General features: G+C 55.7%; 52 protein-coding genes, 1 pseudogene and 1 riboswitch (1 of these 54 running past the window's edge). Of the genes and pseudogenes, 39 read left to right on the plus strand and 14 right to left on the minus strand.

Annotation, left to right across the window (positions count from 1 at the left end):
* Positions 1-135: 135 nt before the first annotated feature.
* Together FD19_RS08440 and FD19_RS08445 are read right to left on the minus strand one after the other, a co-directional pair.
* Positions 136-1,080, minus strand: coding sequence for an aldo/keto reductase (locus FD19_RS08440; protein WP_054750824.1), 945 nt, complete (start codon positions 1,078-1,080; stop codon positions 136-138).
* A 63-nt stretch (positions 1,081-1,143) separates the two neighbouring features.
* Entirely contained in the window at positions 1,144-1,929 is a 786-nt protein-coding gene (locus FD19_RS08445) for a Cof-type HAD-IIB family hydrolase (protein ID WP_056969759.1), read from the minus strand.
* Positions 1,930-2,114: 185 nt separating this feature from the next.
* On the opposite strand from FD19_RS08445, the gene trxA reads away from it, so the two are divergent.
* The 9 genes from trxA to FD19_RS08490 all read left to right on the plus strand — a co-directional run bounded on the left by trxA (position 2,115) and on the right by FD19_RS08490 (position 9,361).
* Entirely contained in the window at positions 2,115-2,441 is a 327-nt protein-coding gene (gene trxA / locus FD19_RS08450; RefSeq protein ID WP_054750826.1) for a thioredoxin, read from the plus strand.
* 156 nt (positions 2,442-2,597) lie between these two features.
* Complete coding sequence (locus tag FD19_RS08455; protein ID WP_054750827.1) at positions 2,598-3,353, plus strand: threonine/serine exporter family protein; 756 nt, start codon at positions 2,598-2,600, stop codon at positions 3,351-3,353.
* Between the two features lie 9 nt (positions 3,354-3,362).
* Positions 3,363-3,812: a threonine/serine exporter family protein gene (locus tag FD19_RS08460; protein ID WP_054750828.1), complete on the plus strand. Its 450-nt coding sequence runs from the start codon at positions 3,363-3,365 to the stop codon at positions 3,810-3,812.
* Positions 3,813-4,172: 360 nt separating this feature from the next.
* Positions 4,173-5,090 (plus strand): ABC transporter ATP-binding protein, encoded by a 918-nt coding sequence (locus tag FD19_RS08465; RefSeq protein ID WP_054750829.1) that lies wholly within the window; start codon positions 4,173-4,175, stop codon positions 5,088-5,090.
* The gene (locus tag FD19_RS08470; RefSeq protein ID WP_054750830.1) at positions 5,074-5,844 is read left to right on the plus strand and encodes an ABC transporter permease; all 771 of its coding nucleotides are present in this window, start codon (positions 5,074-5,076) and stop codon (positions 5,842-5,844) included. The genes FD19_RS08465 and FD19_RS08470 overlap by 17 nt, the downstream gene beginning before the upstream one ends.
* A 26-nt stretch (positions 5,845-5,870) precedes the next feature.
* Positions 5,871-6,152, plus strand: a complete 282-nt coding sequence (locus FD19_RS08475; RefSeq protein ID WP_054750831.1) for a hypothetical protein — start codon at positions 5,871-5,873, stop codon at positions 6,150-6,152.
* Positions 6,153-6,336: 184 nt separating this feature from the next.
* Positions 6,337-7,572 (plus strand): phosphopentomutase, encoded by a 1,236-nt coding sequence (locus FD19_RS08480; protein WP_054750832.1) that lies wholly within the window; start codon positions 6,337-6,339, stop codon positions 7,570-7,572.
* A 99-nt stretch (positions 7,573-7,671) separates the two neighbouring features.
* Positions 7,672-7,896, plus strand: a complete 225-nt coding sequence (locus FD19_RS08485; protein WP_054750833.1) for a hypothetical protein — start codon at positions 7,672-7,674, stop codon at positions 7,894-7,896.
* A gap of 109 nt (positions 7,897-8,005) precedes the next feature.
* Entirely contained in the window at positions 8,006-9,361 is a 1,356-nt protein-coding gene (locus tag FD19_RS08490) for a cytosine permease (RefSeq protein ID WP_056969761.1), read from the plus strand.
* Positions 9,362-9,427: 66 nt separating this feature from the next.
* Here FD19_RS08490 and FD19_RS08495 read toward each other — a convergent pair whose 3' ends face one another.
* The 5 genes from FD19_RS08495 to FD19_RS08515 form a co-directional block, all read right to left on the minus strand.
* Positions 9,428-10,663, minus strand: a complete 1,236-nt coding sequence (locus FD19_RS08495; protein WP_056969763.1) for a homoserine dehydrogenase — start codon at positions 10,661-10,663, stop codon at positions 9,428-9,430.
* Between the two features lie 15 nt (positions 10,664-10,678).
* Positions 10,679-11,836, minus strand: a complete 1,158-nt coding sequence (locus tag FD19_RS08500) for a trans-sulfuration enzyme family protein (protein WP_054750836.1) — start codon at positions 11,834-11,836, stop codon at positions 10,679-10,681.
* A 66-nt stretch (positions 11,837-11,902) separates the two neighbouring features.
* On the minus strand, positions 11,903-13,027 hold the full coding sequence (locus tag FD19_RS08505) for a trans-sulfuration enzyme family protein (RefSeq protein WP_056969765.1): 1,125 nt from the start codon (positions 13,025-13,027) through the stop codon (positions 11,903-11,905).
* Positions 13,020-13,817, minus strand: a complete 798-nt coding sequence (locus FD19_RS08510; protein ID WP_056969767.1) for a homoserine O-acetyltransferase/O-succinyltransferase family protein — start codon at positions 13,815-13,817, stop codon at positions 13,020-13,022. Before FD19_RS08510 ends, FD19_RS08505 begins: the two co-directional genes overlap by 8 nt.
* A 520-nt stretch (positions 13,818-14,337) precedes the next feature.
* Positions 14,338-15,741: an aspartate kinase gene (locus FD19_RS08515; RefSeq protein ID WP_082383906.1), complete on the minus strand. Its 1,404-nt coding sequence runs from the start codon at positions 15,739-15,741 to the stop codon at positions 14,338-14,340.
* A 307-nt stretch (positions 15,742-16,048) separates the two neighbouring features.
* Positions 16,049-16,231, plus strand: a riboswitch (Lysine riboswitch).
* 214 nt (positions 16,232-16,445) lie between these two features.
* Between FD19_RS08515 and alr the strand changes: the two genes are divergently transcribed.
* The 10 genes from alr (at position 16,446) to FD19_RS08570 (ending at position 26,088) form a co-directional block, all read left to right on the plus strand.
* Positions 16,446-17,564 carry an alanine racemase gene (gene alr / locus FD19_RS08525; RefSeq protein ID WP_056969771.1) on the plus strand — a complete coding sequence of 373 codons (1,119 nt, stop codon included), beginning with the start codon at positions 16,446-16,448 and terminating at the stop codon, positions 17,562-17,564.
* Positions 17,565-17,616: 52 nt separating this feature from the next.
* Entirely contained in the window at positions 17,617-18,903 is a 1,287-nt protein-coding gene (gene lysA, locus FD19_RS08530; RefSeq protein WP_156321938.1) for a diaminopimelate decarboxylase, read from the plus strand.
* A 61-nt stretch (positions 18,904-18,964) separates the two neighbouring features.
* Complete coding sequence (gene dapD / locus FD19_RS08535) at positions 18,965-19,681, plus strand: 2,3,4,5-tetrahydropyridine-2,6-dicarboxylate N-acetyltransferase (protein WP_056969773.1); 717 nt, start codon at positions 18,965-18,967, stop codon at positions 19,679-19,681.
* A gap of 49 nt (positions 19,682-19,730) precedes the next feature.
* Positions 19,731-20,882, plus strand: a complete 1,152-nt coding sequence (locus FD19_RS08540; RefSeq protein WP_056969774.1) for an N-acetyldiaminopimelate deacetylase — start codon at positions 19,731-19,733, stop codon at positions 20,880-20,882.
* A 144-nt stretch (positions 20,883-21,026) separates the two neighbouring features.
* The gene (gene dapA / locus FD19_RS08545) at positions 21,027-21,896 is read left to right on the plus strand and encodes a 4-hydroxy-tetrahydrodipicolinate synthase (protein WP_056969777.1); all 870 of its coding nucleotides are present in this window, start codon (positions 21,027-21,029) and stop codon (positions 21,894-21,896) included.
* Positions 21,897-21,902: 6 nt separating this feature from the next.
* Positions 21,903-22,652, plus strand: coding sequence for a 4-hydroxy-tetrahydrodipicolinate reductase (gene dapB, locus FD19_RS08550; RefSeq protein WP_054750841.1), 750 nt, complete (start codon positions 21,903-21,905; stop codon positions 22,650-22,652).
* Positions 22,653-22,685: 33 nt separating this feature from the next.
* A complete protein-coding gene (locus tag FD19_RS08555) occupies positions 22,686-23,867 on the plus strand; it encodes an aminotransferase class I/II-fold pyridoxal phosphate-dependent enzyme (protein WP_054750842.1) in 1,182 nt (393 codons plus the stop codon).
* Between the two features lie 25 nt (positions 23,868-23,892).
* Positions 23,893-24,984: an aspartate-semialdehyde dehydrogenase gene (locus tag FD19_RS08560; RefSeq protein ID WP_054750843.1), complete on the plus strand. Its 1,092-nt coding sequence runs from the start codon at positions 23,893-23,895 to the stop codon at positions 24,982-24,984.
* 66 nt (positions 24,985-25,050) lie between these two features.
* On the plus strand, positions 25,051-25,704 hold the full coding sequence (locus FD19_RS08565; protein WP_268872340.1) for a GDSL-type esterase/lipase family protein: 654 nt from the start codon (positions 25,051-25,053) through the stop codon (positions 25,702-25,704).
* Between the two features lie 183 nt (positions 25,705-25,887).
* Complete coding sequence (locus FD19_RS08570; protein ID WP_054750845.1) at positions 25,888-26,088, plus strand: hypothetical protein; 201 nt, start codon at positions 25,888-25,890, stop codon at positions 26,086-26,088.
* A 67-nt stretch (positions 26,089-26,155) separates the two neighbouring features.
* On the opposite strand, the gene FD19_RS08575 is transcribed toward FD19_RS08570, so the two are convergent.
* The 5 genes and pseudogenes from FD19_RS08575 to FD19_RS08595 form a co-directional block, all read right to left on the minus strand.
* Positions 26,156-26,497, minus strand: coding sequence for a hypothetical protein (locus FD19_RS08575; RefSeq protein WP_054750846.1), 342 nt, complete (start codon positions 26,495-26,497; stop codon positions 26,156-26,158).
* Positions 26,498-26,574: 77 nt separating this feature from the next.
* Positions 26,575-26,943, minus strand: coding sequence for a hypothetical protein (locus tag FD19_RS08580; RefSeq protein ID WP_054750847.1), 369 nt, complete (start codon positions 26,941-26,943; stop codon positions 26,575-26,577).
* Between the two features lie 354 nt (positions 26,944-27,297).
* A pseudogene (locus FD19_RS08585) lies at positions 27,298-27,504 on the minus strand (ATP-binding cassette domain-containing protein); the annotation flags it as partial.
* 261 nt (positions 27,505-27,765) lie between these two features.
* Entirely contained in the window at positions 27,766-28,473 is a 708-nt protein-coding gene (locus FD19_RS08590) for a glucosamine-6-phosphate deaminase (protein WP_056969781.1), read from the minus strand.
* 149 nt (positions 28,474-28,622) lie between these two features.
* A complete protein-coding gene (locus FD19_RS08595; RefSeq protein ID WP_056969783.1) occupies positions 28,623-31,010 on the minus strand; it encodes a helicase C-terminal domain-containing protein in 2,388 nt (795 codons plus the stop codon).
* Positions 31,011-31,226: 216 nt separating this feature from the next.
* On the opposite strand from FD19_RS08595, the gene FD19_RS08600 reads away from it, so the two are divergent.
* From FD19_RS08600 to FD19_RS08630, 8 genes are all read left to right on the plus strand, one after another.
* Positions 31,227-31,871: a hypothetical protein gene (locus FD19_RS08600; protein ID WP_056969785.1), complete on the plus strand. Its 645-nt coding sequence runs from the start codon at positions 31,227-31,229 to the stop codon at positions 31,869-31,871.
* 26 nt (positions 31,872-31,897) lie between these two features.
* Complete coding sequence (locus FD19_RS08605) at positions 31,898-32,743, plus strand: sulfite exporter TauE/SafE family protein (RefSeq protein WP_054750850.1); 846 nt, start codon at positions 31,898-31,900, stop codon at positions 32,741-32,743.
* The gene (locus tag FD19_RS08610) at positions 32,743-33,120 is read left to right on the plus strand and encodes a DUF1634 domain-containing protein (protein ID WP_054750851.1); all 378 of its coding nucleotides are present in this window, start codon (positions 32,743-32,745) and stop codon (positions 33,118-33,120) included. Before FD19_RS08605 ends, FD19_RS08610 begins: the two co-directional genes overlap by 1 nt.
* 93 nt (positions 33,121-33,213) lie before the next feature.
* The gene (locus FD19_RS08615; protein ID WP_054750852.1) at positions 33,214-33,816 is read left to right on the plus strand and encodes a nitroreductase family protein; all 603 of its coding nucleotides are present in this window, start codon (positions 33,214-33,216) and stop codon (positions 33,814-33,816) included.
* 206 nt (positions 33,817-34,022) lie between these two features.
* Positions 34,023-34,637: a hypothetical protein gene (locus FD19_RS08620; protein WP_054750853.1), complete on the plus strand. Its 615-nt coding sequence runs from the start codon at positions 34,023-34,025 to the stop codon at positions 34,635-34,637.
* A gap of 465 nt (positions 34,638-35,102) precedes the next feature.
* A complete protein-coding gene (locus FD19_RS09940) occupies positions 35,103-35,234 on the plus strand; it encodes a hypothetical protein (protein WP_268872341.1) in 132 nt (43 codons plus the stop codon).
* Positions 35,235-35,252: 18 nt separating this feature from the next.
* Positions 35,253-36,911 (plus strand): peptide ABC transporter substrate-binding protein, encoded by a 1,659-nt coding sequence (locus tag FD19_RS08625; RefSeq protein WP_056969787.1) that lies wholly within the window; start codon positions 35,253-35,255, stop codon positions 36,909-36,911.
* Positions 36,912-37,215: 304 nt separating this feature from the next.
* Positions 37,216-38,385 (plus strand): AI-2E family transporter, encoded by a 1,170-nt coding sequence (locus tag FD19_RS08630; RefSeq protein ID WP_054750854.1) that lies wholly within the window; start codon positions 37,216-37,218, stop codon positions 38,383-38,385.
* A 53-nt stretch (positions 38,386-38,438) separates the two neighbouring features.
* On the opposite strand, the gene FD19_RS08635 is transcribed toward FD19_RS08630, so the two are convergent.
* Positions 38,439-39,632: an aminotransferase-like domain-containing protein gene (locus FD19_RS08635; protein WP_054750855.1), complete on the minus strand. Its 1,194-nt coding sequence runs from the start codon at positions 39,630-39,632 to the stop codon at positions 38,439-38,441.
* 417 nt (positions 39,633-40,049) lie between these two features.
* Between FD19_RS08635 and FD19_RS08640 the strand changes: the two genes are divergently transcribed.
* On the plus strand, positions 40,050-40,952 hold the full coding sequence (locus FD19_RS08640; protein ID WP_054750856.1) for a LysR family transcriptional regulator: 903 nt from the start codon (positions 40,050-40,052) through the stop codon (positions 40,950-40,952).
* Between the two features lie 58 nt (positions 40,953-41,010).
* On the opposite strand, the gene FD19_RS08645 is transcribed toward FD19_RS08640, so the two are convergent.
* Positions 41,011-41,481, minus strand: a complete 471-nt coding sequence (locus FD19_RS08645) for a ribonuclease H family protein (RefSeq protein WP_054750857.1) — start codon at positions 41,479-41,481, stop codon at positions 41,011-41,013.
* Between the two features lie 151 nt (positions 41,482-41,632).
* On the opposite strand from FD19_RS08645, the gene brnQ reads away from it, so the two are divergent.
* The 11 genes from brnQ to FD19_RS08700 all read left to right on the plus strand — a co-directional run.
* Entirely contained in the window at positions 41,633-42,988 is a 1,356-nt protein-coding gene (gene brnQ / locus FD19_RS08650) for a branched-chain amino acid transport system II carrier protein (protein WP_056969789.1), read from the plus strand.
* Positions 42,989-43,257: 269 nt separating this feature from the next.
* Entirely contained in the window at positions 43,258-46,299 is a 3,042-nt protein-coding gene (locus tag FD19_RS08655; protein ID WP_054750858.1) for an MSCRAMM family protein, read from the plus strand.
* Complete coding sequence (locus FD19_RS08660) at positions 46,292-47,596, plus strand: pilin N-terminal domain-containing protein (protein WP_056969791.1); 1,305 nt, start codon at positions 46,292-46,294, stop codon at positions 47,594-47,596. The genes FD19_RS08655 and FD19_RS08660 overlap by 8 nt, the downstream gene beginning before the upstream one ends.
* A gap of 64 nt (positions 47,597-47,660) precedes the next feature.
* A complete protein-coding gene (locus tag FD19_RS08665) occupies positions 47,661-49,157 on the plus strand; it encodes a SpaH/EbpB family LPXTG-anchored major pilin (protein WP_054750861.1) in 1,497 nt (498 codons plus the stop codon).
* A gap of 73 nt (positions 49,158-49,230) precedes the next feature.
* Positions 49,231-50,001 (plus strand): class C sortase, encoded by a 771-nt coding sequence (locus FD19_RS08670; protein ID WP_056969793.1) that lies wholly within the window; start codon positions 49,231-49,233, stop codon positions 49,999-50,001.
* Between the two features lie 159 nt (positions 50,002-50,160).
* Positions 50,161-50,976, plus strand: a complete 816-nt coding sequence (locus FD19_RS08675; RefSeq protein ID WP_054750864.1) for a Cof-type HAD-IIB family hydrolase — start codon at positions 50,161-50,163, stop codon at positions 50,974-50,976.
* Between the two features lie 362 nt (positions 50,977-51,338).
* The gene (gene opp3b / locus FD19_RS08680; RefSeq protein ID WP_056969795.1) at positions 51,339-52,265 is read left to right on the plus strand and encodes an oligopeptide ABC transporter permease; all 927 of its coding nucleotides are present in this window, start codon (positions 51,339-51,341) and stop codon (positions 52,263-52,265) included.
* Entirely contained in the window at positions 52,265-53,281 is a 1,017-nt protein-coding gene (locus tag FD19_RS08685; RefSeq protein WP_054750865.1) for an ABC transporter permease, read from the plus strand. The genes opp3b and FD19_RS08685 overlap by 1 nt, the downstream gene beginning before the upstream one ends.
* Before the next feature lie 12 nt (positions 53,282-53,293).
* Positions 53,294-54,343 carry an ABC transporter ATP-binding protein gene (locus FD19_RS08690; protein WP_054750866.1) on the plus strand — a complete coding sequence of 350 codons (1,050 nt, stop codon included), beginning with the start codon at positions 53,294-53,296 and terminating at the stop codon, positions 54,341-54,343.
* Positions 54,344-54,346: 3 nt separating this feature from the next.
* Positions 54,347-55,309 (plus strand): ABC transporter ATP-binding protein, encoded by a 963-nt coding sequence (locus tag FD19_RS08695; RefSeq protein WP_056969797.1) that lies wholly within the window; start codon positions 54,347-54,349, stop codon positions 55,307-55,309.
* A gap of 259 nt (positions 55,310-55,568) precedes the next feature.
* Positions 55,569-57,671 carry part of the coding region annotated (locus FD19_RS08700) for a KxYKxGKxW signal peptide domain-containing protein (protein WP_056969799.1) on the plus strand (this coding region is incomplete at its 3' end). Its footprint extends 545 nt past the window's final position, so 2,103 of the 2,648 annotated nt are shown.

Genomic DNA, 57,671 nt, shown 5'->3' on the forward strand with positions numbered 1-57,671 from the left:
CGAGGGTAGGAAGCTGCCACGCTCATTCAAGAATCAGTCGTTGGACTGGTTCTTTTTTTATGCCTGAAAAATTGAACCGTACACAAAACGACCGTCCTTCTGCACATGGACGGTCGTTCGAATTGATTCTTTCTGTTAATCAGGGAGGTTAGTGAAGACCCCATCAATTGCCTGGTATTCGTCCGCAGTCAACGTAACGGATAATGTTTGCGCATTTTGCTCGACCTGGGCGGCTTTGCGCGCACCCGGAATGACCACGGCGACCGCCGGGTTCTGGATGTACCACGCCAAAACCAGCTGACTTGGCGTTACGTGGTGTGCCGCCGCAATGTCCTTAACGCGGTCCATACCCGCAACAATTTGTTTAAACCGTGCGCCTTGGAAGTTCGGATTGTGGGACTGCCAGTCATCGGGGCCAAACTGCTCGTCCCCCGTGTACTTACCCGTCAGGATACCCGAGGCGAGTGGGTAGTAAGGCACAAAGCTGATGCCCTGCTGCTGTAAGTACGGAAACAGCTGTTGCTCGGCGTCACGCTGAACGAGGCTGTACGCATCCTCGACCACATCGACGTAACCGTCCTGGTTAGCCTCTTGCACCTGCGCCGGCTTGAAGTTGGACACACCGATTGCACGAATTTTGCCGGCTTCCTTTAACCGCTGCAAGGCACCCACCGCTTCATACTTAGGTGTATCCGCGTCTGGAAAGTGGATATAAAAGATATCGATGTAGTCGGTACCTAGCCGCTGCAAAGCCGCGTCGACTGCCCGGGTAAGAAATTCGGGGCGGTTGTTGGGGTGCAGATCCTGGTCGGGATCTTGCGCCCCTTTGTCAGCGATGACTACATCCTCACGCTTGTAGTCACGTAGTACTTCGCCAATAAGCTCTTCCGAGCGGCCCACGCCGTACATAAACGCGGTGTCCAACGTCTTCACGCCATGATCCAGCGCGGCCCGGACAACCGCACGCCCATCGTCGTCGTTCAGACCCGGGAACAGGTTGTGGCCGCCGACTTTGTTGGTGCCCAATCCCAGTGGGCCACTGGTAACCTCGCTATGACCAATTGTAATTGTCTTTGTCATGGTTCACACTCCTTACCAATAGTTAGTTTTATTGTAGCGCCCGTGTGTGAATGATGCTAGGCGTTAGATTAGGGCAAAGTGGCGTAACCCCTTTGGAATGCCCTTATGCATGTTATCGGCGGTCACAAACTCAGCAGCATGCCGGGCCTTGTGCGTCCCGTTCTGCATGGCCACAGGGTGGTCAACCGCGTCTAGTAACGGTAAGTCGTTATCGGCATCCCCGAATGCGTAGGTTGGCACACCGTGCAGCGCAGGCTGTGCGAGCAGTTCCGCGATGCCACTAGCTTTGGAAACGTCTTGGCTGATGGTATCCACGTCGTACGGTGAGTCACGATAAAACGCCATCTCGGGGAATTCACGCTGGTAAGCGGCTTTGACCTGATTGCCCGCGTCGTCGTTGCCAATGAACAGCAACATCCGGGTGAGGGGCGTGGTGGTATCGAAGTCGGGGTCGATCACCGGTTGCACCTGCTGGACGTCCGCGTAGTTAGCCCGCGTGAGGCTGTCGTTGCCTGACAACACAGCGTGGTGCTCATTGTAGTACGCCACCTTGAGGCCATCACGCTTGGCGGCCGCGTTGATACGTTCAACCAGTTTCGTCGGGATATAGTGCTGCCCCACGGTGTGGTGGTTAAACAGTACCGTTGCCCCGTTACCGGCCACGACGGTGTTGATCTTGGTGACAGCCATCAACGTGTCGATTTCCCATAGGTCGCGGCCGGTCGTAATGACCGGTAACACCCCGTTGGCCCGCAAACGTTTGATGGCCGAAAGGTTGCACGCCGGCAAAGTTTTGTCGTCCGCATACAACGTACCGTCCAGGTCAAAAAAGACTACCGCTCGATACATATCATCGTCTCCTTTAACGTATAAGTTAGGATAACCATAGCAGTTTTAGCAACCGCTTACAACACCACGCGTCCTGGTCCGCTGTAGTTGCGTTGTGTGCCAACTTACTTTAGAATTGTAAGCAGTAATGAACGGAATGCTGGGGAACTACGCGGACGTGTCACCCCCCAGCAAGGAGGATATTGATGCCACAAATGGTTACCTTTGATAATATTGATACTTATACTCAGCACGGCACGGTGGTGCTCGATCTGTGGGCGCCTTGGTGTGGTCCATGCAAAATTTTGAGCCCGCTACTCGCTGAATTGGAACAGGAGCTCGATGGTTTGACGGTGGTTAAGCAGAACGTGGACGATGACAAACGCCTTGCGGAGCGGTACCACGTCCAGTCGATTCCGACGATGGTCATTTTCCAAAACGGTCGCGCGGTGGAAAAGGTCACGGGCGCATTTCCTAAAGATAAGCTACGGCGGTATTTTGAGCAGAAGATTGCTGAGGGGCAAAACGACTAGCTTTATTTGGCTCCAAAATATGCAAACGAAAAATCGCGGTTGGGCCACGCAACGTTACGTGGCCGGGCCGTGCTTTTTTATGCGTGCTACTTTGCCAGCCCCCTCGGCTGGGTTAAGATAGAGTGACAGAATTGACCTAGAGTGGGGTGACTAATAATGGCAACCGTCGATAAAGCGGAACTACTGGATACCTGCCTGTTAGCGGGACGAATCATGATCGAGGGTGGCAGCGAAATGTACCGGGTGGATGACACCATGGCGCGCATCATCGATAACGCGGGGGTCCGCGGTGTGTCGCTCTTTACCACGCCCACGGGCATCGTGGCCGGCTTGAACAACCAACAGTACGTGCAAGTGCGCCAGATTCAGCGGCGTGAGATTGACCTGGAGAAAGTGAGCCGGGTCAACCAGCTTTCCCGGGAGTTCGCCGCGGGCCAGTTAACGCTGGCGGAATTGCACCACCATCTACGGGCCTTAGCCCTCCACGTCCCCTTTTTCCCGATGTGGCTCCAAATTATTGGTGCTGGCGTGTTGAGCGCCACGATGATGGTGGTCTTCACCCAGCGGTACGATTGGTTCGACATTCCCATTGCGGCGGTAGCTGGCATCGTTGGTTTCTTGGTGTCCACCTACATCAGCCGGGTAACTAATGTCCGGTTCGTGGCTGAGCTCGCGGGGTCGTTGGCGCTGGCACTGGTCACGCTGGTGGCGTGCAAAGTTGGTTGGGGACTCAATCCCGATAATATTTTGATTGGTGCCGTGATGCCGATGGTACCCGGGGTGGCCATTACTAACTCGATTCGTGACATGATGGCGGGGCACCTGTTGACGGGACTTGCACGGGGGATGGAAGCCGTTCTGACTGCGTGCGCGATTGGTTTTGGCATCGCGGTCGTATTGCCGTACTTTTAGGAGGGCACCATGAATATATACATACAAGCATTAGTGCAGTGTGTCTTTGCCTATCTGGGGACCGTTGCCTTTGCGCTCATCATTAACGTTCCCCGACGGGCACTCAACTTAGGTGGTTGGGCCGGAGCGACTGGTTGGATGGTGTACTGGGTACTGTTCAAAGTCGGGTGCTCCATCGTGCTCGCTAACCTGCTGGGGGCGTTTGCGATTGGTATCGCCGCCATCGTCTTTGCCCGTTGGCGTAAAATACCGGTGATTGTCTTCACGATTCCTGGCCTGGTGCCGTTGGTGCCTGGCGGAACGGCGTACGAGGCCGTGCGCATGTTTGTGGAGGGGCAAACGGACGCGGGGATTGGGTACCTGGTGCGGGTCATCATGGTGGCAGGCGCGATTGCGGTCGGTTTCATGCTCGCCCAACTCTTTGGCGACCTCACCAAGCGTCGTATCCGGCTCCGGTAGCGTGAATCAGGACCGCACGCATAATTCTGTCTACTTGCGGTTGAGCGTTGGGGTACACCCAGCTCGCGGAATAGCGACGGCACGGCCACTTGTCCCGGACGCGGCTTTGCAGTAGAATAACAGTATGCGATGAGTCGAGTAACACACTATGTGTGAAAGAAAACGGCCAGCATGTTTCACCCACCGGATTTGCGGGCGCTGGTTTTCCCTCTGGATTGTGGAGTCCATGGAATCGGCCGTGGGTTACCACGACTGCGTGCATAAGCCTGCCGATATTTTCGGTAGGCCTTTTTTATTTCTGGGTGGTGCGCCAACATTTCCTGGGTGTCGGCCACCAAAGATGGCAGGGAGGTTCTATTGATGGCGGCAATTTTAACTGTAGATGGCATACATAAATCCTTTGGCAGTCACCAAGTCCTGCGCAAAGTAAGCTTTACCGTGGAGCCAGGTCACGTGGTCGGCCTCGTTGGTCCTAACGGTGCCGGCAAGAGTACCATCATGAAAATCGTGCTGGGACTGATTCCCTACGACCGGGGTAGTGTCACGATCGATGGCGTTCCGGTCAGTATTACCAGCCACCGGACGTTGGGCCGTGTCGGTGCACTCATTGAGTATCCGGGTATCTACCCATTTCTGACTGGGCGGCAACACTTGCAACTCTTTGCACAGGGTGCGAACAAAAAGCAACGAATTCAGGCCGTAGTGCACGATTTGGGCATGGAAAAGTTTATTAATAACAAGGCCAAGCGGTACTCGCTGGGGATGAAGCAAAAGCTGGGTATTGCCCAGGCGTTCCTGAACGAGCCGGCACTAGTAATTCTGGATGAGCCCATGAACGGCCTCGACCCTGAGGCCGTCAAGCAACTGCGGGACCTGATCCGCGCCAAAGCCGACGCGGGTGTCAGCTTCCTGATTTCGAGTCATATTTTGAGTGAACTGGAAAAGGTCGCTGACGACGTCTTGATGCTGAACAAGGGACTGATTGTTGAGCAAACCACCATGCACGCCATGGTCAACCAGGGTGCAGAGGTGTACTTGGTACGTACTGCCGACGACCAGGCCACCAAGCAAGCGTTGGGCAACGCCAGTATCCCCATCATGGAGAGTCCGCAGGGGATTCTCATCAACCACGAGGACCTCAACGACGTGCTCCGCGTGCTCGTTATGTCCAACATTCACGTGGAGGACATTGCCCACGTCCAGCACGACCTGGAAAGCTCATTTCTCGATATGATCAACAGCGGCAAAGGGGGCGCGGTCGATGCTAACGCTCGTTAGACAAGAACTGTACAAGCTATTTCATAAAACGGGTACCTGGGTGGCAATGGTCATCATGGTAGCCATCCAAGTGGCGTTTGCTATCGCCGCGCGGCAACTCCCGGACATCTTTAACGCGACCGCACTTTTTAACGACCAGTTCGTGGGTGGCGAACTCGTTATCTTCTTGGCCATCGCCCTGACTGCTAGCATTATTGCCATGGAGTTCCAGTACGGGACGATTCGTCAGTTGCTGTACCGGCGCTATTACCGTAGCCAGGTGTTTGTCAGTAAAGTCATCACCGTCCTGATTGGCTTGGTGTTGATGGAGGTGCTCAGCAATGCCGTGACTTGGGCGCTGAAGTTCGGGCTGTTTCCACAAGTTGACCTCAATACTAAGGTAAACGGCGGGCGGACCTTGCTGGTGTATTACGCCCAGAATTTGGGCGCGACCCTACTGACGACGTTGCTACTTCTGAGTTTGGTGCTCCTACTGGCGACCCTATTTAAGAGCAATGCCGCTGCAATCGTTACCGGGATTATCGGCTACTTTGTGGCCAGTCTTGCCGGTAGCTTCTTAGTGTTACTCATTGGTCAGTACGAGTGGGTCAAGTGGAATCCGTTTACGATGCTGATGCTGGCAAACCAGGTGGATACGCCCAGTTATGCGCAGCTAACCATGCTGAGTACTCCGGTGATGATTGGTTGCTCGCTGGGGTACACGGTGGTACTCGGGTGCTGTGCCTACTTGAGTTTTCGGCACCGGAGCGTTTAAGATGATGTTGTTTTGGGGGTGCAATGATGATTAATGATCCACAGTTTCAGGCATTATCCGCCCGCGCACAACGGGTCGTGGGCCTAGTATTATGGCGGGGAAACCCAGACCGGGAGATTACCGTTGCGCAGGACACCTTTTATGCCCGGCTCAAGTTGTTTCCGGGCCAAACGGGGGCCACAATGGTCGAGCGGGCGCTAGCCGACTTGATCAACGAGTTGCGCCACTCGCTGCTACCTAACTTCATGATTCGCGTGGGCGATAATGATGTGGGGGAGCAGGAGCAGGTGCTGACGATTACTTACTAGACATTTGGTTTTGGGGGCGAGGACGTTACGGTCTAGCCCCTTTTTTTATGCCCATGTAGGGGGTCGGTCGCCCGTATTTGGTCCAGAAGCGTTTTTTGTCATCTTTAAGCGCACACAGATTGGACTATACTAGTGGTATAAGCGCCTTAATGTAATCCAGAATACGATGAGAAAGGAAATCAGTATGAGTAGGTTTGACCGTGTAATCACAATTGTCATGGATGGACTTGGTATTGGACCAGCCGCGGATAGCGCGCGGTTTGGGGACGCAGGTGCGGACACGTTGGGTCATATTGCGGAGTATATGGGTGCCGACTGGCGGTTGCCCAACCTGCAACGGCTGGGCCTCGGTAATATTCGTGAAGATGACGAGATGATCGGTATCACACCGGTCACGGCACCGCGGGCGGCGTATGGTCGCATGGCGGAAATCTCTGCCAGCAAGGACTCGGTGGCAGGTCACTGGGAGATGATGGGCGTACCCGTCACGGAGCCGCTGGCGCTCTTTCCGCATGGTTTTCCACGCGAACTCATCGAGAAGATCAGCAACTTTGCCCAACGACCGGTCATCGTGAACAAGCCATACTCCGGCGCTGCGGTCATTCATGACTATGGCGAGCAACAGCGCAGTACTGGGGCGCTGATCGTGTACACGTCCGCTGATTCGGTGCTGCAAATCGCGGCTAACGTGGACATTTTGCCACTGGATGAACTGTACCGGATCTGTGCGTACGTGCGGAGTATTACCACCAAGCCGCCGTACCGGATCGGCCGCGTTATTGCCCGGCCGTACACGTTTATGGCTCCAGACGACTTTACCCGGACCAGCGACCGGCGCGATTACACGCTTAAGCCGACCAGCACGACAGTGTTAGACCGGCTCCAAGCCGCGGGCGTGTCCACGTACGGCGTGGGGAAGATCAACGATATCTTCTCCGGAATGGGCCTCGATGATGGTGTCCATACCACCAGTAACCACGACGGCATGGCCCAAACTTTGCGGGTCGTACGTAGCGGTCGTGGTGGCCTGATTTTCACCAACCTAGTGGACCTCGACGCTAAGTATGGTCACCGGCGTGATCCCGCTGGTGCCGCACGGTCGCTGGAAGAGTTTGACCATGATGTGGGGACCTTGCTGCCAGAACTGGGTGACCGGGATCTACTGCTCATTACGGCGGATCATGGTAACGACCCCACATTCCACGGCACGGACCACACGCGTGAGCTGGTGCCACTGTTAGCCTACTCGCCAAGTTTGGTCAGCGCCACGGAGCACGACGCACCTGCACTGTTGCCGCTGGGGATCCGGGAGCCGTTCAGTGATTTGGGTGCGACCATCCTCGACAACTTTGGGGTCGATAACGGTCCGTTCGGCGCCTCCTTCATGAACGCCCTCAACGCCGAGCCAGCCATGGCTTAGCCGTAATGTAGGCCGCACACTTTGGTCGGGCTTGGGCCCCCCTACCCAAACGGCGGGTGAGTCTGCTATGCTAGTAGCAAGTAAAAGGGGGCAACGACCATGCGTGACCATAAATACGGGTTGGGGACATCCAACCTTTCGATTTTTCTCGTGTTAATGACAGTGGTGTTTGCCTTCGTGTTGGATAAGGCTTTTGACCGGTATTCGCTCATGTGGTGGCTGTGCGTGGTCACGTACCTGGTGATCATCGCTGCTATTGACCTGGCGGTGACTAACCAGCGTCGGCGCAGACAGCGTAACCAGGAGCAACACCGGCACAAGTAAGGTGGTACGTCAGTGGTAGCCAGCCACTGACAGTAGGTAAAGTAATAATCAAAGGGGCCGCGACAACGTCACAGCTCCTTTGTTAGTTATACGGAAAGTTGAGGTATGTATGCGTAACGAATTGGGACACGTCCGGCCAGTTGCACCGGCAGCCCGGCAGATGACAAATTGGGACATGTGCGCCACGTGGATCGGTGCCAACGCCAATAACGGAACCTGGTACATTGGCGGAGTCATCGCCGCGGCGGGGATGCTGACCGCGTCAACGGCCCTGGTCGTCTGTGGCCTGGTCTCGTACGTCCTGTTGGCGCTAGCCAGCTACATGGGTTACCGCACGGGATTACCCGCAATGGCGTTGACGCGTCCTGCCTTTGGGTTACGGGGGTCGCTGGTCCCGTCCGTGATCAACGTGGTTCAATTTATCGGTTGGGCGGCCGCCAACACGTTTATTGCCGCTATTTCGATTGCAACGATTCTGCACGACCTCCTTGGCTGGCCGGCGTATGGCACGCCTGGTGGGCACCGGGGCCTCATTGTGGGCATCCTGGTGATGTCAATGCTGCATATGGCTTCGATTGCGTTGGGTGAGCGGTCGGTGCGCATGATCGAACGGGTCGGGATCGTGTTAGTGATGGTTTTCGTGGTGTGGGAATCCATCGTCGTGTTTCAGCACGTCTCCCTGGGCGCCATCATGGCGTGGCGTCCAGCAACGCACTTACGCCTGACCGGTGGTGCCGCCATCGACGTTCTGGCGGCCTTCAACCTGGCGTGGGTCACCGCGGCGGCGGATTTTTCCCGGTTTACCAACAAACCCCACGCCGCAACGACCTGGTCCTTTGTGGGGGCCAACATCGGGCTGTTCTGGTTTGCCTTTATTGGCTTGGTGGCAACAATTGCAACGGCCATCACCATGAACCACTTTGATCCAAATGATTCTGATCCTTCCACCATTGCGACCAAGCTGGGTTTGGGTGTGTTGGCACTATTGGTGATCGTGATCACTAGCACTACGGCCAACGCGGTCAACCTGATGGCGGCGGGGTCTGCCGTCACCAACATGTGGCACCGCATGACGTTACGGCCCGCGTTGTGGTTGGTGACGGGTGTTGCCACCCTGGTGTCCTTCGTACCGCTGTTTTTTGCCACGTTCCTGGATGCCTTCACGGCCTTTTTGGACATGATTGGGATGTTTCTGGGCCCTGAAATTGCCGTCTTTCTGGTGGACTTCTTCATCTTGCGGCACCGGCAGTACGACGCACCAGCGATGAACCGTCCGGGTGGCCAATACTGGTATTGGCACGGCGTCAACTGGCGGGCCTTGGGGGCCTGGGCGCTCGGCGTGCTGGGCTACTTTGCCTGTCGCCGCGTGCCGATGATTGCTGACCACGTGGGGGCCACCTTCGTCGCGATGGCGGGAACGGCCTGTGTGTACCGGGTGTTGAGTCGACGCCAGCAGTCAAAGTAGTGGTATACCGTCCGGATCAAAAAAGTGTTGCCTCAATCACGAGACAACACTTTTTTGTGCGCTAAGTTAACCCTGCAGCACCGGCAGCACGTGAATCAGTCCTACCCCTGCCGCAGCCAGCTGGCTGTGCCACCGCTGAACATCGGTGTCGGCGACCGGACCAGTGAGGACCGTCGTTCGTCCCCGGATACGCTGTACCCGACCGGTGATGCCGAGTGCGCGCAGTTGTTCCCGGGTGAAACCCGTTCCGGTGATGCTGACAAAGCGTGGTGCGACCCGGTGCGCGGAATCCGCCACAATGGCTGGGGTGTCCGTGTCAACGAAACGCTCCGGCGTGTTGCCGTAGTGGATATCGTCAGCCAGGTCGAGCAAGTCTGCGACGATGGAGTTAGCGGTGGGCAGCGAACCCGCGCCGGGGCCCACCATGCTCAACCGTTTAACGTTTTGGGAATCGATCAGTACGGCGTTGTTTTCATCGCGGACGGCCGCTAGTGGGTGGCCCAATGGTACTAAGTGCGGAGCGACCCGCAAACAGAGCCCGTCTGGCGTTAATTCACTCACCGCCAGGGGCTTGATTGCGTACCCCCAAATGCTGGCAGTCACGAAATCTTGGGGCTGGAGGGTGGTGATGCCCTGAATATCCACGTCGTCCATAGACGGGTTCATGCCAAAGGCAAAGCGGGTCAGAATCAGCAACTTGTACGTGGCATCCAGCCCCTCAACGTCGTTCGCGGGGTTAGCTTCCGCAAACCCTTTGCGTTGGGCCAATGCCAGCGCGTCGTCGTACGAGGAGCCGTGGGCAATCATCTGGGTGAGGATGAAGTTACTGGTCCCGTTGGCGATCCCCGTGATCCGCGAAATGGGGTCGCCGGCGTAAGCGTTACGGAGCGTGCGTAGGACGGGGATAGCCCCCATGACTGCGGCTTCATAGTACAGCCCCACGTGGTGGGTGGCCGCAATCTGGCTGAGTTCGATACCGTCAGTGGCAATCAGGTCCTTATTGGCCGTGACGACGTGTTTACCAAAGGTGAGCGCCGTCTTGATCAGCTCCTTGGCCTTGGTGGTGCCGCCAATGGCTTCAACCACCACGTTGATTTTAGGGTCAGTCACGATACTTTGACTGTCGGTGGTGAGGGCGATACCGGGATATTGAGCTTGGCGCTCCGGCGTGACGGTGCGCACCGCAATGCGTGTGATGCGTAGCTGGCGGGCAGCGAGTCGTGGTTGGGGGTCCTGTAAAATGTTGACCAGGCCGGAGCCCACGGTCCCGAGGCCGAGTAGACCAATGTTAATTGTGTTCATGGTCACCGATCCCTTCTACGGTTGCGTGGCGCCGCCAATTTTGGCAAAGGCCTGGGCCAAGTCGGCAATCAAGTCGTCAGGATCCTCCAAACCGACGGAGAACCGCAATAAGCCAGGGGTAATCCCGGACTTAGCACGTTCTTCGGGACTCAGTTCGGCGTGGCTCATCTTGGGCGGGTAGGACAAAATCGTTTCGGTCCCGCCGAGGGAGACTGAGAACTCCGGAATCGTGGTGGTTTCGGCTACCGTACGGGCGGCGTCCTCGCTGCCCACGTCAAAGCTGAGCACGGCACCGCCGTTGACGGCCTGACGTTGTTGGGTGACGTAACCGGCGTTGCTTGGTAGCCCCGGGTAGCACACGCGCGTTACTTGGGGTTGTTGCTCCAACCACGCGGCAATTCGCTGGGCCGCCGCACTGGATTGTTGCATCCGCACACCCAGGGTCTTGATACCGCGCAACAGCAACCAGCAGTCGGTAACGCCCAACGTGGCCCCGACGGCGTTCTGGATAAAGTAGATGCGGTCAGCGAGGTCCTGGCGGTCGGTAACTACGGCGCCGGCCACGATGTCAGAGTGCCCGGCCAGGAACTTCGTGGCCGAGTGGACGACGATGTCCGCACCGAGGTGTAGCGGCTTTTGCAGTACTGGTGACATAAACGTGTTGTCCGCGATGGCAATGAGACCGTGTGCGTGGGCGATATCAGTGACGGCCTGAATATCAGTCACGGCCAGAATGGGGTTGGACGGCGTTTCGATGTAGATAGCTTTGGTGTTGGGCCGAATTGCGGCTTTGACTGCGTCCAGATCACCGAGATCCACAAAGGTGTGGTCAATGCCAAAGCGGGGCAGAACCTCCTCCAGCACGCGGAACGTCCCGCCATACACGTACTTGGACACGATCAGGTGGTCACCTTGGCTGAATGTCATCAGCACGGAGCTGACGGCCGCCATCCCGGTACTGAATAGGTAACCAAACTTACCGTCCTCCAACGTGGCGACGGCGTGCTCGGCGACGTCCCGGGTAGGGTTGCCGGAGCGGGAGTAGTCGTACTTCCCGAAGTTGTCGAAGCTGGCCTGGTTGAAGGTCGATGACAGCTGGATGGGGGTGTTGACCGCGCCCGAGACGGGGTCGGCCACGGTGGTGGCTTTAATAATTTTTGTCCAATCGTGCATAGTGGTTCTCCTTTATGAGTGCTGACAAAGTAACGGTAGTAATCCGACTACACGGACGTGACGCTATTAGTTGGTGGCGTCGGGTGCCGCGGCGGCAATGGCCTGGGTCAAATCGGCGAGCAGGTCGTCTTTGTCTTCAAGGCCGACCGACAGCCGGATGAGCTGGGGCGTGATGCCCAATTCGAGGCGGTCACCAACGGGCATGTCGTGGTGCGTCTGGACGTACGGCACGGTGACGAGTGACTCGGTGCCACCGAGACTCTCTGCGAACGAACAGACTTGTAGGGCGCGCAGAAAGCGGTCGACGTCAAAGTCGTCAGCGAGGTAGAAGCTGATCATGCCGCCGACGCCAGCGTAGAGTACGCGGTCGACACCCGTAATTTCAGGCAACGCGTGGGCCAGGTACTGAGCGTTTTCGGTGTGGTACTTCATCCGCACGTGTAACGTCTTGAGTGACCGGATCAGCAGCCAGCTATCAAACGGGTCGAGGTTTTGGCCCGTCGTGGTGAGCTGGAAGCTTAACTTATCGGCCAGGTCATCATCTTTGACAATGACCGCGCCAGCCAGGATGTCGTTGTGGCCGCCGAGGTACTTGGTGGCTGAGTGGACGACGATGTCCGCGTCGTCATCGAGCGGATTCTGGTAGATGGGGGTCAGGAAGGTGTTGTCGACGGCAATGAGAATGTCCGGCCGGGTCGCGTGCACGGTGCGGGCCACCGCCTCGATGTCGATGATCTTCATGGTTGGGTTACTAGGTGTTTCCAGCCAGATTAGCTTGGTTTCAGGCTTGATCAGGAGGATCAGGTCGTCAACGTTTTTGCCGTTCCACTTATCGTAGTTCACGTGGTAGCGTTCTTGGCGTTCATCAAAGTAACGGAAGGAGCCACCGTACAGGTCGTCGCTGGCAATGAAGTGGTCGCCGGTGGCCGTGAGGGTAGAGAACACGAGGTCGATGGCGGCCATGCCGGAGCTGGTGGCAAAGGCATGGGTGCCGTGCTCGATGGCGGCGAGCTGCTTTTCTAGTTCGAGCCGCGTGGGCGTAGTCATCCGGGAATAGTCAAAGCCGGTTGATTGGCCGAGTCCAGGGTGACGGAATGCGGTCGAAAAGTTGAGGGGCACCACGACGGAGCCAGACCGGTCGTCCTCAGTACCATTAGTGCCTTGAACCAGTTGCGTTGCGATTTTAGTCATGTGCAGTAACCTCCTGTGGTGTTAATTGGTGAACCCAGTGACGGTAAAAAGTAGCGGTGTCGTGTTGCCACGAATTAACGGGCCGCATGTCATGATCAAAGTAATTACTTGGTGGTGCGACGGTCAAACCGCGGTGCTGGTCGCGGTGAAATTCACTCGCTAGCGTGCCGGTCCAGTACTCGAGGTGACCGGTGATGTAGGTTGAACGCAGCGCCGCGTCGGTGATAATGGTGGCGCCAATGCGGTCGTCGCCAGCAACCACTTTCCCGTGCTGTACGCTCGTGATTGGGATGGTGAAGTACCGCGAATGGGGCATCGTGACGCCATTGGTAGTGTAGATGCCGTTAATTTTGTGGGTGATTTGGTGCCCGTCCGCCACCCCGTCCACGTGGAGGGCGGCGTATGCGCCCCAGCACAGGAAGAGGCTGTGTTCTACGTGGGTTCGGCGCCACGTCAGTAGTTGCCGAAACTCAGGCCAAAAGTCGACGGCGGTGAACGGTAATTGGTCGAGTGCCGCGCCGGTGACAATCAAACCGTCAAAATGTTGGTCGGCCATCTCAGCCAACGTCGGGTAGGCGGCCCGAATCGCCGCCGCGTGGTGGCGTACCTGGTGGGTGGCCGGTAAGGCAAAGGTCAGCGCCAAGTTCGTGTCGGTATTGCCCAAAGCCGCGGCAATCTGTTGCTCGGTCACAGCCCGAGTGGGCATTAGGTTGAGCACCAGGATCCGCCGGGCATTAGGCGCGGGCCGGATATGGTTACGGGTCAAGCCGGTAGTAATGGCAATGGTCATCTTGGGTCGCCTCCTTTGGTCAGTTGATGCCGATGGTATAAAAAAACCGCCACACAAGTAATAAATACTCATGTAGCGGGACGATTGGCTCGTGTTACCACCCGTTTTCTGGTTGCCGTCACCGACAACCACTCTAACAGTACGGCGGCATGCACCACGATACTGACCCACGTTAACGGGTGGGTACCGGTGTATACTCACATACGCTCGTATACACTCGACTTTGCTCTGAGACCATATTCACGTGCCGTGCGGTGATCGGCTCCCAGCAACCTCCGATTCTCTGCGCACCCACGACGACGTTACTCATCTCCGCGTCATTAATATTGTCATTATATTAAATCATTATTAGAGATGGGTCAAGTAGCCTAATTTTGCGGGGAATCGTAGCTGACGGATCAATCACCTCAACCAGCCCAGGCCGTTGTCAGTTTGTGGTTAATGGCAACAATAAAAATGGCGGTACCAGTGAGCAAACGTTTGCTCACTGGTACCGCCGTGCATTTTCATCTATTACCCGTTAATCTAACGATACTTGTTGCTTATTAGCCTGGGTGACCTCGCTGTGGTGCGTACAGCTCAGCTCGTAGACTGCCCGTACGGCGTCGTCCGCCTGTTCGGCCGGCACACCCAGCATGATGCTGATCCGCGACGCACCCTGGTTGATCATCGTTGGCGCGATGCCCGCGTCGGCCAGGCTGACCATAATTCTGGCCAGCAGGTCGTTTTGTGCATAGAGCCCTTCGCCCACAATCATGAGGACGGCAAAGTCGTCGAACCAATCCAACTGGTCGGGCGCGATCTCCGCCTTGATGTCGGCCGTGATACCGCGCTTTTTGTCCGGTGACAACTGGCCCTTGTCGATGATCAGGGTCAGGTCGTCGATTCCTGACGGCATGTGTTCGTAGCTAACGTTGTACTTGCGCAGAATTTGTAGCAGGTGCAGGGTGAAGCCGACCTGTGTGTTGATGAGGTAGCGGTGCAGGTAGAGGCCCACAAAGTTGCGGTTGGCGGCCACCCCTGTGATGTGGTGGTGGTGGTTCACGTCTTTGGTGGGCGCGATGAACGTGCCCCGCGCTTCCGGATCATTGGTATTCTTCACGTTGACCCGGATACCCGCCTGGATCACGGGAATGATAGCTTCGTCATTAAAGACGGAGAAGCCGGAGTAGGCCAGTTCACGCATTTCGCGATAGGTCAGCGTGCGGATGGCACGGGGATGCTTGACGATGTGTGGGTCAACCGCGTACACGGAGGACACGTCGGTGAAGTTTTCGTACAGGTCGACGTTGAACCCCCGGGCGAGGATGGAACCGGTAATGTCGGATCCGCCGCGGGCAAAGGTGGCGATGTTACCATCCTTGTCGTAAGCAAAGAATCCTGGTACGACGATGATTTCGTCGGGGTGCAACTCAAACTGCGCGATCCGGGCGTAACTGTCATCGGTCACGGTCGCGGCGCGGGGTTCACCAGTGACGGTGATGCCTAGGTCGCGGGGGCCGACGAACCGTGCGTTGATGTCCTGATGGGCCATGACTTCAGCTACCAGCTGGGCGTTCATGAACTCGCCTTGAGCCATAAAGGCCGCGTACAGGTAGTCAGTGGTGGGGTAATTGCGGGCCGCCATGTCGCCGAGGTGGCGCCGCAACCGGTCAATGATGTCGGTGGGCACGCCAAAGTAGCGCGCGATGTCGACGTAGCGGCTGAGAATTTCTTCAGTAACGGGTTCGGTGTCCGTTCCGTCAACGACGGCGTCAGCGAGCTTGCTGAGTAGGTCAGTGACTTTGGTATCACCGGATTGACGTTTGCCGGGGGCGGAGACCACCATGATGCGGCGGTCAGCGTCTGCGGTTACGATGTTAATGGCCTTCTCGAGTTGTGGGCCTGTGGCCAGGGAGGAGCCACCGAATTTTACGACCTTCATGAACAATATGCCAACTTTCTCAAATGGTTTATATGATAACAATACTACATTGGGGCGGTGTTGCTACGCATAAATGTATGGGCGTATGTATATCTTATATTCACCTGCTAGTATACGAATCTCCACCCGCGGTAACAAGTCGGTGCGTTGAATCTGGGGTGGCAACAACTACATCTTTGGTCACCCCGCCGTCGTTCTGCTAGCACTCCTGGATTTTAACTACCAACTAGTTGTACCGTGAAACACCAGTTTAGCGTCAACGTTGGGTTGACAGAGTGCGTATATTAATTGTAACCTAACGATAATTAGAAAAGATAGAGGTTGCGGTTGCCATGAGTAGCGCGTCCAAGTTGATTACACTCAACGGTGCGGGCGCATGAAAGGGAAGACCGCCGAAATCAACTGGGCAAGTGTAAGCCTGGTTGGTTGGGCCACCGGTGAATAACCGCTGGACTGTCGCAGTTAACGGCTGCGGAGCGCTATCGTAAATCATTATGGACCAACGGTTTTTTAACGAAGACTTTGACAAGCCCATCTGGTATGCGAATAACGCACGCCGGATGGGCTTTTTCGTGCCATCTGAACGTGCTACCGTTCTGGCAACCGCCATGGTCAGCGCCCCCTCTATACCTTATAATATGCAGTAGTGTGTCCATTTGGTCGGACACGTAGTAATGACAATTGACGCGTAGGGGGTTTGGTTCATGGCAGTCACAGCTGATCATCGTCCAACAAAATTATATATATCGCAGCATGCGGTAACGCACAACATCGCGGAGACGCGGAAGGCGGCACACGCCAAAACGGTCTTTCTGGCCGTGAAGGCGAACGCGTATGGTTTCGGGTTGCTCGAAATGAGTCGCGCCGCCGTGAATGGCGGTGCGGACGGGTTGGCGGTGGCCGTCCTGGACGAAGCACTAACGTTGCGGCAACACGGCTTTACGGTGCCCATCTTGGTGATGAGTATCGTGATGCCGCAGTACGCGGAGGAGTTAGCGGACAACGACCTGATTACGACCGTGGCCAGTGACCAGTGGCTCCACGACGCGCAGCCCTACTTGGCACAGGCAGCCCGGCCGCTCAAAGTATCGATGGGTATCGATACCGGTATGGGTCGGATCGGTTACCGTAGTCGCAAAGAAATGGACGCGAGCCTGCAGTTCATGCAGGACCATCCCCACGACTTTAACTACTACGGGCTGATGACCCACTTTTCCCAGGCAGACTCGTCCGAGGTCGACTACTTCCACAAGCAGCTGGCCCGCTGGCACGAGCTTACCGACACGTTTCCGCACCCGCCGATGGTGCACGTCGCCAACTCGGGGGCCGCGATGTACCATGCCGACGAAATCCCGACCGACGTCATCCGCGCTGGCACCGTGGTGTACGGCATTGAGCCGTCGTTGGGAGAGCTACGGGATGCTAGTTACCTGGAGCCGGTGCTAACGCTGACGACGCAACTGATCTTCGTCAAGCAGATGCATGCGGGTGACGGAATTTCCTACGGCCACATCTATGAGGCCAAAGAGGGCGAGTGGGTCGGTACCATTCCGCTAGGTTATGGTGACGGTCTGACGCGGCGGCTGACTGGTGCTGAAGTGCTGGTCAACGGTCAGCGGTGCCAGATTTTGGGTAAGCTGGCCATGGACGCCATGATGATCCGGCTGCCCGGCCCGTTACCGTTAGGCACCAAGGTCACGGTGTTGGGTCGCGACGGGGATGAGGAAATCACCCTGGATGAGTGGGCTAACTTCACCGGCTTTGCCCCGTGGGAATTGTCGATCAACCTGAACGACCGGTTGATTCGTGAAATTAGTGATTAGAACACGTCGGTGCGCAATCGGGGCGCACCGTTAATGGAGGTATTGCATGACCATTCCGGTTTCAACGGACGCACAGGGGCGTCTGGCCATTGGTGGCGTCACTGCCAGTGAATTGGCGCGCGAGTTCGGTACGCCACTATATGCATATGACGTGGGCGTTATCCGCGCCAACATTCGCGCGTACCGGGCGGCGTTTGCGGCCCATCAGGTGGATTACACCGTCAGTTACGCCGCTAAGGCCTTTGCTACCATCGCCATGTTCCAGGTGGCGGTCAGTGAGGGTGCCCACCTCGACGTGGTATCAGGGGGCGAAATTGTGACCGCACAGCGCGCTGGGGTCAATATGGCTCACGTGTCGTTCAACGGTAACAATAAGTCTGACGCGGAACTGCAGCTGGCCCTGGATGCAGGGTTAGGTACGATTATCGTGGATAACCGCTTTGAGCTGAACCGCCTGGAAGAATTGGCGGCCGCCCGTCACGTGGTTCAGGATATCTTGCTACGTATTGCCCCGGACGTGTCGGCCCACACCCACGAGTACATCATGACGGGCCAAGCAGACAGTAAGTTTGGTTTTGACGTCGCCAGCGGGCAGGCACACGACGCGCTGATTGCCGCCCAGGCGGCCCCACACCTCAACTTGTTGGGCCTGCACGCCCACATTGGCTCGCAAATTTTTGCGGTTGATGGGTTCGTTGCGGAGGCGCAAAAGCTAGTCGACCTCGTTCGGGCGTGGGATTACGCCCCGCAAGTGTTGGATTTGGGCGGTGGCTTTGGCATTCAGTACACGGATGCCGACACGCCAATTCCCCCGACGGAGTTTGTGGACGCCCTCGTGTCGACAATCCAAACGGGGCTCGCCGACACGAATTGGACGCTGCCCGCTATTTGGATCGAGCCCGGGCGCTCCATCGTGGGTGCCGCCGGGATTACGCTATACACGGCCGGCGGGACCAAGCAGATTCCGGGTGTCCGGACGTACCAGACGGTCGACGGCGGGATGGGTGACAACATCCGTCCGGCTTTGTACCAAGCTGAATACGAAGCCGTGCTGGCCGACCGTCCGCACGCTGCAACCACGCAGGTCGTGACGTTAGCCGGTAAGTATTGTGAATCGGGTGACATCCTGGTTGAACGTGCGGCGCTGCCGCCAGTCGTACCGGGCGACATTCTGGCCGTACTCGCGACTGGCGCATATGGTTACTCCATGGCCTCGCACTACAACCGGAACCCGTTGCCCGCCGTCGTCTTTTGTGAGGACGGTCAGGCCCAAGTCGTGGTACGGCGCGAAACGTGGGCGGACCTCGTCGCCTTTGATGAACCATACCAGCACGATTAACATTGTGAATTAACCTTAAAAATTGATTGACGCAACCAACCATATAGGAGGAAGCAACACTATGGCACAACCATTTAACGCAGAACAGATTATCGAGTATATCGCCAACGCACCCAAGTCAACGCCGATGCACGTTGTTTTTGCTGGCGATACCAGCAAACTGACCGCTGTACCGGCTGGCGTTGAGAGCTTTCTGGACGTCAAGACCGGTCAGCTATACGGCGACGCGGCTAGCATCAAGCCATGGCTGGACGCAAACAAAGCTGTAATTACCAACGCTCACGTTGAAGTGACCGGCCGTAACACCGGGGTGCCGATGCTCGACATTAGCAACATCAACGCGCGCATTGAGCCGGGTGCGATCATCCGTGAACACGTCACTATCGATGACAACGCCGTCATCATGATGGGGGCCGTCATCAACATTGGTTCTAAGATCGGTGAAGGTACCATGATCGACATGGGCGCCATCCTTGGTGGCCGTGCGACCGTGGGCAAGCACTGCCACATTGGTGCCGGGACCGTCCTGGCCGGCGTGGTCGAACCAGCGTCCGCCACACCCGTTATCGTTGAAGATGACGTTTTGATTGGCGCCAACGCGGTGGTGCTGGAAGGCATTCACATTGGCAAAGGTGCGGTTGTTGCTGCCGGTGCCGTGGTCATTGACGACGTGCCCGCCAATGCCGTGGTTGGCGGCGTGCCCGCCAAGGTCCTGAAGATGAAGGATGCCAAGACTGACAGCAAGACTGGGCTGATCGACGCACTGCGTCAGCTGTAGTTTTGGGCTGGCATAGCGTTAGTTGGGTTCAAGAAAAGGAGTTGTGTTTATGACAGACTTAGATGCCGACGCGTTGATCAAGATTCGACGCGACTTGCACCAAATTCCTGAGCTCGCGTTGCACGAAACGCGGACCCACGACTACCTCATGCAGCTGATCAAATCCTGGCAAACGCCATGGATGACTATCAAAGGTGTGCCGGAAGTACCAACCGCCATCATGGTGCGGTTGGCCGGGACGGATCCGCTGCGAACGATTGGTTACCGTACCGATATTGACGCGTTGCCCGTCACTGAAGCCACCGGTTTGCCATTTGCTTCGACGATTCCAGGCCAGATGCACGCCTGCGGTCACGACGTACACATGACCGTGGCGCTGGGAATCCTCCAGCACTTTGCGGTCAACCAACCGCGTGACAACATGCTGTTCTTCTTCCAGCCTGCTGAGGAGGAAGATTACGGCGGTTACCGGGTCTACCAGGCGGGTGCGTTCAGCGGCGACTGGAAACCGGATGAATTCTTTGCCATTCACGACAATCCGGCCCTGCCAGCCGGTCAGCTGGCCACGCGGCAGGGGACGCTGTTTGCCGGAACTACGGAAATTTACATTACCTTCCGTGGCCTGAGTGGGCACGCGGCGTACCCGCAACGGGCCAAAGACCCACTGGTAGCGGCGGCAGCCTTCGTGATGCAGGTGCAAACGATTGTGTCCCGTAACGTGGACCCGCTGCGTGGCGGGGTCGTCACGATTGGCGAGTTGCACGCCGGGACGGTGCCGAACATCATTCCCGGTGAGGCGTCATTGATGGGGACCATCCGGGCATTCCGGCAGTCGGATATTGAGATGATGCAGCAACGTGTGCGTGACATTGCTAACGGGGTCGGCGCCACGTACGGCATCGATGTGGACCTTAAGCTGATCCAGGGCGGATACATGCCGGTAGAAAACGCGCCCGAACAGACGGCGGACATGATGCAGTTCATGGCTGGCGATCCGCAGACCGACTTTGCGGAGGCAGAACCAGCGATGACCGGGGAGGATTTTGGCTTCCTGACGCAGAAGTTCCCGGGCACCATGGCGTGGCTCGGGGTCAACGACCCGGAGCACACGCTACACAGCGATAAGCTGAGTCCGGACGAGGCGTCCATCAAACCCGGCGTCGACGCCTTCATCCGCTTCTTCGAACACCGGATGCAGTAGTAGTTGGCGTGTGCCGCGAGCACAGATTCACGCGTCCACGGCGGCGGCCAACGCCACCAGCCGGTACCAAAACCAAACTAATTTAAAACGTTCACAACCAGAAAAAAAGTGCTATCATTTGTGTTTCAAGAAAGGACGGAGAATATGTTTGAGAATGAACCGATTATGACGGCCATCATCACGCCGTTTACTGATGATGACCAAATCGATTTCGACGCCTTGGACAAGTTGGCCGACCGGCTGATCCACGAACACACCAACGGATTCGTTGTTGGTGCTACTACCGGTGAGGCACCAACCTTGACCCATGACGAAAAGATTGCGTTGTTCCAACACTTTACCAAGCACGTTGCCGGCCGCGCGAGCGTCGTCGCCAACGTGGGGACTAACAGCACCGCCGCTTCCGTGGCCTTTGCCAAAGAGGTTAGTGCAATCTCCGGGGTCGACGCCGTACTGGCGGTCAACCCGTTTTACAACAAGCCGAGCCAGGCGGGGATGGTGGCCCACTTTGAAGCCATCGCCGACGCTTCGGCGGTACCAGTGATCATCTACAACATTCCGGGACGCACGGTGGTCAAGCTGGACAACGATACGCTCGTCCAGCTGGCTAAGTACCCGAACATTGGCGGCGTAAAGCAGTGCACGACCGTGGACGACTTGGCCTACCTGGTTCAGCACACGCCGGACGACTTTGCCGTCTACACCGGTGAGGACGGCCAGACGCTTGGTGCCATTAAGAGCGGTGCCCGCGGAGTGATCTCCGTGGCTTCCCACCTCTACGGCGAGCGAATGTACCAAATGATTACCGACTACCAGGCCGGCAAGACCGATGTCGCTCAGGAAACGATGGACTGGCTGCTGCCCCGGATGGACGCGTTGTTCGCCTACCCATCCCCAGAGCCAGTGAAGATGGCGTTGGCAAAGCGTGGCGAGATCAAGAACAACCTGCGTTTGCCCATGATTCCGTTGAACGACGCCGAGACACAGCACGTACTATCAGTATTGGAGGGTTAATTTTTTATGACAACAGTATTTGTATCTGGTGCTTCCGGGAAGATGGGCCGTAGGGTAGCACACATGTTGCAGGCTACCGACGACATCCAGGTTGTTGGCGGACTGGACCGTGCCGCGAGCGATGCTGAAGATTTCCCCATTTTTGGTAGCACCGACGACATTAACGTGACCGCGGATGTGTGGGTGGACTTCACCATCCCCACTGCAGCCCGCAAGAATGCTGAATATTCCCTGACCCACGGTTTTGATACCGTCATCGGGACTAGTGGCATGAGTAACGATGATTTTGACGCCTTAGGCAAACTGGCTGCAGCTAACAACCGCAAGGTAATGATCGTGCCGAACTTTGCCATTTCTGCCGTACTAATGATGCAATTTGCTGCTAAGGCCGCAAAGTACATGCCGGACGCTGAAGTGGTGGAAATCCACCACAGTGACAAGGTCGACGCACCGTCTGGGACTGCCCGGGCCACGGCGCAGGCCATCAACAAGGCCCGCACCGCCAAGCCAATTGCACCCAAGCAGACGGACGCACCGGCGCGTGGTGAGTGGATTGACAACGTGCCGGTCCACGCACTGCGCTTACCAGGTTACGTGGCGCAGGAAGAAGTCATCTTTGGTGCCGAGGGCGAAAGCCTGAGCATCAGCCAAGTATCCTATGATCGTTCCTCGTTCATGGCCGGGATCCGTTTGGCCGTCCGCAAAGTGGCGACGTTGCCTAACGCCCTGACGGTGGGCCTGGATTCATTGCTGTAACAACCTACGCGCTCAGAAAGAAGACTAATTGTTATGCCAGAACTAAAGTCTAGCATCACGGGACTCGGCAACCAGGCGTTAAGCACGGTCCCACCGTCCGCCATCCGGGCGGTTGATAACAAAATTTCTAACATCCCCGGTATTATCAAACTGACGCTGGGGGAGCCGGACTTTGCGGTTCCGGAACACATCAAGGAGGCCACCAAAGCGGCGATCGACGCCAACTGGTCACACTACGCACCGTCCTTTGGTTACCTAGAATTGCGTGAGCAAATCAGCCAGTACCTGGCCGACCGCTTTGACGCCCACTACCAGGCTGACGGTGAAGTTGTGGTGACGGTGGGTGCAACTGAAGCCATTTTTGCCACCATTAGGGGGTTGTTCAACCCCGGTGATACCATCATTGTGCCAACCCCAGAATTTCCGCTGTACGCCAACGTGGCGGCCATCTGTGGCCTGAACGTGGTCACGGTCAGCACGGCGCCGGAGTTTGTCCTGACGCCGGCACGGTTACGCGCGACGTTAGCGGCGCACCCGGAGGCTAAAGCCATCGTGTTGAACTACCCGAACAACCCGACTGGTGCGACCTATACGCACGAACAAGTGCGCGCAGTAGCCCAAATTTTGGCGGATACGGACCTGGTGGTCCTGTCCGACGAAATATACGCGGAGCTGACCTACCGGGAGGACCATATCAGTATGGGGCACCTGTTGCCCGAGCAGACGATCCTGATCAGCGGTTTTTCCAAGTCGCACGCGATGACCGGTTACCGGGTCGGTTACGTGGCCGGTCCGGCCGCATTGATCAAGCTGGTGGGGAAGATGCACCAGTTCCTGGTCACCACGGCCGCTAGCCCGATGATGAAGGCGGCGGAGGAAGCGTTACGGCATGGCCGGACGGACGGCACGGATATGCGTGACATCTACCGTCAGCGCCGCGACCTGATTATGGGCGCGTTGAGCAAAGCGGGCTTTACTGCACCGACGCCAGCCGGGGCGTTCTACGTGTTCGCAAAGATTCCGGCGACGATGCCGCAGGATGATGTGCAGTTTGTGTATGATTTGGCTGAGCGGGCCAAAGTCGGAGTGGTTCCCGGGTCCGTCTTTGGTCCCGGCGGTGAGGGCTACATTCGCTTGTCGTACGCCGCGTCAACGGAGAACCTGGAGGAAGCCGGACGGCGGATCCAGGCATACGCAGCTGACTTAGTCGATTAATTGACAGTAAATGGGAGATTTGATCATGACAGAAAAGCAGTATGTAGTAGCAATTTTGGGTGCCACTGGGGCCGTGGGTACCCGGATGATCCAGCAGTTGGAACAGTCCACCATTCCGGTGAAGGAAGTGCACCTGTTGGCTTCCTACCGGTCCGCCGGTAAGACGCTTTACTTCAAGGGTGAACCCGTTACCGTTGAAGAAGCCAAGCCCGAATCCTTTGACGGTGTGGACCTGGTCCTGTCCTCAGCTGGTGGGTCCGTATCCGCAAAGCTGTTGCCTGAAGCCGTGAAGCGCGGGGCGGTTTGCGTGGACAACACCTCTTACTTCCGGATGAATGACGACGTACCGTTGGTTGTACCTGAAGTCAACGAGGATGCGTTGGAGGGTCACAACGGGATCATTGCCAACCCGAACTGCTCAACCATCCAGATGGTGGTGGCGCTGGAACCCGTACGGCAGAAGTTTGGGCTGAAGCGGATCATCGTGTCGACCTATCAGGCAGCTGGTGGTGCTGGCCAGTCCGCCATCAATGAGCTGAAGCGTGAAGCGCAGGAATACCTAGACGGCAAATCGATGAACGCCGAAATTTTGCCGGTCAAAGGGGCCAAGAAGCACTACCCACTAGCCTTCAACCTGTTGCCACAGATCGACGTCTTTGAAGACGATGGTTACACGCACGAAGAGTGGAAGATGATCCACGAAACCAAGAAGATTATGTTGGGCGACAAGAATTCTCCAGACATCAAGGTCACGGCTACCTGTGTGCGGGTACCCGTACCGGTTGGCCACGGTGAGTCCGTATGGTTTGAAGTCGGTGATGGCAACACGCCTACGCCGGACGAACTGCGGGCCGCAATGGCTGATTTCCCTGGTTTGGTGGTTCAGGACGACCCCGCGACGCAGTTGTACCCACAGCCACAGACGGCCGAGGGTAGCCGCGACACCTTTGTCGGCCGGATTCGTCCGGACCTCGAAACAAAGGGTGCGTACAACTCCTGGGTGGTTTCTGACAACCTGCTCAAGGGTGCGGCCTGGAACGCGGTCCAAATTGCGGAGTGCCTTGTGCGTCGCGATCTGGTGCGCGTGCCTGAAGGTGGCGCCGCTAAGTTTAACTAACGCGAATTGACATTGACGGGGCATACCGCGTGGTATGCCCCGTTTGCGTGGTGGTAGTCGATTATCGTGGATCCAACCGCCATCACCCAGAAATGCGTACGTAGGTATAAAATAAATCCTAAACTAACGGAGGCTAACACATTGCGGGTATTACTGACTGGAGATAGCTTAATGGCACGGCGCGAGGACGCGCACGGGCCGCTGATCAACAAGGCGTTGCGTAACCGGCGGCCAGGATTGGTCGTGGACAACACGGCGGTCAGCGGCGACCAAACGCCGGACCTCTTAGCGCGTGTGGATTACGACGTGGTTCAGCGGCCGCACGCCGACTGGGTGTTTGTGCTGATCGGCACCAATGACGCGGCGGCACACAAGTTGGTGCCACTCGCGCAATTTCGGGTCAACCTGGAGCAGATCGTGGCGCGCATCGTCGCGGTATATTCGGCCGATCGCGTGGTGCTGATCACGCCGCCACCAGTTAATGAACGGTTGCAGCGCCACCGAAGCAACGCGCGCATTCAGCAGTACGGTCAGGTGTTGAGCAAAGTCGCGGCGGCATATGACGCACGGGTGTTGGACCTCTACCACCTGTTTATGGTCACTCCCAATCTGGAAGCTACGGTGGACGGAGGCCTCCATGACGGGTTACACTTCGGCAAGTTTGGTTACGGCATCCTGGCTGATGCGATGCTCAGGTTAATGGACGGAGCGACAAATTAGCGTCCTTTCCGGGCAGTGGCGTCGCTGGCGGACCGGTACAGCCGGCAATACGCATTTAGGCGCCTTTTTTCGGCAAATTTGCCTGCTCATGTCACAAAGTGCACGTGCCGGACTTATAATTGACTTGCAGAGTGGGGTGTCGGCGTAATTGGCCAACTTGGTCGAATGAAGGAGCTGATAGTGATGTGGGAGCAAATTACCGGTTTAGTTGTTCTACTAGGTGCGGTGTGGCAGTTCTGGATTACCAGACAAACTTTTCGTGGGGTACGCGACCACGGCAACGCCGGTACCAGTCCGTTTATAGGGTTTGGTCTATGGTACAGCGTCGTGTTTGGGGTGCTTCTCCTCGGTGTGGGCATCGCGCTGGTGTTACGCTTATTCTAATAATTAATAAAAAAGTATCAGCCGCAGATTCGTGGCTGATACTTTTTGGACTATTACGGGGTACTTATTACTGTTGCCGGTGGTCGAGCCGCCAGAAGACGAAAATCGTGATGCAGTAAACGAGTAGCAAGACGATCCAGTAAACAAACGGGATGGTGGCGCCGATTACGGTCATGACTAGCTGGAACACAAAGAAGATGAGGAAGAACACCCCGATGATCGGCCAGGCCTTGGTCCGTGCTTCACGGTCGGCGAGGATGGCGCTGCCGACAGGGAAGATGGCGATGTACAGCAAGGCCAGGGAACCAATAACGGCTAGACCAAATGAACCGGTGTGGGTGAGCCAAATCGACGCAAGGACGAGTGCCGTATAGACAATGGTATTGTATGTAAAACGTAAGCGTAACAAGAGTGGTGCCTCCAGTTTGTCCCGGCGTGCGGCCGGGTCATTTGTTTATCGACCATTATATCAAAAAAAGAATGCGGTTACTTTGCATGGTGCTGTTCAATCAGCCACAAACTGACTAGGGCCAGCAGGTACAACACGCCAGTTAACGTCCACGTAATGGGACCGGTGGCTACGATGTACACCCGTACTAGCGTGTACAAAACGAGGTAGAGGACGTAGGGCCCAGCCAGCCGACCCAAAATGTGGACCCGTTCGTCGGCATTAGGAACCAGGGCGGTGCCGACGGGGCCCATCACGATCAGCAGGATACCCAGCAGCGGCAACACCCCCAGCCAAAACCCAGGGGTGTAGTGGCCGAACTTGGCCGTGATGGGTTCGATCCAGCCGAGGAAGATGGCAAAGGCGCTGAAAACTAGGGCGCTGTAAGCAAAAGTACGGTGGCGCACGGTGAGGCCTCCTTAACGTAGCGAGATAGTGGTGCTGAGTTGTCACAATCATTGTACAGCTTTGCGGTGACAAGCACTGAGGCGAACTGTAGCTAATTGAGCGTCAAATCCCGGCGCCGGTAGGTTAGTGTACCAGCCAGGAGTAGTGCTAGCCCCAGTCCGACCATCCAGCTAAAGGTGGGCCAGGCTACCTGCACGATGGGCACGTGGTTCACCCAACCATATGGCGTGATGCGCTGGCACCACTTGGGTAGATCAACTAGTGGCCCCAGGTACAGGGAAAAGACCCCGTAAATGGGGCAGACCCAAACCAGGTTTTGGGTTAGGGGCCAGCAACCTACTGACGGCGTTAGACCACGCCGGTTGACCAAAAATACTGGCATGACCGGACGTGGCGCGCAACTGGCCCAGTAAGATCCGGATGGTGGTGGACTTACCAGCCCCATTTGGCCCGATGAACCCAAAGACTTCTCCCGGATGAATCGTGAAGGTGACGTTGGTGAGTGCTTGGAACTTACCAAAACGTTTGGTGAGGTGATCAAGCTGTACAACTTCGGTCATGAATAGGCCTCCTTCAGCCGGTCCTGCGGCCTTGATGGCCTCAGTGTAGGCGGTTGCAAGTGGGGCGCCAACGGTTATTGGTTGATACACCGTGGATGGTTACCGTCCTGGTTCGGAAACAAAAACAAGCTCAGCAACGGGAAATCCCGGTGTTGAGCCTGTTGTGGGGTGAATGCTGCGTTAGTGGGGCTACTAGCGGGCTTGGCAACGAGCTGTGCGGACCAGAAAGCCCCTGATGCTCGCGCTTCCTACCCGCGGGCTCTACTTGCTTAACCTCGCTGCTGCCTCTTCATCAATGAACAGAATCACGTTGTTATGCTTCTGCAGTACGGAGGCTGGCACGTCCTCTGTCACTGGACCCTCGACTGTGGCCTTAATGGCGTCCGCCTTGTCTTCACCGAAGGCCAGCAGGATGATTTGCTTGCTCTTCATGATGGAACCAATGCCCATTGAAATGGCGTAACGTGGTACATCTTCTTCGTGTTCAAAGAAGCGGGCGTTAGCGTCAATCGTTGACTGGGTCAACGCTACTTTGTGCGTGCCACCGTCAAACGGCGTCCCCGGTTCGTTGAAACCAATGTGGCCGTTGCGCCCAATTCCCAATAACTGAATGTCGATTGGGTGTTCCTCAATGATGCGGTCATAGTCCTTGGCGGCCTGTTCAATGTCTGCCGCCTGGCCGTCCGGCACGAAGCTTTGCTTGAATGGCTTCTTACTGAACAGGTGCTGGTTCATGAAGTAGTGGTAACTCTGGTCGTTCTTGGGGTCCAAGCCCACGTATTCGTCCAGGTTAACGCTGGTCATGTGGGAGAAGTCCAGGTCACTACTCGTCATGTCGTCGTACAGGTCGACGGGGGAGCTACCCGTAGCCAGACCCAAAGTCTGAATGCCATGGTTCATCGCGTCCTTAATTACTTCAAATGCTGCCTTGCTTGCCGCTGCCTTACCATCAAATACACGTACGTCCATGATGTTATCCTCCTCGGTTGTGCTCTCTCTTTTGGTCTATACCAATAATAGTTCCATCGGGGGTAAAAGTCAACCCTTGGGGCATAGTGACCTGACAGTAAAAAGCCCTACCAACCATACAAGGTTGGTGGGGCTTTTTACGGTTGGTGTTACTTATCGCTCGGTTCAGGGTGTGCCGCCCAGAATTGCGTCAGCGTTTGCGCGAGTTCACGCGTGCTGCGCGTGGTCGCCGTGACCTGCCAGTGGGCGGGTAGTAACTGCCGGTAACGCGGCTCGTTAAAGCGTGCGTCCAGCAACAGGATGACCCCGACATCGTGTGCACCCCGAATCACGCGACCCCCCGCCTGGAGGACGTTGTTCAGCCCGGGCAACTGGTAGGCGTAGGCAAAGCCCTGGCCGTTACGTTGTTGGTAGTAATTTTTGATCCGGTCAGTTTCGCTGGACAACCCCGGGAGGCCCACCGACACGATGGCAACGCCAATGAGCGCCTGCCCCCGCAGGTCGATACCCTCGGCAAAGCTACCCCCGAGGACAGCGAAGCCAACAACAGGTGGCTGGCCGGGGGCAAAGGCGTCCAGGAACCCTTGGCGTTCCGCCGCGGACATCGCACTACGTTGGGTGACCACGTCGAGCTTCGGGTTGGCCCGCACAAAGGCGTCGTGCACGGTTTGTAGGTAAGCGTAGGAGGGGCAAAAGACCAGGTAGTGACCGGCCCGCGCCGTCACTAAGACCGTCAGCGCCGCAATCAACGCTGGTAAGCTCCTGGTGCGCTCCCGGTAGGTAGTCTGCACGTTGCTGGCAATGACCACCGCTTGGTTGGCCGGCGGGAAGGGTGAAGGCAACGTGTAGGCGAGGCTGTTCTCGACGCCCCCAAGCACATCTTGGTAGTAGTTCATGGGCGTCAGGGTGGCGGAAAATAGCACCGCCCCGTGGCCGAGGGCCAACCGCGCGTCGACGAACTCGCTGGGGTTGAGGCACATTTGCTTGACCGTGATGTCATCACCGGTACGGGCGACGCGGGTTTCGAAGGCGTCGTCGTACAGCTCCGCAATTTTGAGGTAGGTGTTGGCGGCAAAGAAAGCGTCGAGCCCGGCGTCCTGCACCTGGTCGACTGCCGGTGACTTTTCGGCTTCCAACCATTCGTGAAACTGGGTGGCAAAGGCGTCCAGACTGTCGATCAACGGGTCGATGGGGTCCGCTTGGAAGTGTTCGTCCTGTTGGAGGTTCGCGTCGAGTACGTCAAACGTGTCCTCCACCCCGCGGATACTCTTGCGCAGGCGGGTGATGCGACCACCTTTGAGTCCCTTCAGTGCGGGGAGAATGTCCGCAAAGGCTTGGCGGGATACCGCCGCACTGTACATGTCGCGGGCGCGGTCCACCAGGTTGTGGGCTTCGTCCACCAGAAAGCAGTTTTCGGGGTCGGGATTAGCAAAAAAGCGTTGCAAAAACACCCGCGGGTCGAACAGGTAGTTATAGTCGCAGATAATGACGTCACAAAAGAGGCTCGCGTCGAGGGAAAACTCGAACGGGTCGACCGTGTGCTTTTGGGCGTATTCTTCGACCACGGCCCGGGTGATGCGGTCGTTGTGCGCCAACATGTCCAGAAGGGCTGGCTTCAACCGGTCGTAATAACCCAGCATGTACGGATTTTGCGTTGGCTCGTCCGGTTCATCGTCAAACCGGATGGTGTCGCGGGCCGTGATGGTGATACTTTTGGCCACCAGGCCGGCATCCCCCATCAGGGTCATCGCGTCCTCGGCGACGTGCCGGGTGGCGGCTTTGGCCGTCAGGTAGAACGCCCGGTTAATCAAGCCCGCCCCCATGGCCTTGACCGCGGGAAACAGGGTGGAAATGGTCTTGCCGGTACCAGTGGGCGCCTGCACGAACAGACGCTGGCCGGTGTAGATGGTTTTGTATACGGCCCCGGCAAAGTCGTGTTGGCCGGCACGAAACTCAGGAAACGGAAACTTGAGAGCCGCGGCCGTCTCGTTACGGCGGTTAATGATGTCGCTGCGTAACTTGATCCAGCTGGCAAATTCCTTAATGAGGGCCGCATACTGGGTGGCGAGTTCTTCGGCGGTGTACTCGCGGCGATGGTGACTTTCGTCCTGATTTCGCGTGTTGACGTAGATGAGGTCGATGGTCAGCTCCGGTAGGTCCCGGTCCTGGCATAGATAGTGCCCGTACGTTGCTGCCTGGGCCCAGTACCGGTCAATGGTGTTGGCGGTCAGTTGGTCAAAATCGCGGGCCGACGTCTTGATTTCTTCCAGCACGACCGGTCCGTCCGGGAACGTAATGACCCCGTCGGCCCGGCCGTCGATGGTGTAGTCCGCCCCAGCAATGGTTTCGTCACGTTTAAGGTAGACCTCGGCTTCGTATTCATAGTCGGCGTTGTCGGCGTGTGCGTCCTGTATCCGCCGGTGAATGCGGCTACCCATCATGGCGGTATTATTGCTGGCTTGCGTAACTGGGTTGAGGTCACCGCTGCGGACGGTAAATTCAACTAGTTCGCGGACGCCAATTCTGGTTGTGGGCATTCACCACGCCTCCTTTACTATTACTAGGGCTATCGTATCCCAATTTTAAGGGGTTGATGGTAGCCGCGTGGTCAAGGGTACTTGCGTCATTCAGTATAGAGGTTTCAACAGTGCCTGACTACTAACAACCTTGCAGGGGGTGCGGGGGTTCGATATGATGAGTGCAGGTATGGGGGCACGGCGACGTGGCCCGCAATTAGAGGAGAGTCAATTTAAATGGAAATTAATGTACAGAAATACCTAGACGCCGTGACCAACACGGACTACGTCATCAGTGAACATACAGTTCAGCCAGTGGCAGTGGAACAAGAAGGGGTCGCCGCCGCGTTGGCGCCGTTGCTGGCAGATGCCCAGACTAATCTGGGTGCGGGCCGCATTATGCGCAGTGTGGTGACCATCGCCAGTGCCGAACCGACGACCGTGGCGCTAGAGGCGGGGGTGGTGAACCTCCCGATGGCGGACGCAAAGAAAATTACCAACTTTTTGGGCAACGATGAAATTGTGCCGGTGCGGTTGTACCTGGTGGTCGCAAACAAGTTTTTGAACGCATCGGGTCTCCGCATCGACGAAGTGGCCACGGCCGATGAGTTCTTGGCCCATCCCGACCAGTACGGTCAAGCAATCGTTGATTCCGTGACCGAGAAGCTGGCCCACATTGCGACTGAAGCTGCCAAGCCGCAGGAAGAGGTCAAGCCCAAGACTGCAGCGCAGGCCACGACCCGGCGGACGACGCGTACTGCCAAAAAAGCCACCACAAAGAAGGCGTCAACCAAGCGCGCCACCGCGAAGAAGACCACGAGGAAGGCGACAACCAAAACCACGACCCGCAAGCGTAGTACCACGAAGAAGAACACCAAGTAACGCGGGTTGCCTTAGGGGGAGAATTTATGACCAACCAAATAATTTTGCTAATTATTACTGGTGTGGGTGCCGGTATTCTGGGGGCCATCATGGGCATCGGTGGGGGCATGATCATTACCCCCGTCCTGACTGTGTTGATGGGCTTACCCATCCAATACGCAATTGCCGCTAGTATCGTGGCCGTTATCGCGACTAGTTCCGGCGCGACCATCGCGTACTTGCGCGATGACATGTTGAACCTGCGGGTGGCGATGTTTCTGGAAATCGGGACTACGGTGGGGGCGATCGTAGGGGCCATCCTGACGGGGATGATCCCGTCCAGTATCCTGTACTGGTTGTTTGGGGCTCTGCTCGTCTTTTCCACCTACAACATGATCCGCAAGCTGATTGGGAAAACGGACGCCGCACCGGCTGACCACCCGGACGAGTTAGCCACCAAGCTGAAGCTGAACGGAACGTACTTCGACAAGTCGACCCAGAAGCAAGTTGATTACACCGTCACCAACGTCCCTGGGGGGATGACGATGATGTTTGGCGCCGGCTTGGCGTCGGGGATGCTCGGTATCGGTAGTGGGGCGTTCAAAGTGATTGCGATGGACACCATCATGAAGATGCCCTTGAAGCCCAGCAGTGCGACCTCCAACTTGATGATGGGGGTAACAGCGGCGGCTAGTGCCACGGTCTACTTCTTTAACGGCTCCTTGCACCCTGGTATTGCGGTACCACTGGCCTTAGGCATTTTGGGCGGCGCACTGATCGGTTCGCGCATTATGCCGCTGATGCCAACGCGTCTGTTGCGGATGATCTTTGTGCCCATTATTGGCTTCATGGGCATTCAGATGCTGCTGAAAGGATTCGGGGTGAACATCTAATGCAAAATCGTGAACGGGACCATGTCCGCGAAGAAAGTAAGTATGTGGCCTTAATGATTGGGCGCATCATGCGCATTGGGGTGATGGCGGCGGTCGTGGTCCTCCTAATTGGGTTAGTTATGATGATGTTTCAGGGGGGCCAGTTAACGGCTGCGACCCAACCCCACCGCTTTGGGACTATCTTTGTCGGGCTGATGCACGGACAAGCCGATGCGGTCATGATGGTGGGGCTATTCCTCCTCATCTTGACGCCGGTGCTGCGGGTAGTCGTGTCGATCTACGCCTTCATGGTGGAGCACGACCAACTCTACGTGTGGATCACGACGGTGGTGCTCATCATTTTGGTGGTCGCGATGATCATCGGCTACTTTGGATAAAATAACCCGAAAATACGTTTGGGGCTGTACTTACAAAAAATAAGCTGCTAAGATAACTCTTGTAAGCAAAAACTAAAGGTGGTTATGAAAAACATGGAAACTAAATTGTTAGATTTGTTGAACCAGCGTCACTCCATTTACGCACTGGGCAAGAACGTTAAGCAGAGCGACGACGAAATCGTCGACCTGCTGGAGAACACCATTCAAGCAACGCCGCATGCGTTCAATGCCGTGACGACGCGCGCCGTATTTTTGTTTGGCGATAAGCATGACCAGCTGTGGGACATTGTGGTTAAGCGTCTGAAGAGTGAGGTACCAACTGAGGCAGCTTACGAGAAGACGAAGGCCAAGATTGCCAGCTTCAAGGCGGCTTACGGAACGATTCTGTACTTTGTGGACACCGACCAGGTTGCACAGCTGGAAAAGGACTTCCCACTGTACGCAGACAACTTTAAGGATTGGGCAGAGCAGGCCGAAGGTGCCATCCAGACGAATGCTTGGGTCGCACTGGCTGAGAATGGTTTGGGTGCTAACTTGCAGCACTACAACCCAATTATCGACGACTTGGTTAAGGATGCCTTCAACATCCCGGCTAACTGGAAGCTCCGCGCCCAGATGGACTTTGGTTCGATTGAGGCCGGTGCTGACGCCAAGGACAAGATGAGCAAGGACGACCAGTTCAAGGTCCTCAAGTAATACCGAATAACCCTATACACGTGCACCAACAATACAAATATTCAACCAAAGCCGCGATCACCATCGCGGCTTTTTTTATGCGGTCGCTGGCCCGGTGACTGGTTAGGGTCGGCGGCGTGACGGCTTGGTGGACCGCCGCATCGGATCCGTAGGTGTTGAGGGATTAGCGTTATACTAAAGTTAGTAAGTTATGAGGAGGTACCAGTATGGTGAATATGGTCATGGGTATGCGGCTATTTGGTTTGCGCCACCTGATGCGCGAAGCAGCGCGGGGAAGCAATAATAGTGGCGGTAGCGGAGCAATTAACATCATCATCCTCATCGCCGTCATCTTTGCCCTCTGGTACTTGATCGTGCCCCGCCTGCGGGTACGGCGGCGTAATCAGCAGCAGCAACAACGGGTGACCGCCTTTTCCGATGCCGTCGAACAGCCCCGGCCTGAACGCAAAGCTACGGCGTTACCGCTTGGCGTGGGTAATCGCGATGAGTTTATGGCTTTGGCCCGGCAGGTGCAGGCGGCGATTGACCAGCGCGATACGACCGAGTTGACCCGCTACACGACTAAACAGGCGTGGACGCAACTGACGCGCGGTTGGACGCCTGATGCTGGACCGCAGGGTTACACCGAGCTGACCTTTGATGACTTGCAGCGGGTGGCCACGCCCAAAGATGAATTGCACATCCGGGCCACGATTACACGGGTGACCATGCGGGTCGGGGCCAGTGAACCGGATCCGGCGCAGACCACCACGCAACTGTGGGAATTGCAACGGTCTGAGCATGGCTGGGTCGTTAACAAAATTACGCCCGTGAAAAAATAGTTTTTTAATTACTGATAGTAGGTACTATAAGTAAGCAATTCTGTTAGTGCTTAATGATAAATGTGTTATTTTTAACTTTTGATAGTTGCAGATAGTAACAATAAACGGTACACTGACGTCAGTTTAAGATTCGTGTTTAGGCAATGATGAGAAGAGTAGCTATTTTAACCGTTATTCAGAGAGGTCCGCTTTGGTGTAAAGGATCAACGGTTTGGTAGTGAAGATGGCCTCGGAGCTGAAACCAGCAATACTGGTTCGTGGGCAAGCGTTACTTTGCCGGGTATCTACCATTTGTGGGTGGTGGTACCGTTGAGGCGTGCTTCGGCACGTGAACGTAGGGTGGTAACGCGCGTGGGCGTCCCTTAATCCGGTAACGGATTGTGGGGCGCCTCTTTTTGTCTCCCGGATAGTTGTGGCTATCCGGGTAAGGCTAAACATGATGAGATGAAGAAAGGGGGTGGTCGCATGGCCCAGCAGTTGTGTTGTTCGGTGTGTAAACAGGAAGCAGATGCAGAACCTTGCTGTATGCGCATGGGCATAGGGCGGACTTTTTTGAAGAAGAACGGTGCGGTCACCCTCTACGTGACCGCCAGTTAAAACTGGAGGCAATTTAATATGCATAAGCAATCATGGGCCCGATTAGTGGCCACTGGGACAGTAGTACTCGCGTCGGCATTGGTACTCGCTGCGTGCGGTGCAAGTAGCAGTACGAGTAGCAGTAAAAAGCAGGTGCTCAACCTGGCCGCGTCGGCACAACTAGATACCATCGATATTTCTAAGTCCACGGGTTATGGCCAGACGGGGAACGTCTACGAAAGCTTTTACCGGTTAGGTAAGAACGGGAAGGCTACGGCCGGTCTTGCCAAGTCCGCTTCAGTTTCGGCGGACGGGCGTACTTACACGTTCAAGTTGCGCAAAGCCAAGTTTAGTAACGGTGATCCGATTACCGCGCAATCCTTTGTTTACTCATGGCGCCGGACAATCAACCCGAAGACGACGTCCCCGTACTCATACTTATTCGCTGGGATCAAGAACGCCAACGACATCATCGCGGGGAAGAAGAGCCCCAACACGTTGGGCATTTCGGCTAAGGGGAAGGATACCGTGGTGGTGCAGCTGGACCAGCCCATCGCCTACTTTAAGGTCTTGATGGCCTACCCACTGTTTTCGCCGCAGGACCAGAAGGTGGTCGCTAAGTACGGCAAGAAGTACGGTACCAAGGCCCAGTACTCGGCTTACACGGGCCCGTTCAAGATTTCCAAGTGGAACGGTACGAGCAACAAGTGGACTTTCGTCAAGAACAAGGACTACTGGGACGCCAAGAAGGTTAAGCTGCAGAAGATCAACTACATGGTGGTTAGTGATGCCAGCACCAGCCTGGACCTTTACCAGACCGGCAAAATTGATCTGACACAGTTGGAGGCCACCCAGGTTAACAACTACGCACACAACAAGGAATACAAGATCTACCCGTACTCCTACGTCAGCTTTTTGGAATACAACCGGGCGGACAGCGATGCCAACAAGCAGAAGGTGTTGAACAACACCCACTTCCGGCAGGCAATTTCCGCGTTGGTCAACCGCAAGCAACTGGCCAAGAAGGTCGTCGGTCAGGGTACGGTGATCCCAACCGGTTTGGTTTCCACCTCACTGGCTGCTAGTCCAAAGACGGGGAAGGACTTCTCCAAGGACCAGGCCGTTGCCGGGACGCTGGACTACAATATCAAGCGGGCCAAGGCTGATTGGGCTGCTGCCCAGAAGGAAACCGGGGTCAAGAACATTTCCTTGACCATCTTGGCACCAAGTGACGATGGTGACGATAAGTCGTCACAGCAAGTGGTACAGTACCTGAAGGCACAGGCTGCTAAGTACTTGCCAGGACTGACGTTGAAGATTCAGAGCATGCCGTCACAGGCTACCCGCCAGAACGAGCAGCGGGGCAACTTTGACATCGCACTTGCTGGTTGGGGCGCCGACTTCAACGACCCAATTTCCTTCCTGCAGATTCTGCAGAAGGACGCTTCATACAACTACGGCAAGTACGATAGTGCTCAGTACGAAGCGCTGGTCAAGATGGCTTCCGTTACCGATGCCAACAACCCGGACAAGCGTTGGCAGGACATGATTGATGCCAGCCACGTAATTCTGAAGGATCAGGCCGTTACGCCGCTGTACCAGAGCGTATACTCCTTCCTGAAGAAGGACGATGTCCGTGGTATCATTCACAACACCGCCGGGACGCAATGGTCTTACAAGTACGCGTACATTAAGTAGTCAGTACTTGGTCACACAGGTCATGCAATAGTTAATAATGGCTCCGCCTTGATACGCACAACGTATCGGGACGGAGCCATTTTGGTTAGGTCAGCGCCAGTACATCGGTAATGGCACCATGGTTCGGGAATAGTACCGGATGGTTGGTGCAATTTATGTGATCGGTTGGCTGGACCGTGGGGTAATTTCCCCTCCGCAGTAGTCCAGCCACCACCAACTTCAGGATCGCCATGATAACGGTTTCGCTCAGATGCTGGAACCTGTATACTGAGAGTAAATAGCGGTTTGAGAGGAAGTGGACCCCGTGAAGCAACCCCTGAACAAGATACGACTCACCAGCCGTCAGTCGCGTTGGTTGTACGTGACCGTACAACTACTGCTCTTGGCGCTCCTGATTTTTGTTTGCACCAAAATCTCGTTTATTTTTGCGCCGTTGCGCACCTTTTTCTCTACCTTACTAGGTCCCTTCCTCATTGCAGGGTTCCTGTACTATCTATTGCGACCGCTGGTTAAACTGCTGATGAAGCTCAAAATGAAGCGGCGGGCCGCTAACATCACCGCCTTTGTGCTGTTACTAGTGCTGGTTATCGGCGGACTCGCCGTACTGATTCCACACATCACCAGCCAGGTTGTGAACATCGTGCAAAATCTGCCCCAGCTTGCCGGGCGGGTGCAAAAGCTCGCCAACCAATTGGCCGGGACTGACATTGCTCAGGGTCTCGGGCTGGACGCGGTGGTCAAAAAGCTCGACTTTGATAACCAAAAGTTGATCAAGTACCTCGCAAACCTGTTGGGTGATAACGCCACGGAGATTTCGTCGATCGTGAGTTGGATCGGTAACGCCTTGGTCAACATTTTTATGGCACCCATCATCCTCTACTTCTTGATGAAGAATGGTGACCGCCTCTCGGGCAACATCCAGCGGTTCTGCCCGCCAGCGCGCCGTCCCTTTGTGGCTAACTTGCTACACCGGGTCAACACCACCGTGGAGACTTACTTCACCGGTCAGTTTACGGATATGTTGATCGTTGCCATCCTGTCATGTATTGGTTACTACATCGTCGGGACGCCGTACGCGTTGGCCATCGGTTTTACCGCCGGGGTCATGAACATGGTGCCGTACATCGGCCCGTGGTTGGGGGCGGTACCGGCCGTGCTGGTAGCGATGACCGTATCCTGGCAAAACGTGTTGTGGGCCGTCGTGGTGGCGGTCGCTGTGCAGCAGATCGACAATAACTTTGTGTACCCGAACGTCATCGGCAAGACCCTCGACATTAGTCCGCTGACCGTGATCGTAATCCTGCTGACCGCGGGCAATATCTGGGGCCTGCTGGGCGTGATTCTGGGTATTCCGGCCTACGCGGTGGTTAAAACCGTGCTGACGTGCTTTATTGCGGAACCTAACAACGGCTTCTTTGATTACATGAACAGTACGGATGAACCCCAAGCGGATGACGACGTACCACGATCGTAACGAGACAACAATAACGGCCGCGCTCATGATGAGTGCGGCCGTTTTGTCGTGGGCTAACGTGCCTGCAGGGTGGTTGCCGCCGCCAGTGCAGTTTGCACCGCGTGGCCGAGACGGGCACAGCCGGCCGTGATTTCGGCTGGTGAGCAGTGGGTAAAGGCGAGGCGTATCCCGTTGTGGTGGTCGTGTAACGGGTAGGTCATGCTGCCGGGTACCAGCGCCAACGTGGCTTTGCATTGCCGGGCCAGCGCGTCCGTGTCCACCGCCGTGGGTAAGGTGACCCAGATGAAGAAGCCCCCTTGTGGTGAACTTAACTGCGCCGCGGCGGGTAGGTTGGCGCGCAATCCCTGGAGCATGACGTCCCGCTTGTGACGGTAGCTATGCCGCAGCGCCGTGATATGGGCGGTGATGTCGTTGTCGTGGAGGTACTGGCTCACACCACGCAACGTTAACGTGCTCGACTCGAGGTCGGCCCCGCTCTTGAGCGCAACCAGGTCATTAATGACTGCTTGGTTGGCGTGGACCCAGCCCACGCGCAGGCCCGGCGCCAGGATCTTGCTCATGCTGTCCACAAAGATGACGTGCTGACCATCGTCAAGTTCACTCAATGTGGGTAGATTGGTGCCGTCATACCGTAACCAGCGGTAGGGGGCGTCTTCAATAATCATGACGTCAAACTCGCGGGCCAGCGCCAACAGCGTCCGCCGCTTGGCGAGGGACATAACGGTCCCGGTGGGATTCTGAAAGTCCGGCACGGTGTAAATTAGCTTAACGTGCCGTGCGGTCAATATGCGGCGGAGGGCGACCATGTCCATGCCGTCACTTTGCACCGGCACGCCCGCATAGTGGGGTTCGTAGGTATCAAAGGCGCTGATGGCACCCGGGTAGGTGGGTGCCTCCACCACGATGGTGTCCCCAGGGTTGATGTACAGACGCGCGATGAGGTCGAGCGCTTGCTGGGCTCCCTGGGTCATGGCAATGGTGTCCGCGGTTGCCCGCACGCCGTCACGCTGCAGGAGCTGCGCCAACTGCACGCGTAAGGGTCGAAACCCTTGGGCGTCGGAGTACTGGAATTGGTCGCCAGAATGGTTGGCCAGTGCCGTGGCAAAGGCGAGGCTCAACTCTTGCTGAGGAAACAGTTGCGGATCGGGCAGGCCGCCCGCAAAGCTGATTTGGTTCTTGGTGGGCGCGGCCAACAGGTCACCTAACCCATTGTCCGTTGCTCGCTGTGTTCGTTCCGCGTAATCCATTGCTGTTCCTCCTTATGTAGTATGATCGTCGAGCTGCGTGGGCCCAAGCACCTAACGCTTTTACCCGCGGGGCTGCGCTCTGGTCCGTCGAGCTACGCCCCGCAAAAGCTACCGCGTAAGGCCCTTCAACCAAAAGGCCAAAAGCGGGCCTTTCGGTCAAAGCACCTTACGCTAACGCTTTTACCCGCGGGGCTCCGCTCTGGTTCGTCGAGCTACGCAATGCAGAAAGCTACTGCATAACCCACTTGAACTAAAAGGCCAAACCCGGGCCTTCCAGCCCAAGTCGGTTACACTCCGCTTTCTAACCGCATTGCTCCGCTCTGGTTTTCCTTGCCTTAACCCTACCGCCCGTCCTATAATAAATAAAGCTCAACTATTTCATTTGAACTTGAAATGTATTCAACTAGAGGTATGAACATGTCGAACTTTAGCTACCAAGTCTTTGCCGCCGTCGTGGCGCAGGGCACCTTTGCCCGGGCCGCCGCCGACCTGAACGTGACCCCTAGCGCCGTCAGTCACAGTGTTAGTCAGCTCGAAACGGAACTAGGCTTTCCGCTGTTCATCCGTAACCGTAGTGGGGTGGAGCTGACCAGCGACGGTCAAACCGTCCTACCCGTGATTCAGGGCATCCTGAACCTGGAGGGACAATTGCGGCAAGTGGCCGACGATATCAACGGTATGGCTGCCGGGCGCGTGCGCATCGGGGCGTTCTCGTCCGTGTCCACTAACTGGCTTCCACAAATCATTCAGCGATATAAGGCCAAGTATCCCCACGTCAACATTGAGGTGGTCCAGGCTGGCTTCAACGAGATCAACGAGCAGGTGCGCCTCGGGACCATCGACATCGGTTTTTCGCTATTGCCAGTTTCCAGTAATGTGGACGTGACGCCGCTGATTAAGGACCGCATCTTCTGCGTCACGCCGACGGACTTTAAGCCCCACAACGGCGAGTTTGTCGACGACGCGGATATTGGCGGCCGCAGTTTCATTTTGCAGCAGCAGGACTATGACCGTGACACCAAGCGAGCACTGGATCGTTACCACGTGTCCGGCAATTCATTGACGTATTCCATTGACGACCAGTCCATCCTGTCGATGGTGGAATCTGGTTTGGGTCTAGGAATTCTGCCGGAGTTGGCCCTCAACAAGTTGGTGGGGAACGTCAACGTCTACCCGTTTTCGACCGACTTTGAACGGACGCTGTGCATGGTGGTCAACCCGACCCAGGCGCAAGCCCCCAGCGTCGCCCACATGCGCGCAACGATCACCGATTACCTCCAGGAGGAGTACGGTAACCGTTATCTAGGTGCGCAGGCGTAACGCAGAGAAGCTTCCGAAATACCAGTTGGTTGGCGTTCCGGAAGCTTCTTTGCGTACACTACATTTTGTCCATGGTGGCGTTGAGGGCGGCGTCGACGCGGTTGTTATCGCGATTGTTGGCGTGACCCTTCACCTTGTTGAAGGTGAGGGAGTCAAAGCGGTCCACCTGGGCAAGGAGCTGCTGCCACAGCGCGGCGTTTTTGACCGGCTTGCCCTGCTTACGCCAACCGTTGGCGCGCCACTTCACGTACCACTGCTGCTGCATCGTGTTGATGACGTAGGCGGAATCGGAGTACAGGTTAACAGGGATGTCGGTGCGCTTGATGGCGGACAGGCCCTGAATGGCCGCCATGATTTCCATGTAGTTGTTGGTGCGGCCATACTCACCGCCGGACAGCATTTTCTCGTGGTCGCCGTAACGGAGCAGCGCCGCCCACGCACTTTTGTCAGTGGGGCGGACAGAACCACCCTTGTTGACGCCGGTGTTGCGGTTGCCACCGTCCGTGTAGAGCTCAATTGTCTTAGGCATCATTCGTCCTCCTCGGTTTGCTTACCGTCCCAGTTTAGCACAGCGGCGTAGTCGGTTGGTTGCAGGTACGCGTTGCAACTGGGCGGCATGGCGTCAATAGATGTGTTAGAATTGAATGACTGTTTTTTGACGTGTACGTAAGGGGTAAAAGATGGAAAAACAACGTTTAACCCGTAGCAACCTGTTTTTTATCGGGTCCATGCTGTTCGGGATGTTCTTCGGTGCTGGCAACTTAATCTTTCCGGTATTCCTGGGCCAAGCCTCAGGTAAGAACGTGATTCCTGCATTGATTGGCTTCCTGATCTCCGGTGTGGGCCTGCCACTACTTGGGGTCGCCGCCATTGGGTTGTCCCGGACGGACGGGGTCTTCGCCTTAGCCCAGAAGGTCGGCCGGCCCTACGCCTTTTTCTTTACGATTATCCTGTACCTGTGCATGGGTCCACTTTTCGCCACGCCGCGCCTGGCTACGATTTCCTACGAGATTGGCCTATCGACGTTTATTCCGGCCGACCACGCTAAGTTGGCGCTGTTGATATTCTCGTTCTGTTTTTTCCTCGTCGCTTGGCTCCTGGCGCGGCGACCAGGGCGTATCATGACGTACGTCGGCAAAGTATTAACGCCGGCCTTTCTGGTGGCGTTGGCCCTGTTACTGGCTTTTGCCATTATCTTTCCGTTGGGGCACTTTAGTCAGGACATGGTTTCCGGTGCTTATCGGCACGCGCCCCTCATCAAGGGTTTCACCAACGGGTACATGACCATGGACGCGCTGGCTAGCCTGGCATTTGGTGTCGTGGTGGTCAACGCGATTCGTGATTTGGGTGTGACGAAACCCAAAGCCATTGCGACCGACACCATTAAGGCCGGCGGGATCGCGGCCTTGCTGATGGCGATCCTGTACGCTGCTCTGGCCTTCATGGGGCTGACGTCGCTGGGGCAATTTGACTTTGCCAGCAATGGTGGCGTTATTATTGCCGAAATTTCCAATTATTATTTTGGTACCCTGGGCAGTATCCTGACGGCCATCATTGTGATCCTCGCCTGCCTGAAAACGGGGATTGGCTTGCTGACGTCATTTGGTGACACGGCCGTGGAGCTGTTTCCGCGGCTCCATTACCGGACGGTGGTGTTCTGGTCAGCGCTGGTCTCGCTGATCATTGCAAACGTGGGCCTCAACGCTATCCTGGCCATTTCCGAGCCGGTGATGTACTTCCTCTACCCGCTAGCGATCGTCCTAATTTTGACGGCGCTGGCGGAGCACCTGTTTGATAATGACCGCGTGGTGTACGTGATGACCACCGTCTTTACGTTTATCCCCGCACTACTGGACGGGCTCAACGCACTGCCGACTGGACTTAAAGGTGCGTGGGTGCACCAGGTCGTTGGGTGGGGTCAGTACCTACCTGGATTTAGCCTCGGACTGGGGTGGGTTTGTCCAGCTTTGCTTGGCTTCGTCATTGGTCTAGTAGCCCATGGTTACCGGCGACACCGCTTAATAATGAAATCATAAATCAACAACAAAATTCTTTTTTAAAAATGAACGCCGTGACGGGCGTTTTTTTATCGCCGTAAATAGGGTTAATAGTTAGCGTTATTTACTTCTGTAAGCGGTTTCCGTGATGAACCGAATTTTGTGCAATTGTGAGCCGACGTAATTGAATACGTCGGCTTATTTGATTGTGTAGATTGTGGTTATAGGAGATTACGCGGAAACCGGTAAGGGAGGGATGTGTGGCAAAGCAAGATGAGTGGCAGTTTGGATGAAGGGAGGGTAATAGCATGAAACGACTGATTAACGCTTGTGCCGTCATGTTGCTGGTGCTGCTGCAGCTGCAGGGCTTCTGGGGGCATGTACAGCCGGTGACCGCCGCTGATAATACGGCCACGGTACTCGATGACTCGGCGGCGCGGGTCACGGTCACCCCGACGGTCGTGGATGACCGGATCGACTGGCAGATCGACTTTGATCGCCACGATCCGACCGACCACACCACTAGGGCGATTCGGATCCGCGTGGCGCAAGCGGAAAATGGCAGTGGGACCGTCGTTCGGCGTGACGGTGACCTGGAACGGTCGACCGATCCGGACGACGAATGGTACCACGAAGCCGAGTATAGCGTTGCGGCCCAGGGCCAGTTGGTGGTGAGCACCGATTTGGATGCCACGCAGCTGGTGGTCTGGGTCCAACTTGATGGCAAGGACATGGGCGGCACGGTGACGTCCGACCTGTTGCAGGATGAGGCAGCGCAGCCACACACGGTGGCGTTGCCGGCGAGTCTGCAGGAGGCAGTGGCAGCAGCCAAAGAGGCGGCGGCCGCGAAGGAAGCACCGGACATTGACACCACTACGGATGTGAGTGCGCCGGAGCTGCCAGTTGCAGTGCCGGCAGAAGCGGCACCGACGACCGAGGAGGAACCCGCTGAGGAGTCACCTGCGACTGACACACCGGAAACGGCGACCGACAAGGCCGAGGAGGACGTACCGGCGGCCACGACGAAAATTGAGGCCCCGGGGAACAGCATTCTGCACGCCACTAACTTACGGTTGCTGGGGAATGCGACGGCCAATTTGCAGGTAGATGTGAACGATGCTGGTATTGGCGCCAGCATAACGCCTAAGGGTAGCAGCGCGGGAGCTGGTGAATATAACAACGCTGGCGCGATGCAGACCAACCGGTACAAGGAATACGCGGTCGCCGGGTCAACTGCGGTGATTTTCAGTAGTCGGTATAGTAACAACGTGGGTAACGTTAACCTAACGTTGGAATACGACTACGTGGGGACGGTGCTGGATGGCAATGGCCAAGTGGTTGATATTGGTGCCTACGTGAAGATCGACAACGTCGTTACTCATGGTAACGATTGGGGTGGTGTCAACCAATTTGCGTTTGATTTTTCCCACAATTTCTATTCTGGATTGGTGCTGGCTAACGTACGCAGCTTCGATTGGACCGTCACCTTCTTCGTGAAGGGGGATAAAAACACTCGCGTTAGTTTTGGCGACGATGGTGGACTGACGAATCAAGCCCAGCTGACCTTTACCTCGCTGAATCCGGGTGAGTTTGTTGAACCTCTGAGTGGCGGCTTTGGTGAGGCCGAGTATGATTCAACCCATATTTCTCACCTTCAATTCTACGGAAATACACGTGTTGGGGTCGCAAAGGGTAATTTTGCGACTGAATACGAAAACACTAAGTCGGGTGGTGAACAAACGATGGGTTACACCTCCCACACTTGGGGCGAATGGGGCAAGACGGCTTACGACCCCAATAATGCTGATCACGAATGGGAAGACTGGGCCGGCGCGGCCACTTTCTACAAAGGTGCTGTCGCCCTGGATATAACCGGTGACACGTTCACCTTTAAACGGGGCACGTACGGTGCCTCCTACAATGCTTGGCTAGCCCTATCGAGCGGTTCCCGTGAACACGTGATTCCGGATTACTTGGAAAACCGGAAGAGTGTTAGCACGCAGAAACTCGATGGTGGGGGTAGCCCCGACCAAGTAAATCTGGATGACGACGCGACGTGGACCAACAACGATTTAGACGAGGGCTTGGTGAACCAGTACCACCCGAACGGGACATTCTACTACTACATCAACCAGCAGACGTACTCGTTAACTGATTATCTGACCAAGCCAGAGAAGATCACCATTAGCGACCTGCTCCCGGAACACCTGGTCTTAACTGGTGGTGATGATCAAGTCACGTTGTTCAGCGACTTCATTACTGGGGATTCATCGACCGGAATTAATCTTAACAATCAAAATGTGCACACAAGCATGGTCAACGGACGACAACAAGTCACAATTACGATGACCAACGGTGATTACGTGCGTGACATCGCCTTTACTGGTGGTTACTTCACCATCCGGTTAGCGGTCAAAGTCACGACGAATCCGACGGACGTTGACCCACGCGCCAAGTTGGACAACCAGGCAACGGTGACAATGATGCCGGTTGCAGGTCAGGGAGAGTACAGCCGTCAAACTAACGAAGTAACCGTCTACCTTGGCGACAAGGTGAACGGCAAGATTCGTTTCAACAAAGTTGACGGCGACGGTCAGCCACTGGCCCGAGCCGGCTTCACCCTCTACCGTGATGGTAAACCGGTGGGAGCCGAGGTGTTTGCTGACAAGGACGGCCAGGTCGTCTTCGCTGACGTCGCACCAGGTGAATACACCATCAAGGAAACGACGCCACCAGCCGGGTTCGTACCGAACACGACGATTTATCAGGTACAGGTGCAGAATGACGGCAGTGTTGCGTGGACCGGAGGGATGCCGACCAATACGCAAGTCGTGAACCACCTCAAACCGTTCGTTTTAACGCTACTCAAGCGTAACGGCGAGAACAAGGAGCCACTGGCGGGCGCGCAGTTTGAACTGACTGATGCTCAAGGCAACCAGCTAGATGAACAGACGTCTGGTCATGACGGCAAGTTAACCTTTGCACACAAGTTAACGGCCGGCACGTACTTTATCAACGAAACGCAGGCGCCGACCGGGTTTGAAAGCCTCACCCGCCGCATCAAGCTGGTGGTGACGGCTACTGGTATCACGGCCACCTACGTGGATGTCACTGGCGACCCAATTACGGGTGACCAAGTAGCGTTGGATTACCAGCTTCTGCCAGACAAGCAGGACAACACAGCCCACATCACGGTTGATAACACGCCGGTGACCCCACATCCGGGTAAACTTCCCGACACGGGTAGCCGCGGACTCTGGGGCTACATGGTGGGCGGATTGTTGCTGGTAATGATCGGTAGTGCTTGGGCACTGGTGCAGCGCCGGCGGGGAGGTGATGGTCATGACTAAGTTACGTTGGTTGGTAGTCACCATCCTGGCGGTACTGGGACTGACCCTCATGTTTATGGTTACCCAGCCGGTCGCGGCGGAGACCACGACTACGGTGACCATCCACAAACGGCTGTACCATAGCCGGGATGAACTACCGAGTATTGCGAATCAGGGTACGGAGTTGGCGACTGACCACGCGGCGTTAGCCAACAGTGTTGGTTTAAACGGCGTGCGGATGACGGTTTACGATGCGACCGAGTACCTGCGCGACTTTGACGGCGGCCTGGACCGTTTCGTTCAGGTCTATGGCAACGGCGATATGACCGCCACCGCCATGGCCGACGTGGCAGCCAAACAGGAGTTGCCTGTAGCTGCGGACGTGACTACCGCTACTAGTAGCAGTGGCGAACGCGGCGTAGCGAGCTTCCCGGTGGCGCGGGTGCGTGACGGGCAGCCGACCGCGTACTTCATCGTGGAGGATGCTGATACTGCCGGGGCGGCGAACGTTGACGTGACGTCCCTACCGGGGATGTTGGTGGTGCCGAACATGTACAGCACCAGCACCGCAGCTTTGCACATCTACCCGAAGAACGTGGCGTACCAGCGTGACCCGTACTTCTTCAAAATTGGGCGGCAAGCTAATGGCACTGAGAGCCGGTTAACGGGCGCGGCGTTCGTGGTACGGCGGCAGCAAGCCGGTAGCTGGCAATACCTGGCCGCCGAGCAGGACAACCTACAGGAACTGCAGTGGGTAACCAGCACGCAACCGCAAACGGACGCCAAGTTACGTCGGTTCACGTCTGGCGACCACGGTCTGTTAACTACGGGCGAAATTATGTTTCCGGCGGGGGACTACCAGTGGGTCGAAGTGACGGCTCCTGACGGTTACCAGCTGCTGGAACAGCCCGTGGCGATGACGGTACCGACGAGCACGTACCACGCGGATGGAACCTATAATCCGGTCGTGATCAACGGGCAGGCGGTGACCGAGACGAGTAGTGGTAGTTTGACGGCTGCCATTATCCAGCGCGGCCGCCCGTACGTGTACAACAACGCCAAGACCACCACGGTGCCAGAAACCGGCGGGACCACGCCGGGGCTTGGGAGTCCGACCAGTACTACGGGTCCGGCCCGGACGGGTACCACCGCGACGGGCAAAGCGACGCGGGGATGGCTACCGCAGTTGGGCCAATACTGGTCCGTTCTGGCTGTGATTATTGGTCTGGGCATGATTGGTTTAGCGATAATTTGGCGCCGGCGGCTACGTCGGGCCACAGTGGAGGTTCAGACAAAGAATGCGCACAAGCATCAATGATGACTGGTAATGAGGGGGTGCAGCACGCACGCTGGCGTCCCCAACAAGATGAGGAGGAAACGCCATGAAACGCGCAAAAATAGGTTATTGGGGGAGCCTGCTAGGCACGCTGATCCTGTTGATTGGGGTTCTTGCGAGCCTAGCCACGCTCCGGCCGGTGGGGGCCGCAACCGCCACCACGGATGATGTTAGCATCACGATTCACAAGTCTAAACTGACGGAAAACACCACGATTGAGAACAGTGGGTTGGAACAAACAATGCCCGGTGAGCCCCTGGAAGGCGCTGGGTTTACGATCTACAACATCAGTGAACAGTTCTATCAGGAATATGATGGGAAGAACGGCCAGACGTTGGCGGAAAAATTTACTAACAATCTCGCCGCACTGGGTGACTACGAAGATGGTGCAATTGGTGCTGAAAAGTTCACCGATACCGAGGGTGGAATCAATTGGCAACACCTACCAGCTAAAACGCAGCTGACGAGTGGGGCCTCCATGAACTCGGTGTTTATCATCGTTGAAACGACGGTACCAGGGACGGTCACGTCCGGGTCACTGCCAATGGTGGTAGCCCTGCCAGTTGCGGATCCAAACAACGAGGGTCAAAGCTTGCGGGACATCCACCTGTACCCAAAGAACTATGGGGTCGACAAGGTGCTCCTGGATGACGAAGGGGCACCGGCGACGGAGACTCAGCGTCATGAAGTTGGGGACCGGTTCGACTACCAGGCCAGGTTCACGATTCCAAGTAACATTACGGACATGAAGATGTTTAACATCTGGGACGCATTTCAGGGTACTGGTGCACAGTATGACGCTATCAAGAGCATCACGGTCAACGGCACGAGTGATGATTACCTGGCTGGATTCTTAGCCCAGGGTACTTTCGTTTTCAATGACTCGCGGACTAAGTGGCAGTATGACTTTAACCTGACGGACGCGGACAGCAAAGCCTTCTTTGCTAGCCTGGCCGGCAAGACGGTGACGATTACGTACTCTGCGTTCATCACGGACGACGCGACGCCAGATACGAAAATCGGTAACAAATTCTACGTTACCTACCAAACGGCCAACGACCAGAAACACGATCTCGATGATGATTCGACTGAAGTGGCAACTGGTGGGCACAAGTTCGTTAAGGTTTCCACGGTTGGCAACGACAAGACGTTGAAAGGCGCTAAATTCGTGGTTCAACGTGGTAGCCAATACGCGGTAGTTGGTAAAGATGAAATTAACTGGACGGATGATATCAATGCTGCCACGACGTACACGTCTGGCGAAGACGGTCTGGTAGTAGTGCGGGGCTTGGCGGATGGCCAGTACCAGCTAGTAGAAACCCAGGCACCGGACGGCTACGTCATCAAGGACAAGAGCACGCGTTTCACGATTAAGGATGGTAGCTTTGATGACACGGCGAAGATCTATGTTCAAAACGATCCCGAAAACTTTGGCTTCCTGCCAATGACTGGTGGGATGGGCTGGTTGGCCTTCCTACTGGCGGGTATTGGCTTGATGGGTGCGGCCCTGCTGCTGATGCGGCGGCGCCACGCACAAGCATAGCGGTAGCAGCATGATCAACGGTAACCCACAGTATCGTGGGTTACATACATATAATGGAAGGGAGTGGCGGCACATGCGGCAAATATGGGCACGAATCATCCTGGTGGCGGGGCTTTGTGTGTGCGCGTACCCCTTTGTGAGTCAGCTGGTGAATGACGTGGTGGTTTACCACCAGACGCAACGCGCAGCGGACAAAGATGCGGCCAAGTACGCCGCCCGGTTGCAGCGTCAGGACGCAGCGACTCCAGAAGACAGCTTTGATGCCAAGAACCTGAGCAAAGACGTGCGGGCACACCTTCTGGGCAGTATTACCATCGCGCGGATCGGCGTGCGGCTACCGCTGTTCGACAACGTTGGTGCGCAAGCGTTGCACGTAGGCGCGGGTGTGGTGCCAGGAACCGACGCACCCACGGGCGGTCGCGGTACACACACGGCGATATCGGCACACAGCGGGGTGCCATCCAAGCGTCTATTTACAAATCTTCACCGGCTGCGTAAAGGGGACACCTTCGTCATGACCGTAGCGGGTAAACATTACGCCTACCAGGTATTCCGTATTCAGACGGTGTTGCCCACCGCCGTGCGGGAGTTGGCACCGGAACGAGGGGAGGACTTGGCTACGCTGATTACGTGCACACCGTACATGGTCAACTCCCACCGGCTGCTGGTGACCGGCCGGCGGGTACCGTATACGGCCCAAGTAGCGCGAGCGACCAAGGACGACGCTGAGTCGCGGTATCACCGCAGCGTTGCGCTCCTCGTGGGCATTGTCGCAGCCATTTTGTCCGTTGGCGCCACCTTGATCTGGCGGTGGCGGCGGAAATCAGTTAGTGGTGTTAGCTAGGTTAGTTGTCAACTTCGTCCTGGCTGTTAATTTCGTGGAGGCCGCGTCACCTGCGAGGCGCCACTACGCCAGAACCAATGACACACAACAAGTCGGAGGTGGTGGAATTTGCCATGTCTGTTAGAATAAGAGATAAAAACGAATTAAGGGGACCCGGACATGGAACCACATTTGATCATTACGGATATTGACGGCACGTTGGCGGTGGACCACCAGCACGTATCACCCGACACCGTCACAGCACTTAACTTAGCCATGGATGCGGGTCACCCGTTCTTTGTGGCGACGGGGCGGATGTACGCGCTCGCCAAGATCATCGCCGAGCAGGTCAGCGACCGTGCCGGCGTGATTGGCGCTAACGGGGCGGTCTATGACTTTTCCGGTCAGCGGGTGCACCACCTGCTGGGCAAAGAAGCCCTGACACAGACTAACAACGTGACTTCGCGTCATGGTTTGTCCGCCTTTTACTTCAGCGATGATACGGTGTACTACACCCAGACGCCGCCGACTTTTGTTGAAGCCGCACTGCGCGTGTTCCAGCCGGATGGGTTGACTGTCGGCGTTAAACAGGTCGGCACCCTAGAAAACCTGTTGAAGCGTGCTGACAGGATCACTAACGGGATCGTCATCAGTCCGCGCGACGCCGAGGGGTTACGGCGCACACAGGAAGAATTGGCCGCTATGGACTTGATGCACGTTTCGGCATCGAACCACGACAACATGGAACTGATTCCCCGTGGCATTGATAAGTCCACGGCGGTGCGGGAATTGCAGGCCAAAACGGGGATCCCGGCGTCCCGGACTATCGTCTTTGGTGACGGCATGAACGATATTGGCATGATGCAGGAAGCGGGTGTCAGCGTGGCTATGGGCAACGCGGTACCGGCCGTGAAGAAAATCGCTGCGTACACGACGGACGATAATGAGCATGACGGTATTGCCAAATTTTTGGCGGATTACCTCAAAACTGAGTAAATGAGAATAATTACGCAAAGGGGCTCATGTGAACGCATGGGCCCTTTCATTTTGTTCCGGATTGGTGTTCCTCTGTGACCGTTTACAAGTCCGTGATTAGTGGGTTTACTCTCGGCACTTTCTAATCGGTTGGCCACTGCAAAACGTTGTGTCAGTAGGGGCCGACCGTATCAAAAATAAGTTTAAGAATTGTGGCAGGTGGCCAATTCGTGAGCAAATACTATTTACTTTAATGGCATTTTAATGTATTGTTTTACTATTAGATTTAGCGTAGTGACATTTTTGTGACTACCAAACAAATACATACCGTCATTATTGTTGAGTGGCATTATGTTTGTTTAAGTAAGCGAGGGAGTACGCACATGGCAAAATATCTTGCAAAACGAATCTTTTTTCTGATTTTAACGCTGTTCATTGTTGCGTCCATTACCTTCTTCCTGATGAAGATGTTACCAGGGACGCCATACAACAACCCGAAAGTTACCGGTGCGCAATTAGCCGCGCTGAACAAAGCCAACGGGTTGGACAAACCAGTCTGGTACCAGTACATCAAGTACCTGGTGGGCTTGCTCCATGGGGACATGGGTACGAGCTACCAGTTCGCTGGGCAAAGCGTTAGTCACCTGATCATTTCCCGCGTGGGCCCGTCCTTCCAGATCGGTGCCCAGGCAATGATCGTGGGGACCCTGCTGGGGATCCTGCTGGGGGCCATCGCGGCTATCCGCAAGAACTCCTGGGTCGACTCCACGGCGATGATTTTCGCCATCCTGGGTCGGTCCATCCCTAACTTCGTCTTTGCCTGCCTGCTGCAGTTCTGGTTGGCCTACAAGTACCAGATCTTCCCAATCGCGCTGTGGGATGGCTTCAGTTCTTCCATTCTGCCAACGATTGCCCTGGCCATGGCGCCACTGGCACAGACGGCTCGGTTCATGCGGACCGAAATGGTGGACGTGCTGAACTCCGATTACATCGAACTGGCCCGGTCCAAAGGGGACTCCCGTTGGCAGGTCGTTGCCAAGCACGCCCTGCGGAACTCGATGATTCCTATCATTACTATCATTGGACCAATGGCCGTCGACTTGATGGTTGGGTCACTGGTTGTTGAGAACATCTTTGCTATTCCTGGTATTGGTGAACAATTTGTCCGTTCCATTCTGACCAATGACTACCCAACCATCATGGGTCTGACCATGCTGTACAGTGTCATGCTGGTCGTCATCATCCTGGTCGTCGACATTCTCTACGGGTTCATTGACCCACGTATTCGTTTATCCGGGGAGGCAAACTAATGGCTGACTACAAAATCACCGCCGACAGTTTCAAGCCGGCGCACATTGCCAAAGAGCAGCAGGAAAAGCTCGGCACCGACAACATGACTTTCATGCAGGATGCCCTGCGTCGCCTGCGGCACAACAAGATGGCGATGATTTCGTTATGGATCATCATTGCGTTTATCGTCATTTCCGTCCTGAGCATTTGGATTTCACCATCCAACCCTAATACTCAACACTTGAAGTGGAATAACTTACCACCCAAGATTGCTAATTGGAGTATTCCAGGATTCCGTGGTTACGGGGTCTCTGCGGGTGAAAAGGTCAACGTTTACGCCCAGAACAACGTGCCCAAGAACGTCTGGTTCGTCTTAGGGACTGACAGCCTGGGTCGTGACATCTTTAGCCGGATCCTTGTTGGTACCCGTGTTTCCCTATTCATTGCCTTTATGGCCACGTTGTTTGACCTGACCATCGGTGTGGTTTACGGGTTGATTTCTGGTTGGAAGGGCGGCATGGTTGATACCGTTCTCCAACGTATCATTGAAATCATCAGTTCGATTCCTAACCTGGTTGTGGCCATTCTGATGTTGCTGGTCTTCAAACCTGGGTTGACCTCCATCATTATCGCCATCGGGTTTACTGGATGGGTCACCATGGCCCGACTGGTGCGTGCGCAAACCTTGCAGATCAAGGACCAGGAGTATGTCCTGGCCGCACGCACTTTAGGTGAATCATCGGTCAAGATTGCGATGAAGCACCTGATTCCTAACCTGAGTTCAACGATTATTATTCAAACGATGTTCACGATCCCAACCGCCATCTTCTTCGAGGCCTTCCTGAGTTACATCGGGATCGGGATTCCATCACCAACGGCTTCCCTAGGGACGTTGCTCTCCGATGGGCAGAAGAACTTCCGGTTCCTGCCGTACCAGATGGTTTATCCAGCGATTGTGATTTCGGTATTGATGATTAGTTTCAACCTGTTAGCCGATGGGCTGCGGGATGCATTTGACCCACGCACTACACGCTAGGAGGTGAGCCTGTTGAGTAAAATTCTTGAAGTCAAAGATCTACAAATTGATTTCCATACCTACGCCGGCACGGTTCACGCTATTCGTAACGTTTCGTTTAGTTTGGAAAAAGGTGAGACGCTCGCCATTGTTGGTGAATCCGGTTCTGGGAAGTCCGTTACTTTGCGGACACTGATGGGGTTGTTGGCGAACAACGCCGTCGTTAAGAGCGGAGAAGTTATCTTCAACGGCGAAGATGTACTGAAGAAGTCGGAAAAGGAACTGGACGCCATGCGCGGTAACGATATCGCCATGATCTTCCAGGACCCCATGACGTCACTAGACCCAACAATGAACATTGGTAAGCAAGTCGCTGAGCCACTGTTGTTACACAACAAGATCAGTAAGAAGGACGCGATGAAGGAAGCGGCCCGGGTGCTCGACCTGGTCGGGATTCCGAACGCTAATAACCGGCTAAAGGATTACCCACACCAGTTCTCTGGTGGGCAACGTCAGCGGATTGTTATCGCGATTGCGATCATCAACAACCCGCAGATTCTGATTGCCGATGAACCAACGACTGCCCTGGACGTAACCATCCAGGCCCAGATTATTGACCTATTGAAGGAACTGCAGACGAAGATCGATACCAGTATCATTTTCATCACGCATGACTTAGGGGTTGTGGCTGGGATTGCTGACCGTGTGGCCGTTATGTACGCGGGGAAGATCATCGAGTACGGGACCGTGGACGAAATCTTCTACAATCCAAAGCACCCCTACACTTGGGGCCTACTTGAATCCATGCCCACGCTGGAAACCAAGAGTGACCGTCTGTACGCGATTCCTGGTACGCCGCCCAGCTTGATCGACCCACCAAAGGGTGATGCGTTCGCCGCCCGGAACCACTTTGCTTTGCAAATCGATACCGAGCAGGAACCACCATTCTTCCAGGTATCCCCAACGCACGCCGCGGCAACGTGGTTGTTGCATCCGGACGCCCCAAAGGTGGAATTACCACCAGAAATTAAGCGTCGCCAAGCAATTTGGCGGCAGATGCATCCAGAAAAGGCGGGTGACTAACCGATGGCAGAAGAACGTGAAAAGCTGGTCCAGGTGCGTCACCTGGTTCAAACCTTTAATCCCGGCAAGAAGTCCGAGGTACGTGCCATTCAGGACGTTTCCTTTGACATTTACCGTGGCGAGACGCTGGGCCTGGTTGGTGAATCTGGTTCTGGTAAGACGACCACGGGTCGGGCCATTATCCGGTTGTACAAACCAACGAGCGGGGAAATCCTGTTTGATGGCAACGACATTGCCGGCTTGCACAACGGTTCCAAGCAGATGAAGGAATTTCGGCGGGAAATGCAGATGATTTTCCAGGATCCTTACGCTTCGCTGAACCCCCGGATGAAGGTCAAGGACATCATTGCTGAGGGGATCGATATTCACCACTTAGCCAAAGATGATGCTGACCGTGATGCGCAGGTGGCTAACCTGTTGCAACTGGTTGGGTTGAACCCTGACCACGCAACGCGTTACCCCCACGAATTTTCTGGTGGGCAACGGCAACGGATCGGGATTGCCCGGGCGTTGGCTGTGCAGCCACAGTTCATCATTGCCGACGAACCAATCTCCGCGTTGGACGTGTCCATTCAGGCCCAGGTTGTCAACTTGCTGAAGAATATTCAGGAGCAGCGGAATCTGACCTACTTGTTCATTGCCCATGACCTGTCCATGGTTAAGTACATTTCCGACCGGATTGCCGTTATGCATTACGGCCGGATCGTGGAATTATCCACGGCCGACGAAGTGTATAACCACCCGTTGCACCCGTACACGCAGAGTTTACTATCTGCGATTCCCATTCCGGATCCGGAAAAGCAAAAAATGCGTGAGCGGATCTACTATGACGCTAGTGCCGAAAACGACGGGGCTGAGCGGAGCATGGTAGAAATCACACCAGGCCACTTTGTTTTTGCGTCCGAGGATGAAATCCAAGGATACAAGGACCAGGCGGCAAAGTACGCCGAGGCCGAGCAAAAGTAACACGTTAAATAACAGCCGCAAAAATCCTCTCCCCCTGGAAAAGGGGTGGGGGATTTTTTTGTTGCCACGAGCGTGCAAAAATGCATAAAATTAATAATTAAATAGTTCACGTTATCAACGCTGATAGCATCGCAAACGATTGACATCGCGGGCTAAATATCATTTAATAAGTTGGACGCGGTGTATTCATTATTCAATTATTAACAATATATATTGGGGTTGCGTTAAGTGCCTGTGTGTTGCGTTTGGGGGAAGTATTATGACTTTACGTGGTGAAACTAAGGTTCATTACAAGATGTTCAAATCCGGTAAGAAATGGGTCATAGCGGGTATCGCCGTTGCGGCGATGGTACCAATCATGATGGCACCTACCGTTTTGGCACCATTGGCACCAGTTCGGGCTGCGGATAATAGCAGTGTGGACAAGAGTGCAACGGGTTTGCTCAACCATTACTTTCCGGGTAGCAGTTGGGCCAGTGATGAAATTAAGACGGCTGTCGACGAAGGGGCCTTTATTGACGCCACGCCTAGCGGGTATGGTACCGTCAGCATTGGGTCACCCGATTACGTGAAGACCATCGCGGCAGCCGGGCTGCGGCTGACCATCAATGGCAACACGTGGACGATCAGCCCGCGCGATAGTAGTAAAAATGTTGAGCTGAGCAGTGTGCTCAGTTCCTTTGGCGTACCCAGCGCCAGTGTTCTCGCTGCGCCAACTTCAGCAGCAAACATGCAGACCATCCTCACGTATTTGAACGGCACTACTTTGAACAGTATGAACGGTGGCAAGGGCCTCACGTCCGGCTTCCCGTACAGCCTGCTGAGTGGTGGCGAGATGGATATGACCGACAACGTACCGTTCACTGGGGCCACGACTGACGGTTACAGCGCCATTACGGCTGGTAACGTCACGCTGACGAACAACAACTCCACACCGACAGGTAACGTGCTGATCACTGATGGGGGTAGCCTCACCGGGACGGGCACACTACCAAACGCCATTGCTAACAGCATTAGTAAGTACCAGTTCAGTACGGATTCTCTGGTTACGACTGAGCGTGCCATCAAGACGGCTGCTCTAGCAATCGGTAAGCAGCTGGTTGCCAATAACAGTACGCCCGTGGCCGCAGTGGCGGGTAACAGCGAGATCGACTTGGATTTCAGTAAGGCCAAAGCCGAGAACGGCACCTACGTATTTACGGTTGATGCTACCAAGTTGGGTAACTTGCATAACGACTTTGTGTTCAAGAACGCCAGTGATTACGACGGCAGTAGCAAAGTGGTGATCAACGTCACTGGTGGTAGCGGTGCCACGATGACCGTTCCCGGAATTAAGAGTGATTCGACGAAGTTACAGCGCGTTTACCTGACCAGTACGGATGGTACCACGCTCGACCTGACTAACGAGCAATTTGGTATTAAGACCACGCTGCTCGCGCCCACCTCCAACGTCAAGCTCTCAGGTAGTGCTACCATCAGCGGCTTTGTCGGCGCCATTAACGGCGACGGGAGTGGTGATGGCTACGTGGCGACAACGACGCCATCGAATCCGACTAACCCGACGACACCAACGACTAGCACGTACACCGTGCAGTTTGTTGATAAGAATAACGGTAACAAAGTGGTGGGCACCACGACGGTTGATGGGACTGCGGGTGACAGCAAGACCGTCACCGTTCCTAACGGTTGGGTTCTGGCCAGCGGCGCATCTAACACCGTGAAGTTGACCGATGACCCGTCCACACCAATTCAGGTGCCGGTCGTGCAGGTCAAGACCGCGACGGTAACCCAGACAATTACGAGTACGGCGGTTAAATCTGTTACTGACAACACGCCAGTGACGGACAACGACACTGACGACCAAGGCAATACCATTACGTACGCGGGCAAAGTCAGCGACTTACCTCAGCCGCAAACACGTACTACAACGGTGAAGTACACCGTTGAGGGTACGGGTGATAACGCCATTGTGAACGTGCTGAGTGGTGCGGCTGACGGGGTCGTCTTTGATCCCATTGCCGCGCAGGATGTTTCTGGTTGGATTGAAGACCAAACGAGCGTGGCTAACACCTACCTGGATGAAAGCACCTTAATTAGTAAATTAAAGACTCTCGATAGTGAGGATGGGAACGTGGCGGTTGCCGCGCAGTTGATCTACTACCCATCTTCTACTAGCGTGCACAAAACGATGACGTTTACGGACCACGTCTCGTTCGAGTTTAGTGACGATACCGATGGCGATTGGGATCAGTTGCCAGACGATTTCGACCGGAACGCTACGGTGGGTTATACCGAAACTACTAACTACAACGGCACGGTCACCAAGAGCAACTTTGCCATTGAAGATGGCGGTAGTCTTCCG

The organism is Lacticaseibacillus thailandensis DSM 22698 = JCM 13996 (assembly GCF_001436135.1).
GTDB classification, from domain to species: domain Bacteria; phylum Bacillota; class Bacilli; order Lactobacillales; family Lactobacillaceae; genus Lacticaseibacillus; species Lacticaseibacillus thailandensis.

Excerpts from the sequence above, each read along its gene's own strand:
- FD19_RS08615 (WP_054750852.1), top strand. The coding sequence starts at position 33,214 with ATGGAAACTAAATTGTTAGATTTGTTGAACCAGCGTCACTCCATTTAC.
- FD19_RS08460 (WP_054750828.1), top strand. The coding sequence starts at position 3,363 with ATGAATATATACATACAAGCATTAGTGCAGTGTGTCTTTGCCTATCTG.
- FD19_RS08645 (WP_054750857.1), bottom strand. The coding sequence starts at position 41,481 with ATGCCTAAGACAATTGAGCTCTACACGGACGGTGGCAACCGCAACACC.
- FD19_RS08595 (WP_056969783.1), bottom strand. The coding sequence starts at position 31,010 with ATGCCCACAACCAGAATTGGCGTCCGCGAACTAGTTGAATTTACCGTC.
- FD19_RS08500 (WP_054750836.1), bottom strand. The coding sequence starts at position 11,836 with ATGCACGATTGGACAAAAATTATTAAAGCCACCACCGTGGCCGACCCC.
- dapB (WP_054750841.1), top strand. The coding sequence starts at position 21,903 with ATGACAACAGTATTTGTATCTGGTGCTTCCGGGAAGATGGGCCGTAGG.
- dapD (WP_056969773.1), top strand. The coding sequence starts at position 18,965 with ATGGCACAACCATTTAACGCAGAACAGATTATCGAGTATATCGCCAAC.
- FD19_RS08675 (WP_054750864.1), top strand. The coding sequence starts at position 50,161 with ATGGAACCACATTTGATCATTACGGATATTGACGGCACGTTGGCGGTG.
- FD19_RS08590 (WP_056969781.1), bottom strand. The coding sequence starts at position 28,473 with ATGGACGTACGTGTATTTGATGGTAAGGCAGCGGCAAGCAAGGCAGCA.
- FD19_RS08660 (WP_056969791.1), top strand. The coding sequence starts at position 46,292 with ATGACTAAGTTACGTTGGTTGGTAGTCACCATCCTGGCGGTACTGGGA.
- FD19_RS08455 (WP_054750827.1), top strand. The coding sequence starts at position 2,598 with ATGGCAACCGTCGATAAAGCGGAACTACTGGATACCTGCCTGTTAGCG.
- FD19_RS08555 (WP_054750842.1), top strand. The coding sequence starts at position 22,686 with ATGCCAGAACTAAAGTCTAGCATCACGGGACTCGGCAACCAGGCGTTA.
- FD19_RS08440 (WP_054750824.1), bottom strand. The coding sequence starts at position 1,080 with ATGACAAAGACAATTACAATTGGTCATAGCGAGGTTACCAGTGGCCCA.
- FD19_RS08490 (WP_056969761.1), top strand. The coding sequence starts at position 8,006 with ATGCGTAACGAATTGGGACACGTCCGGCCAGTTGCACCGGCAGCCCGG.
- FD19_RS08670 (WP_056969793.1), top strand. The coding sequence starts at position 49,231 with ATGCGGCAAATATGGGCACGAATCATCCTGGTGGCGGGGCTTTGTGTG.
- FD19_RS08640 (WP_054750856.1), top strand. The coding sequence starts at position 40,050 with ATGTCGAACTTTAGCTACCAAGTCTTTGCCGCCGTCGTGGCGCAGGGC.
- FD19_RS08635 (WP_054750855.1), bottom strand. The coding sequence starts at position 39,632 with ATGGATTACGCGGAACGAACACAGCGAGCAACGGACAATGGGTTAGGT.
- FD19_RS08495 (WP_056969763.1), bottom strand. The coding sequence starts at position 10,663 with ATGAACACAATTAACATTGGTCTACTCGGCCTCGGGACCGTGGGCTCC.
- FD19_RS08445 (WP_056969759.1), bottom strand. The coding sequence starts at position 1,929 with ATGTATCGAGCGGTAGTCTTTTTTGACCTGGACGGTACGTTGTATGCG.
- FD19_RS08625 (WP_056969787.1), top strand. The coding sequence starts at position 35,253 with ATGCATAAGCAATCATGGGCCCGATTAGTGGCCACTGGGACAGTAGTA.
- FD19_RS08485 (WP_054750833.1), top strand. The coding sequence starts at position 7,672 with ATGCGTGACCATAAATACGGGTTGGGGACATCCAACCTTTCGATTTTT.
- FD19_RS08465 (WP_054750829.1), top strand. The coding sequence starts at position 4,173 with ATGGCGGCAATTTTAACTGTAGATGGCATACATAAATCCTTTGGCAGT.
- FD19_RS08655 (WP_054750858.1), top strand. The coding sequence starts at position 43,258 with ATGAAACGACTGATTAACGCTTGTGCCGTCATGTTGCTGGTGCTGCTG.
- FD19_RS08510 (WP_056969767.1), bottom strand. The coding sequence starts at position 13,817 with ATGACCATTGCCATTACTACCGGCTTGACCCGTAACCATATCCGGCCC.
- FD19_RS08610 (WP_054750851.1), top strand. The coding sequence starts at position 32,743 with ATGCAAAATCGTGAACGGGACCATGTCCGCGAAGAAAGTAAGTATGTG.
- opp3b (WP_056969795.1), top strand. The coding sequence starts at position 51,339 with ATGGCAAAATATCTTGCAAAACGAATCTTTTTTCTGATTTTAACGCTG.
- FD19_RS08470 (WP_054750830.1), top strand. The coding sequence starts at position 5,074 with ATGCTAACGCTCGTTAGACAAGAACTGTACAAGCTATTTCATAAAACG.
- FD19_RS08540 (WP_056969774.1), top strand. The coding sequence starts at position 19,731 with ATGACAGACTTAGATGCCGACGCGTTGATCAAGATTCGACGCGACTTG.
- FD19_RS08475 (WP_054750831.1), top strand. The coding sequence starts at position 5,871 with ATGATTAATGATCCACAGTTTCAGGCATTATCCGCCCGCGCACAACGG.
- FD19_RS08665 (WP_054750861.1), top strand. The coding sequence starts at position 47,661 with ATGAAACGCGCAAAAATAGGTTATTGGGGGAGCCTGCTAGGCACGCTG.
- brnQ (WP_056969789.1), top strand. The coding sequence starts at position 41,633 with ATGGAAAAACAACGTTTAACCCGTAGCAACCTGTTTTTTATCGGGTCC.
- FD19_RS08505 (WP_056969765.1), bottom strand. The coding sequence starts at position 13,027 with ATGACTAAAATCGCAACGCAACTGGTTCAAGGCACTAATGGTACTGAG.
- FD19_RS08600 (WP_056969785.1), top strand. The coding sequence starts at position 31,227 with ATGGAAATTAATGTACAGAAATACCTAGACGCCGTGACCAACACGGAC.
- trxA (WP_054750826.1), top strand. The coding sequence starts at position 2,115 with ATGCCACAAATGGTTACCTTTGATAATATTGATACTTATACTCAGCAC.
- FD19_RS08620 (WP_054750853.1), top strand. The coding sequence starts at position 34,023 with ATGGTGAATATGGTCATGGGTATGCGGCTATTTGGTTTGCGCCACCTG.
- FD19_RS08515 (WP_082383906.1), bottom strand. The coding sequence starts at position 15,741 with ATGAAGGTCGTAAAATTCGGTGGCTCCTCCCTGGCCACAGGCCCACAA.
- FD19_RS08560 (WP_054750843.1), top strand. The coding sequence starts at position 23,893 with ATGACAGAAAAGCAGTATGTAGTAGCAATTTTGGGTGCCACTGGGGCC.
- FD19_RS09940 (WP_268872341.1), top strand. The coding sequence starts at position 35,103 with ATGGCCCAGCAGTTGTGTTGTTCGGTGTGTAAACAGGAAGCAGATGCA.
- FD19_RS08695 (WP_056969797.1), top strand. The coding sequence starts at position 54,347 with ATGGCAGAAGAACGTGAAAAGCTGGTCCAGGTGCGTCACCTGGTTCAA.
- FD19_RS08570 (WP_054750845.1), top strand. The coding sequence starts at position 25,888 with ATGTGGGAGCAAATTACCGGTTTAGTTGTTCTACTAGGTGCGGTGTGG.
- FD19_RS08480 (WP_054750832.1), top strand. The coding sequence starts at position 6,337 with ATGAGTAGGTTTGACCGTGTAATCACAATTGTCATGGATGGACTTGGT.
- FD19_RS08685 (WP_054750865.1), top strand. The coding sequence starts at position 52,265 with ATGGCTGACTACAAAATCACCGCCGACAGTTTCAAGCCGGCGCACATT.
- alr (WP_056969771.1), top strand. The coding sequence starts at position 16,446 with ATGGCAGTCACAGCTGATCATCGTCCAACAAAATTATATATATCGCAG.
- FD19_RS08605 (WP_054750850.1), top strand. The coding sequence starts at position 31,898 with ATGACCAACCAAATAATTTTGCTAATTATTACTGGTGTGGGTGCCGGT.
- dapA (WP_056969777.1), top strand. The coding sequence starts at position 21,027 with ATGTTTGAGAATGAACCGATTATGACGGCCATCATCACGCCGTTTACT.